General features: G+C 66.2%; 57 protein-coding genes (2 of these 57 only partly in view). 30 read left to right on the top strand and 27 right to left on the bottom strand.

Going from position 1 to position 53,785, the window contains the following annotated elements; all coding sequences use genetic code 11:
- Together ASC75_RS08430 and ASC75_RS08425 are read left to right on the top strand one after the other, a co-directional pair.
- A protein-coding gene (locus ASC75_RS08430) for an NAD(P)/FAD-dependent oxidoreductase (protein ID WP_055973038.1) crosses the window boundary here: on the top strand, positions 1-511 show its 3' portion. It extends 725 nt beyond the left edge of the window; only the last 511 of its 1,236 coding nucleotides appear in the window; the start codon falls outside the window, past its left edge; it ends in the stop codon at positions 509-511.
- A 116-nt stretch (positions 512-627) separates the two neighbouring features.
- Entirely contained in the window at positions 628-1,233 is a 606-nt protein-coding gene (locus ASC75_RS08425) for a DUF1236 domain-containing protein (protein ID WP_055973035.1), read from the top strand.
- A gap of 49 nt (positions 1,234-1,282) precedes the next feature.
- Here ASC75_RS08425 and ASC75_RS08420 read toward each other — a convergent pair whose 3' ends face one another.
- Complete coding sequence (locus tag ASC75_RS08420) at positions 1,283-2,959, bottom strand: EAL domain-containing protein (protein WP_055973032.1); 1,677 nt, start codon at positions 2,957-2,959, stop codon at positions 1,283-1,285.
- 398 nt (positions 2,960-3,357) lie between these two features.
- Between ASC75_RS08420 and ffh the strand changes: the two genes are divergently transcribed.
- From ffh to ASC75_RS08400, 4 genes are all read left to right on the top strand, one after another.
- Positions 3,358-4,938 carry a signal recognition particle protein gene (gene ffh, locus ASC75_RS08415; RefSeq protein WP_055973029.1) on the top strand — a complete coding sequence of 527 codons (1,581 nt, stop codon included), beginning with the start codon at positions 3,358-3,360 and terminating at the stop codon, positions 4,936-4,938.
- Between the two features lie 10 nt (positions 4,939-4,948).
- Entirely contained in the window at positions 4,949-5,275 is a 327-nt protein-coding gene (locus ASC75_RS08410) for a chorismate mutase (protein WP_055973027.1), read from the top strand.
- A gap of 55 nt (positions 5,276-5,330) precedes the next feature.
- Positions 5,331-5,723: a 30S ribosomal protein S16 gene (gene rpsP / locus ASC75_RS08405; protein WP_055973024.1), complete on the top strand. Its 393-nt coding sequence runs from the start codon at positions 5,331-5,333 to the stop codon at positions 5,721-5,723.
- Between the two features lie 166 nt (positions 5,724-5,889).
- Positions 5,890-6,411 (top strand): cupin domain-containing protein, encoded by a 522-nt coding sequence (locus ASC75_RS08400; RefSeq protein ID WP_055973021.1) that lies wholly within the window; start codon positions 5,890-5,892, stop codon positions 6,409-6,411.
- Here the strand turns inward: ASC75_RS08400 and ASC75_RS08395 are convergent.
- The 4 genes from ASC75_RS08395 to ASC75_RS26865 form a co-directional block, all read right to left on the bottom strand.
- Complete coding sequence (locus ASC75_RS08395) at positions 6,402-7,307, bottom strand: bestrophin family ion channel (protein WP_055973017.1); 906 nt, start codon at positions 7,305-7,307, stop codon at positions 6,402-6,404. The genes ASC75_RS08400 and ASC75_RS08395 overlap by 10 nt on opposite strands.
- A gap of 157 nt (positions 7,308-7,464) precedes the next feature.
- Positions 7,465-8,712, bottom strand: a complete 1,248-nt coding sequence (locus tag ASC75_RS08390) for a glycosyltransferase (RefSeq protein WP_055973015.1) — start codon at positions 8,710-8,712, stop codon at positions 7,465-7,467.
- Between the two features lie 174 nt (positions 8,713-8,886).
- On the bottom strand, positions 8,887-9,921 hold the full coding sequence (locus tag ASC75_RS08385; RefSeq protein WP_055973012.1) for an aspartate-semialdehyde dehydrogenase: 1,035 nt from the start codon (positions 9,919-9,921) through the stop codon (positions 8,887-8,889).
- Between the two features lie 109 nt (positions 9,922-10,030).
- A complete protein-coding gene (locus ASC75_RS26865; protein WP_280137933.1) occupies positions 10,031-10,165 on the bottom strand; it encodes a hypothetical protein in 135 nt (44 codons plus the stop codon).
- A 145-nt stretch (positions 10,166-10,310) separates the two neighbouring features.
- Between ASC75_RS26865 and ASC75_RS08380 the strand changes: the two genes are divergently transcribed.
- Together ASC75_RS08380 and ASC75_RS08375 are read left to right on the top strand one after the other, a co-directional pair.
- The gene (locus ASC75_RS08380) at positions 10,311-10,697 is read left to right on the top strand and encodes a DUF6152 family protein (protein ID WP_055973009.1); all 387 of its coding nucleotides are present in this window, start codon (positions 10,311-10,313) and stop codon (positions 10,695-10,697) included.
- 13 nt (positions 10,698-10,710) lie between these two features.
- Positions 10,711-11,172 (top strand): hypothetical protein, encoded by a 462-nt coding sequence (locus tag ASC75_RS08375; protein WP_055973007.1) that lies wholly within the window; start codon positions 10,711-10,713, stop codon positions 11,170-11,172.
- Between the two features lie 7 nt (positions 11,173-11,179).
- On the opposite strand, the gene ASC75_RS08370 is transcribed toward ASC75_RS08375, so the two are convergent.
- Complete coding sequence (locus ASC75_RS08370) at positions 11,180-13,084, bottom strand: ABC transporter ATP-binding protein/permease (protein WP_055973003.1); 1,905 nt, start codon at positions 13,082-13,084, stop codon at positions 11,180-11,182.
- A 282-nt stretch (positions 13,085-13,366) separates the two neighbouring features.
- On the opposite strand from ASC75_RS08370, the gene ASC75_RS08365 reads away from it, so the two are divergent.
- Positions 13,367-14,059: a DUF805 domain-containing protein gene (locus tag ASC75_RS08365; protein WP_055973001.1), complete on the top strand. Its 693-nt coding sequence runs from the start codon at positions 13,367-13,369 to the stop codon at positions 14,057-14,059.
- Positions 14,060-14,166: 107 nt separating this feature from the next.
- Here the strand turns inward: ASC75_RS08365 and leuB are convergent, their stop codons facing one another.
- The 6 genes from leuB to ASC75_RS08335 all read right to left on the bottom strand — a co-directional run bounded on the left by leuB (position 14,167) and on the right by ASC75_RS08335 (position 19,418).
- The gene (gene leuB / locus ASC75_RS08360) at positions 14,167-15,270 is read right to left on the bottom strand and encodes a 3-isopropylmalate dehydrogenase (RefSeq protein ID WP_055972998.1); all 1,104 of its coding nucleotides are present in this window, start codon (positions 15,268-15,270) and stop codon (positions 14,167-14,169) included.
- Positions 15,271-15,530: 260 nt separating this feature from the next.
- Complete coding sequence (locus ASC75_RS08355) at positions 15,531-16,334, bottom strand: endonuclease/exonuclease/phosphatase family protein (RefSeq protein WP_055972994.1); 804 nt, start codon at positions 16,332-16,334, stop codon at positions 15,531-15,533.
- A gap of 15 nt (positions 16,335-16,349) precedes the next feature.
- On the bottom strand, positions 16,350-16,730 hold the full coding sequence (locus tag ASC75_RS08350; protein WP_055972991.1) for a RidA family protein: 381 nt from the start codon (positions 16,728-16,730) through the stop codon (positions 16,350-16,352).
- A gap of 10 nt (positions 16,731-16,740) precedes the next feature.
- The gene (locus tag ASC75_RS08345; RefSeq protein ID WP_055972988.1) at positions 16,741-17,571 is read right to left on the bottom strand and encodes a hypothetical protein; all 831 of its coding nucleotides are present in this window, start codon (positions 17,569-17,571) and stop codon (positions 16,741-16,743) included.
- Positions 17,572-17,763: 192 nt separating this feature from the next.
- Positions 17,764-18,369, bottom strand: coding sequence for a 3-isopropylmalate dehydratase small subunit (leuD, locus tag ASC75_RS08340; protein ID WP_055972985.1), 606 nt, complete (start codon positions 18,367-18,369; stop codon positions 17,764-17,766).
- Between the two features lie 134 nt (positions 18,370-18,503).
- Positions 18,504-19,418, bottom strand: a complete 915-nt coding sequence (locus ASC75_RS08335) for an iron-siderophore ABC transporter substrate-binding protein (RefSeq protein WP_055972982.1) — start codon at positions 19,416-19,418, stop codon at positions 18,504-18,506.
- Positions 19,419-19,508: 90 nt separating this feature from the next.
- On the opposite strand from ASC75_RS08335, the gene ASC75_RS08330 reads away from it, so the two are divergent.
- The 5 genes from ASC75_RS08330 (at position 19,509) to ASC75_RS08310 (ending at position 25,247) form a co-directional block, all read left to right on the top strand.
- Complete coding sequence (locus ASC75_RS08330; RefSeq protein WP_244487787.1) at positions 19,509-20,531, top strand: iron ABC transporter permease; 1,023 nt, start codon at positions 19,509-19,511, stop codon at positions 20,529-20,531.
- Positions 20,528-21,580, top strand: a complete 1,053-nt coding sequence (locus tag ASC75_RS08325) for an iron ABC transporter permease (protein WP_055972980.1) — start codon at positions 20,528-20,530, stop codon at positions 21,578-21,580. The genes ASC75_RS08330 and ASC75_RS08325 overlap by 4 nt, the downstream gene beginning before the upstream one ends.
- Entirely contained in the window at positions 21,573-22,394 is an 822-nt protein-coding gene (locus ASC75_RS08320; RefSeq protein WP_055972977.1) for an ABC transporter ATP-binding protein, read from the top strand. The genes ASC75_RS08325 and ASC75_RS08320 overlap by 8 nt, the downstream gene beginning before the upstream one ends.
- Before the next feature lie 103 nt (positions 22,395-22,497).
- The gene (locus ASC75_RS08315; protein WP_055972974.1) at positions 22,498-24,039 is read left to right on the top strand and encodes a phospholipase D family protein; all 1,542 of its coding nucleotides are present in this window, start codon (positions 22,498-22,500) and stop codon (positions 24,037-24,039) included.
- A gap of 23 nt (positions 24,040-24,062) precedes the next feature.
- Entirely contained in the window at positions 24,063-25,247 is a 1,185-nt protein-coding gene (locus ASC75_RS08310; RefSeq protein ID WP_162244910.1) for a chloride channel protein, read from the top strand.
- Positions 25,248-25,339: 92 nt separating this feature from the next.
- On the opposite strand, the gene ASC75_RS08305 is transcribed toward ASC75_RS08310, so the two are convergent.
- The 3 genes from ASC75_RS08305 to ASC75_RS08295 all read right to left on the bottom strand — a co-directional run bounded on the left by ASC75_RS08305 (position 25,340) and on the right by ASC75_RS08295 (position 28,111).
- Positions 25,340-25,798, bottom strand: coding sequence for a glyoxalase superfamily protein (locus tag ASC75_RS08305; RefSeq protein WP_055972968.1), 459 nt, complete (start codon positions 25,796-25,798; stop codon positions 25,340-25,342).
- A 209-nt stretch (positions 25,799-26,007) separates the two neighbouring features.
- Positions 26,008-26,841, bottom strand: coding sequence for an aldo/keto reductase (locus tag ASC75_RS08300; RefSeq protein WP_055972965.1), 834 nt, complete (start codon positions 26,839-26,841; stop codon positions 26,008-26,010).
- An 88-nt stretch (positions 26,842-26,929) separates the two neighbouring features.
- Positions 26,930-28,111, bottom strand: a complete 1,182-nt coding sequence (locus tag ASC75_RS08295; RefSeq protein ID WP_055972963.1) for an MFS transporter — start codon at positions 28,109-28,111, stop codon at positions 26,930-26,932.
- 150 nt (positions 28,112-28,261) lie between these two features.
- Here ASC75_RS08295 and ASC75_RS08290 point away from each other — a divergent pair, with 150 nt between their 5' ends.
- Positions 28,262-29,164, top strand: a complete 903-nt coding sequence (locus tag ASC75_RS08290) for a LysR family transcriptional regulator (protein ID WP_055972960.1) — start codon at positions 28,262-28,264, stop codon at positions 29,162-29,164.
- 70 nt (positions 29,165-29,234) lie between these two features.
- On the top strand, positions 29,235-29,552 hold the full coding sequence (locus tag ASC75_RS08285) for a hypothetical protein (protein WP_244487786.1): 318 nt from the start codon (positions 29,235-29,237) through the stop codon (positions 29,550-29,552).
- 117 nt (positions 29,553-29,669) lie between these two features.
- Here ASC75_RS08285 and ASC75_RS08280 read toward each other — a convergent pair whose 3' ends face one another.
- The 3 genes from ASC75_RS08280 to ASC75_RS08270 all read right to left on the bottom strand — a co-directional run bounded on the left by ASC75_RS08280 (position 29,670) and on the right by ASC75_RS08270 (position 32,138).
- The gene (locus ASC75_RS08280) at positions 29,670-30,158 is read right to left on the bottom strand and encodes an SRPBCC family protein (RefSeq protein ID WP_055972954.1); all 489 of its coding nucleotides are present in this window, start codon (positions 30,156-30,158) and stop codon (positions 29,670-29,672) included.
- Between the two features lie 21 nt (positions 30,159-30,179).
- Entirely contained in the window at positions 30,180-30,521 is a 342-nt protein-coding gene (locus tag ASC75_RS08275) for a metalloregulator ArsR/SmtB family transcription factor (protein WP_055972951.1), read from the bottom strand.
- Between the two features lie 177 nt (positions 30,522-30,698).
- The gene (locus ASC75_RS08270) at positions 30,699-32,138 is read right to left on the bottom strand and encodes an FAD-binding oxidoreductase (RefSeq protein WP_055972949.1); all 1,440 of its coding nucleotides are present in this window, start codon (positions 32,136-32,138) and stop codon (positions 30,699-30,701) included.
- A gap of 356 nt (positions 32,139-32,494) precedes the next feature.
- Here ASC75_RS08270 and ASC75_RS08265 point away from each other — a divergent pair, with 356 nt between their 5' ends.
- Both ASC75_RS08265 and ASC75_RS08260 read left to right on the top strand, forming a co-directional pair.
- A complete protein-coding gene (locus tag ASC75_RS08265; protein WP_055972946.1) occupies positions 32,495-33,895 on the top strand; it encodes an alginate export family protein in 1,401 nt (466 codons plus the stop codon).
- Between the two features lie 55 nt (positions 33,896-33,950).
- Complete coding sequence (locus ASC75_RS08260) at positions 33,951-35,225, top strand: serine hydrolase (protein ID WP_055972943.1); 1,275 nt, start codon at positions 33,951-33,953, stop codon at positions 35,223-35,225.
- Positions 35,226-35,305: 80 nt separating this feature from the next.
- Here ASC75_RS08260 and ASC75_RS08255 read toward each other — a convergent pair whose 3' ends face one another.
- Positions 35,306-36,178, bottom strand: a complete 873-nt coding sequence (locus ASC75_RS08255; protein WP_055972940.1) for a sigma-70 family RNA polymerase sigma factor — start codon at positions 36,176-36,178, stop codon at positions 35,306-35,308.
- A gap of 125 nt (positions 36,179-36,303) precedes the next feature.
- On the opposite strand from ASC75_RS08255, the gene ASC75_RS08250 reads away from it, so the two are divergent.
- A complete protein-coding gene (locus tag ASC75_RS08250) occupies positions 36,304-36,762 on the top strand; it encodes a carboxymuconolactone decarboxylase family protein (RefSeq protein WP_055972934.1) in 459 nt (152 codons plus the stop codon).
- A gap of 85 nt (positions 36,763-36,847) precedes the next feature.
- On the opposite strand, the gene ASC75_RS08245 is transcribed toward ASC75_RS08250, so the two are convergent.
- On the bottom strand, positions 36,848-37,645 hold the full coding sequence (locus ASC75_RS08245) for a DUF2189 domain-containing protein (RefSeq protein ID WP_055972932.1): 798 nt from the start codon (positions 37,643-37,645) through the stop codon (positions 36,848-36,850).
- A gap of 91 nt (positions 37,646-37,736) precedes the next feature.
- Entirely contained in the window at positions 37,737-38,411 is a 675-nt protein-coding gene (locus tag ASC75_RS08240) for a hypothetical protein (protein ID WP_082496471.1), read from the bottom strand.
- Between the two features lie 80 nt (positions 38,412-38,491).
- Between ASC75_RS08240 and ASC75_RS08235 the strand changes: the two genes are divergently transcribed.
- The 4 genes from ASC75_RS08235 (at position 38,492) to ASC75_RS08220 (ending at position 40,278) form a co-directional block, all read left to right on the top strand.
- Complete coding sequence (locus ASC75_RS08235; protein WP_156381158.1) at positions 38,492-38,800, top strand: hypothetical protein; 309 nt, start codon at positions 38,492-38,494, stop codon at positions 38,798-38,800.
- A gap of 114 nt (positions 38,801-38,914) precedes the next feature.
- The gene (locus ASC75_RS08230) at positions 38,915-39,124 is read left to right on the top strand and encodes a cold-shock protein (RefSeq protein ID WP_055973086.1); all 210 of its coding nucleotides are present in this window, start codon (positions 38,915-38,917) and stop codon (positions 39,122-39,124) included.
- A 106-nt stretch (positions 39,125-39,230) separates the two neighbouring features.
- Positions 39,231-39,452, top strand: a complete 222-nt coding sequence (locus tag ASC75_RS08225) for a hypothetical protein (RefSeq protein WP_055972925.1) — start codon at positions 39,231-39,233, stop codon at positions 39,450-39,452.
- Between the two features lie 190 nt (positions 39,453-39,642).
- Positions 39,643-40,278: a VOC family protein gene (locus ASC75_RS08220; protein ID WP_055972921.1), complete on the top strand. Its 636-nt coding sequence runs from the start codon at positions 39,643-39,645 to the stop codon at positions 40,276-40,278.
- Between the two features lie 24 nt (positions 40,279-40,302).
- Here the strand turns inward: ASC75_RS08220 and ASC75_RS08215 are convergent, their stop codons facing one another.
- Positions 40,303-41,220, bottom strand: coding sequence for a LysR substrate-binding domain-containing protein (locus ASC75_RS08215; RefSeq protein WP_055972919.1), 918 nt, complete (start codon positions 41,218-41,220; stop codon positions 40,303-40,305).
- Positions 41,221-41,354: 134 nt separating this feature from the next.
- Between ASC75_RS08215 and ycaC the strand changes: the two genes are divergently transcribed.
- Positions 41,355-41,981, top strand: coding sequence for an isochorismate family cysteine hydrolase YcaC (ycaC, locus tag ASC75_RS08210; protein WP_055972916.1), 627 nt, complete (start codon positions 41,355-41,357; stop codon positions 41,979-41,981).
- A 555-nt stretch (positions 41,982-42,536) separates the two neighbouring features.
- A complete protein-coding gene (locus tag ASC75_RS08205) occupies positions 42,537-42,821 on the top strand; it encodes a hypothetical protein (protein ID WP_156381157.1) in 285 nt (94 codons plus the stop codon).
- A gap of 280 nt (positions 42,822-43,101) precedes the next feature.
- Here ASC75_RS08205 and ASC75_RS08200 read toward each other — a convergent pair whose 3' ends face one another.
- On the bottom strand, positions 43,102-44,271 hold the full coding sequence (locus tag ASC75_RS08200; protein WP_055972910.1) for an FAD-binding oxidoreductase: 1,170 nt from the start codon (positions 44,269-44,271) through the stop codon (positions 43,102-43,104).
- A gap of 97 nt (positions 44,272-44,368) precedes the next feature.
- On the opposite strand from ASC75_RS08200, the gene ASC75_RS08195 reads away from it, so the two are divergent.
- Together ASC75_RS08195 and ASC75_RS08190 are read left to right on the top strand one after the other, a co-directional pair.
- Positions 44,369-45,268: a CoA ester lyase gene (locus tag ASC75_RS08195; protein WP_055973084.1), complete on the top strand. Its 900-nt coding sequence runs from the start codon at positions 44,369-44,371 to the stop codon at positions 45,266-45,268.
- Positions 45,265-45,474 (top strand): DUF1737 domain-containing protein, encoded by a 210-nt coding sequence (locus tag ASC75_RS08190; protein ID WP_055972907.1) that lies wholly within the window; start codon positions 45,265-45,267, stop codon positions 45,472-45,474. The genes ASC75_RS08195 and ASC75_RS08190 overlap by 4 nt, the downstream gene beginning before the upstream one ends.
- A gap of 15 nt (positions 45,475-45,489) precedes the next feature.
- On the opposite strand, the gene ASC75_RS08185 is transcribed toward ASC75_RS08190, so the two are convergent.
- Positions 45,490-45,912: a metallopeptidase family protein gene (locus tag ASC75_RS08185; protein WP_055972904.1), complete on the bottom strand. Its 423-nt coding sequence runs from the start codon at positions 45,910-45,912 to the stop codon at positions 45,490-45,492.
- Positions 45,913-46,105: 193 nt separating this feature from the next.
- Between ASC75_RS08185 and ASC75_RS26695 the strand changes: the two genes are divergently transcribed.
- Genes ASC75_RS26695 through ASC75_RS08170 form a run of 3 tightly spaced genes read left to right on the top strand, consistent with a single transcriptional unit; the run spans position 46,106 to position 51,850 of the window.
- Positions 46,106-47,098: a hypothetical protein gene (locus ASC75_RS26695; protein WP_055972901.1), complete on the top strand. Its 993-nt coding sequence runs from the start codon at positions 46,106-46,108 to the stop codon at positions 47,096-47,098.
- The gene (locus ASC75_RS08175) at positions 47,040-48,503 is read left to right on the top strand and encodes a DNA polymerase Y family protein (protein WP_055972898.1); all 1,464 of its coding nucleotides are present in this window, start codon (positions 47,040-47,042) and stop codon (positions 48,501-48,503) included. Before ASC75_RS26695 ends, ASC75_RS08175 begins: the two co-directional genes overlap by 59 nt.
- A gap of 2 nt (positions 48,504-48,505) precedes the next feature.
- Positions 48,506-51,850 (top strand): error-prone DNA polymerase, encoded by a 3,345-nt coding sequence (locus ASC75_RS08170; RefSeq protein ID WP_156381159.1) that lies wholly within the window; start codon positions 48,506-48,508, stop codon positions 51,848-51,850.
- A gap of 26 nt (positions 51,851-51,876) precedes the next feature.
- On the opposite strand, the gene ASC75_RS08165 is transcribed toward ASC75_RS08170, so the two are convergent.
- From ASC75_RS08165 to trxA, 3 genes are all read right to left on the bottom strand, one after another.
- Positions 51,877-52,104 (bottom strand): Trm112 family protein, encoded by a 228-nt coding sequence (locus ASC75_RS08165; protein WP_055972892.1) that lies wholly within the window; start codon positions 52,102-52,104, stop codon positions 51,877-51,879.
- A gap of 124 nt (positions 52,105-52,228) precedes the next feature.
- Positions 52,229-52,900: an LON peptidase substrate-binding domain-containing protein gene (locus ASC75_RS08160; RefSeq protein WP_055972889.1), complete on the bottom strand. Its 672-nt coding sequence runs from the start codon at positions 52,898-52,900 to the stop codon at positions 52,229-52,231.
- Positions 52,901-52,972: 72 nt separating this feature from the next.
- Positions 52,973-53,785: the 3' portion of a thioredoxin gene (gene trxA / locus ASC75_RS08155; protein WP_055972886.1), read on the bottom strand. 156 nt of this gene lie beyond the right edge of the window; 813 of the gene's 969 nt are visible here — the last part of the coding sequence; its start codon lies off the right edge, out of view; it ends in the stop codon at positions 52,973-52,975.

The raw sequence follows: 53,785 nt of genomic DNA, 5'->3' as shown, positions 1-53,785 counted from the left end.
CATGGCCGCGTTCTTCGATTTGCCGATGGGCATGCTGACAAAGCTGCCGGTTGAAATCAGCGGCAGCCGCCTTGGGCTCGACCCGTTCGACGACCTGCTGGTCGAGCGCACGGCGCGGCACGACATCTATTTCCTCAGCTTCCCGTTCGATCTCGACCTGATGGTCGGCTTTGTCGGCGGCGACTTTGCCTGGGAGCTGTCGGCTGCCGGCGAGGCTGCCGGGATCGATTTTGCCACCGACCGGCTGTGCGAGATCTTCGGCAACGACACCCGCAGGCATGTCGGCCGCGCGATGATGACCAACTGGGGCGGCGAGCGTTATGTCAGGGGTGCCTATGCGGCGGCCCGGCCAGGGCGGTCAGGCGCACGCTCGGCGCTGATGCAGCCGGTTGGCGAGCGCATTTTCTTCGCCGGCGAGCACCTTGCAGGACCGCTGATCCAGACCTGCGGCGGCGCCCGGCTGTCGGGCGAAGCGGTGGCCAGGCAGATCGTCGCGCAACTCGCGGCGTGACGCCGCCACGTGTGAAACGGCTACAATTCGTGAGCGCTACCGGTCTGCTGGATCGGAACTGACCGCTGTTTGGCCCGTTTTCGCCTCCTGAGGGACCAAGAAAACGGAGCGAAAAGATGAAAACCAAGCTGTTGTTTCCCGCTGTGGCGGGCGCGCTTCTCGCCTTCTCCGGCCCGTCATTTGCAGATGTCGCGGTCCAGGCCGCGACCGATCTCAATGTCCGCGCCGGCCCCGGCCCGCAATATCCGGTCGTCGGCGTCATCGGTGCCGGCCAGGCCACCACCCTGCGTGGCTGCCTTGAGAGCAGCAAATGGTGCAGCGTCGCAGATTCAGGCGGCGATGGCTGGGTCTATTCCGACTATCTGGTCGGCGATTTCGGCGGCCAGCAGGTCGTGCTTTCCGCGCGCCCGGCCGATTCCGGCGTGATCGTCGTTGATCCGCCCGCCGCTGCCGCCGATGTCGTCATAGACGGGACGACGGGCGCGATCGTCGCCGGCGAAGCCATGCCTGCCATCGAGCCCCCCATGGAGGTTCGCACCTATGTGACGGACCACCGGATCGAACCGGTCTATCTGGACGGTGAAGTGGTCGTCGGCGCCGGGTTGCCCGATACGGTCGAACTGACTGAAATCCCCGATTCCGAGTACCGCTATGTCTATGTGAACGGCCAGCCGGTGCTGGTCGAACCGTCGACGCGGCGCGTCGTCTATGTGATGCGCTGAGTGAAGCGGCCGCCGGGCACCTGTCCGGCGGTCTCCTTTCAAGTCCGCCTCAACGCCGGCGCGGCAGCTTCTTGCCGGCGGCCTTGGCCGAGCGTTTCATCAACTGTTCGAAATCCGCCGCCGGCAGCGCCCTGGAATAGAGGTAGCCTTGTCCGACCCGGCAGCCCATGGCGTAGAGGGCCGCTTCCTGCGCCCGGGTTTCGATGCCCTCGGCGACGACGGCCAAGCCCATGTCCCTGGCCATGCCGAGCACCGCGCGCACGATCGCGGCATCCTGCGGCTGGCTCAGCATGTCGCGGATGAAACTGCGGTCGATCTTGAGCAGCGTCAGCGGAAAGCGCTTGATGGTGCTGAGTGCCGCATGGCCGGTACCGAAATCGTCGAAGGCAAGCCCGACGCCCGCCTCCCCCAGCTTGCGGAACGGCGCCACCGTGCGCTCTTCGTGGTCGAGGGCGATGGTCTCGGTCACTTCCAGTTCGAGGGCTTCGGCCGGCAGCCCGTGACGGGCCAGCGTCGTCAACACGGTTTCCGCCAGATTTCCGGCATTGACCTGCGCCGCAAACAGGTTGACCGCCATGGAGATAGGGGCCAGCCCGTGGGCTCGCCATTCCGCCGATTGCCGGCAGGCCTCGTCGAGGATCCAGCCGCCGACGGTCAGCGCGCCGGAATGCGATTCAAGCACGGCGAGGAAATCGGCAGGCTCGAGCAGCCCGCGCGAAGGGTGGTTCCAGCGCAACAGCGCCTCGGCGCCCAGCACCTTGCCGCTCTCCAGGCATACCTGCGGCTGGTAGTGCAACACGAACTCGCCGGCGCCGATCGCCCGCAACAATTCGTCCTGCAAGGCCCGGCGGGCAGCGACCGCGTTGCGCATGCCCGGTTCGAACATGCGGTAGGAATTGCCCTGCTTCCGTGCCCGGTAGAGCGCGAGGTCGGCGCTGGCCAGCAATTCCTCGGCATCGCTGCCGTCGCCGGGGGCCATGGCGCCGCCGATGCTGACGCCGAGCTTGACCAGGTGGTCGCCGATCTCGAAAGGCTTTTCGAACGACCGTAGCAGGCTGCCTGCGGCCGCCTCGCCGGCAGAGGGATCGTCGATCCCGCGCAACAATACGGCGAACTCGTCGCTGCCGAGGCGGGCCACCATGGCGTTGGCCTCGAGCGCTGCCGGCAGCCGCACGGCGAGCGCCTGCAGCAGCGTGTCGCCGGTGGCGTGACCGAGCGTGTCGTTGACCTTCTTGAAGCCGTCGAGATCGATCAGCAGCACGGCCGTCCGCTCGCCGGCGGCGAGCGCTTCCTCGAGCCGCATGTCGAACTGGAAACGGTTCGGCAGGCCGGTCAGCGTGTCCTGGTGGGCAAGGCGATGCAGGCGCATGTCGCGCTGCCGCCGGTCGGAGATGTCGCGGATCATGCCGCCCATCGACACGCCGTCCTGCCCATGCCAGACCGAAAGCGACAGTTCGATCGGGAATTCGCTGCCGTCGCGCCGAAGCGCTGCGACTTCGACCGTCTTGCCGGTCAGTTTCGACGGGGTGCCGGAGCCGACGCGGGCGATGCCGGCGTTGTGGGCGCCGCGCAGCCTGGGCGGAATGATCAGGTCGAGCGTGCGGCCGACCATGTCGGACCTGGTGTAGCCGAACATGCGCTCGGCGGACTTGTTGACGAAGGTAATGTTTCCTGCGGCGTCGATCACGACCAGGGCGAATTCGATGTTTTCGACAAATCCGCCCAACGGCGAGTCGGAAATGCGATCGCCTCCCGGGGATACGACATGCGAGCCGGCCGCATGGTCACACATGGTGGCAAAACATCCCTAAACAAAGCATATGAAGCCCCCCGGCAGGCGGCACACTAAAGGGCAAGTCTTAACAGGGATTGACCGTCAGGCCGCGAATGGCCGAAAGCGTGCCTTCTCTTGACTCCCCGGCCTTTTTCCTGTCTACAGCCCACAAATTCCGCGACGAGTTCCACTCCGAGCGGCCGACCGGGACACCCATAGCGGTACAAAACGATCCCGGAGGCCAACACCCGGCAGCGCAGTGCGCCCCCGGGTGCTTTTTGGTTTGGTTCGCGCGCGCGGAGGCATTACCTCTCGGTTCGACACCGGTTGGCTGAGAGAAGGGAAGTTGAATGTTTGAATCGCTGCAAGAGCGACTTGGATCGATCCTCAACGGCCTGACCGGCCGTGGCGCGCTGTCGGAAGCCGATGTCTCGGCTGCCCTGCGCGAGGTTCGTCGTGCCTTGCTCGAGGCCGACGTCGCACTCGAAGTCGTGCGTTCCTTCACCGACCGGGTCCGCGAGAAGGCCGTCGGTGCGGCGGTCCTGAAATCGATCAAGCCCGGGCAGATGGTCGTCAAGATCGTCCATGACGAGCTGGTCGAGATGCTCGGCTCCGAAGGAGTCGCCATCGATCTCAACGCGCCGGCGCCCGTCGTCGTCATGATGGTCGGCCTGCAGGGCTCGGGCAAGACCACGACCTCGGCCAAGATCGCCAAGCGGCTGACCGAGCGCCAGGGCAAGAAAGTGCTCATGGCCTCGCTCGACACGCGCCGTCCGGCCGCGCAGGAGCAGCTGCGCCAGCTCGGCGAGCAGACCAAGGTCGCCACCCTTCCCGTCATCGCCGGCCAGTCGCCGGTCGACATCGCCAAGCGCGCCGTCCAGGCGGCCAAGCTCGGCGGCCATGACGTGGTCATCCTCGATACCGCCGGCCGCACCCATATCGACGAGCCGCTGATGGCCGAGATGGCCGACATCCGCAAGGTGTCGGACCCGCACGAGATCCTGCTCGTCGCCGATTCGCTGACCGGCCAGGACGCGGTCAACCTCGCCAAGAATTTCGATGACCGCGTCGGCATCACCGGCCTCGTGCTGACCCGCATGGACGGCGACGGCCGTGGCGGTGCAGCACTTTCGATGCGTGCCGTCACCGGCAAGCCGATCAAGCTGATCGGCGTCGGCGAAAAGATGGAAGCGCTGGAGGAGTTCTATCCCAAGCGCATCGCCGACCGCATCCTCGGCATGGGCGACATCGTCAGCCTCGTCGAGAAGGCCGCCGAAAACATCGACGCGGAAAAAGCCGCGGCGATGGCCAAGAAGATGCAGTCGGGCAAGTTCGACCTGAACGACCTCGCCGACCAGCTTGGCCAGATGCAGAAGATGGGCGGCATGGGCGGCATCATGGGCATGATGCCGGGCATGGGCAAGATGAAGGACCAGATGGCTGCGGCTGGCCTGGACGACAAGATGTTCGGGCGCCAGATCGCCATCATCTCGTCGATGACCAAGGCCGAGCGCGCCAATCCCGACGTCCTCAAGCACTCGCGCAAGAAGCGCATCGCGGCCGGTTCCGGCACCGACGCAGCCGAAATCAACAAGCTGCTCAAGATGCATCGCCAGATGGCCGACATGATGAAGGCCATGGGCGGCAAGGGCAAGGGCGGCGGCCTCATGCGCGGCATGATGGGCGGCCTCGCCTCCAAGATGGGCCTCGGCGGCATGATGCCAGGCGGCGGCATGCCAGACCTGTCCAAGATGGATCCCAAGCAGCTCGAAGCCTTGCAGAAGCAGGCGGAAGCCGCCGGTCTCGGCGGCGGCCTCAAGGGCCTTCCCGGCGGCATGCCCGGCATGGGCGGCGGTTTGCCTGGCCTGCCCGGCGGCATGAAGCTTCCGGGTCTCGGCGGCGGCCTGCCCGGCCTTGGCAAGAAGAAGTGAGGAGCGCGCGATGACCGACATCACCCCGCAGGCACAGCTCCAGGAATTGCGTGCTTCGATCGACAACATCGACGCCGCCCTGATCCACATGTTGGCAGAGCGCTTCCGCTGCACCAAGGCGGTGGGCGTGCTCAAGGCGACGCATGGCCTGCCGCCGGCCGATCCGGCGCGCGAGCAGACCCAGATCGAGCGCCTGCGCCGTCTGGCCGACGACGCCCATCTCGATCCGGATTTCGCAGAGAAGTTCCTCAACTTCATCATCCGCGAGGTCATCCGGCATCACGAAATGCTGGCCGCCGAACATAACGGTGGCTCAGAGAGGACTACCTCCGCCTGAGGCGGAACAAGCAGAACAGACCAAACCCAAGACAGAACTACTCAGGAGTAAGACAATGTCCCTTAAGATCCGCCTGGCCCGCGCCGGCTCCAAGAAGCGCCCCTACTACCACATCGTCATCGCCGACGCCCGCAGCCCGCGCGACGGCCGCTTCATCGAGGCGATCGGCGCCTGGAACCCGCTGCTGCCCAAGGACGGCGACCGCGTCAAGCTCGACGCCGACCGCGCCAAGCACTGGCTGTCGAACGGCGCCCTGCCGACCGACCGCGTTGCCCGTTTCCTCGACCAGGCCGGCGTCGTGACGCGCGATGCCCGTTCGAACCCGACCAAGGGTGAGCCGGGCAAGAAGGCCCAGGAGCGTCTCGCCGCCCTGAAGAAGGCCCAGGACGATGCAGCCGCCGCGATCGCCGCTGCCGCTGCTGCCCCGGCCGAGGCTTCGGCAGAATAATTTTCACCTCAACAGTGAATGCGAAACGGCGGGCCGAAAGGCCCGCCGTTTTCGTTTTGCATCTGTTTCAGCCGGGCCGGCGGACAGAATCCTGGCCGCCAGCGGTCGCTTGACCGTTTCGCCCCGTCGCGCCACCTTTGCGAGGCGGGGCCAGGAGGAGCAGGCGATGACCAGCAGCACGTCGATCAATGCCGACGGCATATCCGAGCCTTTCGCAGCGGAAACGGTGCCGCTCGAGGCCTTTTCCCAGGGCGAACGCTTCGGTTCGAGCTTCAGGCACCTCTCCAGTTTCGGCGGCGGCGACCATGTCGGCGTGGCGCTGGAGGAACTCGCGCCGGGCAAGGAAACCAACCCGTCGCACTATCACATGCTCGAAGAGGAACACGCCTACATCCTCGAGGGCGTGCTGACGCTCAGGCTCGGCGCACGCGCCTATGTCATGAAGGCCGGCGACTATGTCTGTTTTCCCGCCGGGCAGAAGGTCGGGCATTCGCTGTTCAACCACACGAGCGAGCCCTGCCGCTATCTCATCATCGGCGAGCGCAATCCCAACGATGTCATCGTCTATCCCGATTCCGGCCGCGTCAGCGTCCGGCTGACCGGCGAGGGCTACCGCATGTCGGCGACGATGGACTACTGGGAGGGCATCGACACGACCGCTTCCCCGGCTGGGCGCCCTCAGGAGTAGAAGAAGTTCTCCGCTGCCAGCATCGGCGGCGGGGTTTCGCCCAGCGCCTCGAACACCGAGATCTCGCAGACCCGGCAGAGCCCGTCGAGCGCCAGGTCGTTGGCCTCCATGCCGAAGGGGTCCTCCAGTTCTTCCGACAGCGCGTCGAGGCCGAAGAAGGTGTAGGCGATCAGCGCGGTGAATAGCGGCGTCGCCCAGCCTGCGGAGGCGGCCAGGCCGAAGGGCAGCAGCAGGCAGAAGACGTAAGCCGTGCGCTGCAGAAGCAGCGTGTAGGCGAAGGGCAGGGGCGTGCCCATGATGCGCTCGCAGCCGGCCTGCAGGGCGGCGATGGCCGACAGCCGCTCGTCGAGGATGCGGTAGTCCATGGCTTCCAGCGCCTTGGCGCGCTTGAGCACGGCGAGCCTTGTCCCCATGCGGCGGATCGTGGCGTCGGGCTTGTTGGCGGCGGCATGGATCTCGTCGACGGCGTCGCCGATGAAGGGACGGGCTGCGTCGCGGGTGTCGACGCGGCGCAGTTCGCCGCGCAGGAAATGGCAGAAAGCTAGCGCATCCATCAGGAAGGGCCGCAGCTCGTCGCGGTCCGAAATCATCGCGTTGGCGGCGCGCGCCAGGTTCCTGATCTCGAAGACCAGCTGACCCCAAAGTTTACGCGCCTCCCACCAGCGGTCGTAGGCGGCGTTGTTGCGGAACCCGAGATAGATCGACAGCGCGACGCCGAGAAGGGCGAAGGGCGCGACCCCGGCATCGCCGAGGTTGAGATCGAGCGCCTTGATCGTCGCCACCACTACGGCGCCGTAGAGCGCGAAGCCGAAGATCTGCGGCAGGATGCGCGGCACGACCGAGCCGCGCATGACGAAGAACAGTTTCAGCAGGCCGGTGCGGGGACGGACGATCATGCGGGCGGAAACCTCCGGGTGCCGTGAGGCCGCATAGTGCGCCCAAGGCTGCCGGGAAGTCATCTCAAAATGCGACACCCGTGCAAGTTTCGTCGAAAAGATTCAGTCACTTGGCGGTTGGATGCGGTTTGTCGCCCTTTATAGGGCCGGACAGCGTTCAGCGGCGCGTGTTCCTGCCCGTCAGCAGTGCGAAAAAGCTGCGAAGCGGGCCGCCGCGGCGAAGTTTGCGAATCTCGGTTGCCAGTTCGGCGGCCTGGCCCGAGAGCTCGCCCATGGCGAAACCAAACTCCTCGCTTGGTCCCACGCCTTCGCGCAGCTTGACGAAGCGGGTGTCGAAGATGCGGTTCTGCTGGACGAATGTCTCGAGGATCGCGGCCAGCGCCAGGTCTTCCTCGGATGGGAGCTTCCGGGGCCAGTCCCGCTCGGAAAGGACCGCGCGATAGATCGCTTCGAGCTGCCGCGCGCCTTCGTCGCTGTTGAGGTTTTGCCTGACGTGGCGTGTCACGCCGGCCGCGTCGTCAGCCCGGTAAGCGACGATCTCGCGGTCGAGGCACTCCGGTGACGCTGCTTCGGACAGCGCGCCATAGGCAAAATTGATGGCAGCAAAATCGTCGAGCCGTTGCATGGTCACCAGGCCGCCGATGCCGAACCGGTCGGCGTTGATGACGGCACGGCCGCTGGCCAGCGCCTCGAGCGCCATTCGCCCGCTGGCGAAGATGAGGTCGACACCCTCGAGGCGCTTGACGACATCGTCGGCGGCCTTTGTCACCAGTTCGCCGCGGAAGTCGATGCCGTGTCGTTCGCTGGCCTGGGCAATCAGGCCGGCGAAGGGGATGGCGCCCGGGTGAGCGAAAATCGCCGCCGTGCGCAGCTTCGCCGGAGCCGGTGCGGCGGGGCCGACGCGATTGAGGTCGATGGTGTTCGGCCAGCAGGTGACGCGTGACGGCGGCAGGCCATTTTCGTCGACGAGCCGCCCGCGCAGCACGCTGCGTACATAGAGATAGCGCCTGATGCGGGGGTGGACGGGAGGCGCATCCTGGTGGCTGGCGAAGTCATGGCAGGCAAACACCGCCGGTGTGCCGGGGAAACGGACGAGGGCGGCGATCGTTGGGCCCGTGTGGTGGCCGTGGATGACGTCGGGCACTTCGCCGAGCGTCGCCAGGGATGTCACCACGGGTGAGCCCGTGGCGCGGATCTCGGCTGCTGCCGGGCCGGTCACCGGTGCGAAGGTGGCGACCGAGTGGCCGCGGCGGCGCAAAGCCAGCACCATGTCGCGGACCAGGGTTTCCGTGCCGCTGCGGCCGGTCAGGACGGCATTGGTCATGAGGATGCGGAGCGGGCGGTCCCGGTCGGTAGCGGCTGTCGCAGCGCTGTGCTGCGCGCCGTCCAGGCTGTCACGCGCCATGGCTGGAGATCCCGATCGTTGCAGCCCGCACCGCCCTTCAGGCAATGCTAATCTACCGGAGACGACTTCGGAATCAAGCTTGGGGCGATACCGGGGCGGCGAACGCCCCGGGATCAAATCATGTCATGCCGCGTCGCGGGCCCGGCCCGACGCGGCACTTTTCCGAGGCTGGCCTCAGGCCGCCTTCTTCTTCGGCGAGATCAGGCCGCGCTCGACCAGGAGCTCGGCGATCTGCACGGTGTTGAGGGCTGCGCCCTTGCGCAGATTGTCGGAGACGATCCACATCGACAGACCGTTGTCGACGGTCGAATCCTCGCGGATGCGCGAGATGTAGGTTGCGTCTTCGCCGGCCGAGTCGAGCGGGGTGGCGTAGCCGCCATCCTCACGCTTGTCGATGACCAGGCAGCCCGGCGCCTCGCGCAGGATGTCGCGTGCCTCGTCGGCGGTGATCGGCTTTTCGAACTCGATGTTGACGGCTTCCGAGTGGCCGATGAACACCGGCACGCGCACGGCGGTAGCGGTCAGCTTGATCTTGGGGTCGAGCATCTTCTTGGTCTCGGCCATCACCTTCCACTCTTCCTTGGTGTAGCCGTCCTCCATGAAGACGTCGATGTGCGGGATGACGTTGAAGGCGATGCGCTTGGTGAACTTCTTGGCTTCGACCGGATCGGCGACGAAGACGGCGCGCGTCTGGGTGAACAGCTCGTCCATGCCTTCCTTGCCGGCGCCCGAAACGGACTGGTAGGTGGCGACGACGACGCGCTTGATCGTGGCGGCGTCATGCAGCGGCTTGAGTGCGACGACCAGCTGGGCGGTCGAGCAGTTCGGATTTGCGATGATGTTCTTCTTCGAGAAGCCGGCAATGGCGTCGGGGTTCACTTCCGGCACGATCAGCGGCACGTCCTGGTCGTAGCGGAAGGCCGACGAGTTATCGATGACGACGCAGCCCTGCTTGCCGATCCTGGGCGACCATTCCTTGGAAATGTTGCCGCCGGCCGACATCAGGCAGATGTCGGTGTCGGAGAAGTCGTAAGTGTCGAGAACCTTGGCCTTCAGCGTCTTGTCGCCGAACGACACTTCGGTGCCGAGCGAGCGGCGCGAGGCCAGTGCCACGACCTCATCGACCGGAAAGCCGCGTTCTTCGAGGATGTTGAGCATTTCCCGGCCGACATTGCCCGTGGCGCCGACGACTGCAACCTTGAAACCCATATCGAAAATCTCCTGTCCCTCTCCGCTCGCTTCTGGAGAAAACCCGCTGGCCGTTGCGGGCTTCATCCCCCGGGCCGGACCCGGGAGAGGGTGAGCAGGCCAAGGGAAATCACACCGTTTTGGTGGTGGTGGTTTTGGCCATGGTTTTGGTCGAAAGCAGGGACGCGGCTGCGCGCCCGGCACGATGGTTGGCATCGTGGCCGGGGAAGTCGAATGCGAAAAGCGCCATCAAGAGGCCGCGCATCGGAGGGTTCCCTGTTCGCCGCCGCTTTTAGCCGGTTTGCGTGGAGAGTCAATCGGGGTGCGGCTGTCGGCCTCCGGCGCTTGTGATTTGACCTTTGTCGCCTGCCGCCTAGGCTCCGCCGTGGATCGATTGACGGAGGAGCCCCATGGAAATCCTGTCGAAACGCGTCCCCATCGCTGCCACGCTGGCTGCGGCCGCCATGTTCTCGCTGCCGGCACTCGCCCATCACGGCTGGTCCTGGACCCAGGACGGCTTTTTCGAGCTCAAGGGCGTCATCGCCGAAATCTATATCGGCAATCCGCATGCCACGCTCGACGTCGATGTCGAGGGCGACATCTGGCGCGTCGAGCTCGCCCCGCCGGCGCGAACGATCGCGGCGGGCTTCAGCGACGAGGTCGCGCAAAAAGGCGACGAGGTCACCGCGATCGGAAACCGCTCGCGTGACGAAACCGAAAAACGCATGAAGGCGGTCCGGATCGTCGTCAACGGAAAGACCTACGATGTCTATTCGGATCGCGTGCCGCCGAGCTGAGCGGACCCCGGGCGTGGAGCCGCTGCAGGCCATCGAACAGCTCGACGCCGTCAAGCTGCTCAAGACCTCGTATTTCGCCTACCCGGTGGTCAATGCGGTCCATATCGCCGCCATAGGCGCCTTGCTCACGTCGGTTGCGCTTATGGACCTGCGCATCCTCGGCGCCTTCCGCGCCCTGCCGGAGCGCCCCTTCGTGGCACTGCTGCGGCGGCTTGCCTTCTCGGCTTTCGCGCTGGCCGTGCTGAGCGGCCTCGTGCTGTTTTCGGTGCGCGCGTCGTACTATGCGCAGATGCCGGTGTTTCTCGCCAAGATGGCCCTTATCGTGCTTGCCGGCGCCAATTTCGCGGTCTTCGCCGCTGTCGACAAGGGGCGTGGCGCGAACGGCCGTCGGGTGGCTTCACGCGCGCTTGCCGCAATCTCCGTCATGTTGTGGTCTGCCGTCCTGCTGTGCGGCCGCTTCATCGGGTTCCAGTGAGCAGCTGTTACTTCTCCTTCAGCTTGATCCGGGGGAAGCGCAGCGGCGGCCACTCCTCGGCGGGCAAGGGTTGCGCCAGGAGCTCGGTGAGCTCGACGGGCAGGCCGACATGCGCCTGCTTGGTGGCGACGCCGTCGGCGATGGTTACGACGCTGTCGTAGAATTCCTGCCCCATCGCCGATTTCGGCGGGGTGGTCTCGTGCATGATGCTGATCACGGTGGCATCGGGGCAGTTGTCCTTGATCGCCTGGTGGAAGGCGATCTTGGCCTCAGGGTCGAGCGCGGAGGCGGCCTCGTCAAGGAACAGCAGGCCGGGCTGGAGCAGGAGGATGCGGGCCACGACCAGCTTCTGCTTCTGCCCGCCCGAAAGCACCTGGTCCCAGATCTTGCCCTCGCGCATCTCCTCGCCGAGATGCTCGATGAAATCGCCGAGGCCGGCCTTGTGCAGGGCGACCGCAACGCGGGCCTCCGAATGCTCGTCGGCGCTGCCCGGCAGGCAGACCAGCTGCTTCAGTGACACCTGCGGCAGCTTGACGTCCTGCGTGGCGTAGAAGGACTTCACGCCATCGGGATGGATGACGGTACCTCGGCCATATGGCCACAGCCCGTTGATCGCCTTGACCAGCGATGTCTTGCCGCAGCCGGATTCGCCGCGCACGAAGGTCCACTCGCCGCGGCGGAAACGCAGGTTCGATACCGTCAGGAACGGCGTTGCGTCGCTGCCCCGGTGCATCAGTTCGAGATTGCGCACGGTCAGGCCGAAGATCGCGTTCTGGCCGCCATGGCTGAAATCGGAATGGCCGGTGAGGCCGTAGAATTCCTGTGGCCGCTGGACGTTCTCGATGGCCTTGGCGAGGTTGATGACGCGCTGGCTGTTGGCCTTCAGCGTGGCGATCGCCGGCATGACGTGGATGAACCACGAGCACTGGCTGATCAGCGAGTTCACCAGCTCGGCGCCGGTGATGTAGCCCTTCAGGTTGATCTGGCCGTGCATGTAGGGCAGCAGGCCAGGACCATAGGCGACGAAGCGGGCGGCGACGAAGTTGTAGATCAGCTCGAACGACATGTAGCCGGCATTGACCGTGTTGAGCCGCCCCCATGTCTTGTCGATGTCGAGATAGAGCCGGTCGTGCATCGACCGCTGCACGCTTTCGCCGCGCGAGGCCGCGACGTGGAAGCTGCGGCGCAGGAAGGTGGTGAGTTCGCCGCGGTAGCTGCCTTCGGCCTGCTGCATCCTGATGCTCAGCCGTTCCATCAGCCCGCCCAGCTTGATGGCGATGTAGGTGTTGAGCGGGACATAGGCGGCGACCGCGCCGAGCGCCAGGATGAAGCTGCCGTAGTTGCCGAGAAATTCCAGCCCGCGCACCGAGGTCGAGGTTTCCAGCAGCTTCTGACCGACGAAGAACAGAGAGGCGGCAACGCTCATCACGCCCATGGCCAGGCCGATCGCGCCGCCGGTCATGCCCTTGATCGAATCCTGGACGCGCTGGTCGATGTTGTCGGGGGGCGGGGTGCCGACACCCGCGTCGTCGACGCCGCCGTGCTGGACATGGAAATGGGTGTGGTTGCCGTCGAGCAGGGCGGCGTTGAAGCGGCTGTTGAGCCAGCCTCGCCACTTTCGGTGCAATGTGGTGGAGAAGAGATGGCGGATGCCGGTAAAGCCCGCATCCTTGATCAGCACGAGAAGAAGCAGCGTGCCGGCACTGGTAAGCAGAGACGCCAGCGGCGTCAGGTTCGTCGGGTCGTGGAAGAAGGCAATCGAGTTGACCAACTCACCGGAGGCTTCGGCCATCCAGACGCTGGCCTTGCTGGAAAGTGCGGTGAGGAGGGCTATCACCAGCGTCAGCCCCCAGGCTTCCCTCCAGCGCTCCGACAACCAGTAGGCCCGCATCAGGCCCCAGAAGTTGCGCATCGCCGAAACCGGCGTCAGGGGAGGCGGCCTTGCGGCGCCGCGACGCCATCTGTTCACCGATGGATATCGAGGTCTGTCGACCCGAATCACTGTTTTCCTGCCCCAGTGCCCATTTGCTGTTGAAGGGTAACATGAGTTGAACATTTCACAGTCAACATGTGGTTACCGGCTAATCAATGCATCGCGAGCGTTGCTGCAGGGCAACTGTTCGCCGCGACCCTCGCCGTGCTTGCGGCGCAGCCGGGTTTGGAACACTCTTGGCTTCGATCACGAGGACGACGGATGCGCGGGGACGTTCTGCACTATGACGAGGCTCAGGGCTTCGGTTTCATCGATGGAGCCGACGGCAATCGCTACACCTTCGCCCGCGAGGATCTCAGGCACGCGGCGACGACGAGCAAGGGCGTTCCGGTCGAGTTCCAGCCGAGCGGCGGCCAGGCGTGCGAGGTGTTCGTCATTCGTGCCGCGCCCGCCACAGCTTCGCCCGAGCCGGTGGCAGCGACCGTGCCGCAACATTTCGGCCGCTTCGCCCTCGAACCCATATCGTCCTCGACCGGCCTGTGGAGTTATTTCCGGCGCGCATTGACTGAAAGCTACGCCAATTTCAGGGGTCGCGCCCGGCGCAAGGAATATTGGGGTTTCTACCTGTTCTGGGCGATTTCGGTCGTCGTGCTTTCGACCGTGGGCTTTGCCATCGACGGGTCGCTCGGTGCCGGGCTGGAGGAGCCTATCGCCGGCTTGGCCTTGCCCGGCCTGTTCGTGCTGGCGGCGCTGTTGCCCTGCATCGCCATGACCGTTCGCCGGGTACACGACCTCGGCCTGTCCGGATGGTTCTGCCTGCTGATCCTGCTGCCTTATGTCGGCGGGCTCAGCCTGTTGGTGTTTTCGCTGCTGCCGTCGCAGAAGAGCGACAACAAATGGGGGCCGGTGCCAGCAGGGGTGAAGGTTCCAGCACCTCACGTCCCGGCCGCCTAGACTAGGGTCATTCCCGAAGAAGGCTGGAAGCAGCTCGTCACTTCCCGCGACACGAATGCAAAGCGGCGCCCCTGGGGGCGCCGCACGCAATGGGTGTCAATCAGGTACTACGCGAAGAACTTCGCGATGATGGCGTCGCCCATCTGGGTCGTGCCGACTTCGGTCTTGCCCTCGGACATGATGTCCTTGGTGCGCAGGCCGTCGTCGAGCACCGCGGCAATGGCCGCCTCCAGCCTGTCGGCTTCGGCCACCATGTTGAACGAGTAGCGCAGGCACATGGCGAAGGACGCGATCATGGCGATCGGGTTGGCGATGCCCTGGCCGGCAATGTCGGGCGCCGAGCCGTGCACCGGCTCGTAAAGCGCCTTGCGCTTGCCGGTCAGTGCGTCGGGTGCGCCGAGCGAGGCCGAGGGCAGCATGCCGAGCGAGCCGGTCAGCATCGCGGCGACGTCCGACAGCATGTCGCCGAACAGGTTGTCGGTGACGATGACGTCGAACTGCTTGGGCCAGCGCACCAGCTGCATGCCGCCGGCGTCGGCCAGCATGTGGTCGAGCTTGACGTCGGCGTATTTGGCCTTGTGGGTGGCGGTCACCACCTCGTTCCACAGCACGCCCGACTTCATGACGTTGCGCTTTTCCATCGACGTCACGCGGTTCTGGCGGGTGCGCGCCAGTTCGAAGGCGACGCCCGAGATGCGCTCGATCTCGAAGGTGTCGTAGACCTGCGTGTCGATGCCGCGCTTCTGGCCGTTGCCGAGGTCGATGATCTGCTTGGGCTCGCCGAAATAGACGCCGCCGGTCAGCTCGCGCACGATCAGGATGTCGAGACCCTCGACGACTTCCTGGCGGAGCGAGGACGAAGAGGCGAGCGCCGGATAGCAGATCGCCGGGCGCAGGTTGGCGAACAGCTCCATGTCCTTGCGCAGCCGCAAGAGGCCGGCCTCGGGGCGTACCTCGTAAGGCACGGCATCCCACTTCGGGCCGCCGACGGCGCCGAACAGCACGGCGTCCGCGGCCATCGCCTTGGCCATGTCGGCATCCGAGATCGCCTGGCCGTGGGCGTCGTAGGCCGAGCCGCCGACGAGGCCTTCCTCGGTGGCGAAGCCGCTGCCGAGCTTGTCGTTCATGGCCGCAATCAGCTTGCGGACCTCGGCCATGGCCTCGGGGCCGATGCCGTCGCCGGGGAGGAGAAGAAGATTGCGCGTCGCCATGGAAAGCCTTTCCGAAAGATGCGTGAACCGCGGTCTTGCTAGCCTTGGCGGGGCGTCGGTGCAAGCGGGAAAGGCTCGGATTTCTTGAATTGCTGGACGCTTGCAGCTACGTTTTGCTGATCATTGCTGAGCAGAAGGCGGCCCTGGACGAATTGCGCGGCTTGGGTTGGGCGATCTCGGCGCCATGCGCAATGATTGGTCACCGGAAGCCGACTGGGCTCTCAAGGAAAAGAAGTGACCGTGTCGAGGGCCGCCCGCCTCTATCCGATCTCCAGCAACAGCGCCCGATGGTCTGAGACCTCCGGTTCTTCCACCACCTCGAAGCGGCACACGTCGATATCGTCGCTGACCAGCATGTAGTCGGCGAAACGCGGCGTCTTCAGGTAATACGAGGTGCGGGTGTCGGTGAAGCCGTGCCGTGTCATCAGGTCGGTCAGCCCGATGTCGCTCAAGGCTATCAGCATCCGGCTCTCCGGCAGCACGTTGAAATCGCCGCACACGACCAGCCCGTCGCCCTCCTGGCGCAGCCTGCCGATCAGCTCGACCAGCCTTGTCGTCTGCGCATCGCGAGCGGGCGTGTCGCCCTTGCCGTTGAGTTCGCGCAGGCCGTGGAGATGGACGACGACCGTCGTTCGCCCGGTGGCATGGTCGTGTAGCCTGACGGCATGGGCGTTGCGCGAGCGCGGATGGTCGCCGAAGCCGTTGGCCGAAAAGGCGCCGTGGATGAAGCCCTGCACCTGGCCGACAATTGGAAGCGAGCGGCGGACGAAGGTCGCCAGCCCCCATTCGGAGGGGATAGCTTGGTCACCGTCAAACAGCGGGCCGCGCGCGGCCGGGCAGAAGAAGGCCTGGTGCCCTGGCAGAGCCCTCGCCACCTCCGCGAAGAGGTTGGCCCGCTGCAAGAGCTCGCCGCCTCCGTCGCGATAGACCAGCCAAGGTGAAGTTGACCCAGGCGTGCCGGTCGCTTCCTGAAGGCAAAAGACATCCGGGTCGGCGGCGCTGATGTAACTGACCAACTGCTCGCCGAGCCTGCCGCCCCAGCCGTTCAGCGATAGGATGCGCAAACGATCCCTCCGATGTCAGGTGCGCTTCAGCGCAGTGACCTCGATCTCGATCTTCATCTCCGGCTTGTTGAGCTGGCAGACGATCATCGTCGCTGCCGGGCGGATGTCGCCGAAGGTCTCGCCGAGGATCGGGAACACCAGGTCCACATGGGCCTGGTCGGTGATGTAGTAGTGCGCGCGCACCACGTCGGCCATGTCGAAGCCGCCGTCCTTGAGTGCCTTGGCGATGGTCGCCAGGCAGTTGCGCGTCTGTGCCTCCACGCTGTCGGGCATGGTCATGGTGGCGTAGTCATAGCCGGTGGTGCCCGAGACGAAGCACCACTCTCCCTGGACCACCGCGCGCGAGTAACCCGCGGTCTTCTCGAAGGGCGATCCCGTCGAAATCAGCTTGCGCATCCTGTTTCTCCTATTCAGTTACAAGCGACTTGGTCATGGCGTCCTTCATCTCGGCCGGCCAGTCTGCCAGCACCGGCCATGTCCGCGGCTCCGGCGTGTCGCTCTGCTTGGCGAAGTACAGCTTCTTGCCCTGGGCATCGACGCCGATGAAGGAATCGTTGATGCCGCAGGCATGGGGCACGCAGCCGGTGGCGAAGGCCATGCCAGAGGCGGTCTTTTCGGGGCCGCTCGATACCGAGAGGCCGAGCGCCACGCCTTCGAGCTGGTCGCCGAGCATGGTGCTTGCCAACTGGTAGATGTCGGCATTGTCGAAGAAATCGACCGGATAGGTGATGTTTTCGACCTCGAGGCTGGCCCAGGTCGTGCCGGGCTGCGGCGTGTAGCTGAGTTCGCCGGCCACCTCCAGGCCAGTTGCCGGCGACCATTTGCGCACCGGTGCCTTGGTGCCGGGAAGCAGCCAGGGCACGAAGTAGAGCGTGTCGCCGGTCACCGCCGCGGGCGGGGTGCCGCATTCGCCGTCGCCGACAACGGTCGACTGGATGCCGGCATTGGTCTTCCAGGCAAGCACCGTCTCGGGACCGCAGGCATTGCCGCCATCGCCGACGTCGAAGATCGCCACCTTGGTGCCATTGAGGTCGACCGTGCTGTCGTGGAAGGCGACATAGTTCCTGGCGATTTCCTTGCCGTCATAGGCGACGATTTTTTCGCCCTCGGCGTTCTCGACGATGGTGAAGTTGCCGCCTTCGAAGGGGATCGTCTGCGGGCCGTCGTCCTGGGCGAGCGCCGAAGTCGAGGCGGTCAGCGCCAGCGCGAAGGCTGCAACGAGGGCGGAAGATTTCATGGTCTGCTCCTGGAGATCGGCTTGCGATGTCACGGAGCGGCCGATGTCCGAGCGCGCTCCGAATCCCGAAGCGCGACCATGGCATGGCGCGCCAGGCCTGTCAGCCGAAGCCGATTGTTCCAGCAAAAAGCCCCGCCGCGATTTCCATCGGGACGGGGCTTTGAAAAATCACAGGCAAAAGGCGTCGAGGGCTCAGGCCCAGGGGCGGTTCTCGGCAGCCTTCTTTTCGTAGCTGTCGATCGACGACGCCTTCTCCATGGTCAGGCCGATGTCGTCGAGGCCGTTGAGCAGGCAGTGGCGGCGGAAGTCGTCGAGGTCGAAGGTGACCACGCCGCCGTCGGGGCCGCGGATTTCCTTGGCTTCGAGATCGACCGACACGGTGGCGTTGGCGCCGCGCTCGGCGTCATCCATCAGCTTGTCCAGGTTTTCCTGGCTGACGGTGATCGGCAGGATGCCGTTCTTGAAGCAGTTGTTGTAGAAGATGTCGGCAAACGACGTCGAGATGACGCAGCGGATCCCGAAGTCGAGCAGGGCCCATGGCGCGTGCTCGCGGCTCGAGCCACAGCCGAAATTGTCGCCGGCGACGAGGATCTCGGCCTTGCGATAGGCCGGCTTGTTGAGCACGAAATCGGGATTCTCCGAGCCGTCCTCGTTAAAGCGCATCTCGGCGAAAAGCCCCTTGCCGAGCCCGGTGCGCTTGATCGTCTTGAGATAATCCTTGGGGATGATCATGTCGGTGTCGACATTGACGATCGGCAGGGGGGCGGCGACGCCCGTGAGCTTGGTGAATTTTTCCATGGCTTTTGCCCGTCTGGCTGTTGCGGGGATTTTGGCTTGCCCCGCTTTACACAAGCTTGGACGGGAATCAAAGCGTTTCGACGCTGGGGAAAGCCGCGCGGCATCATGCGATACCGCGCGATGGCAGGTGCCGACTATTTCGCCGGCGTCACGCCATAGACGCGGGCGACGTCGTCGAGCAGGAGATTGGCCGCGATCACGCCGCCGGCGGTGTTCCACACCGCGTCGTCCACCGCCACCGCCTTGCCGGCCTTGACCACCGGCAGGTTCTGCCACAGCGGCTCGGACAGCCACTCCTCAGATTGCTTGCTCGCCTTGCCGTTGCCGGTCTCGTAGACGAAGTAGAACAGGCGGTCGCCGTCGAACTCGGGAATGCGTTCCTTGGTGACGTCGTCGGCGAAGCCCGGCTTGTCCTGTATGGCGGGCCGCTGGATGCCGATCTGGCTGAAGATCATGCCGGGGAAGGTGTCCTTGTAATAGATACGGGTCAGGCCCGGCATGAAGCGGATCAGCGACACCTTTTCCGCCTTCCTCTCGCCGAGCGCTTCGCCGAGCTTGGCCGCCTTGTCGTCGAACGCCTTGAGCTGCGCGTCGCCCTCGGCCTTCTTGCCGAGCGCATCGGCGTAAAGCGCGAAATTCACCTTCCAGTCGCCGCGCAGGCGCTCCGACATGACCGTTGGCGCGATCGCCGAGAGCTGGTCGTAGATCTTTTCCTGGCGCGTCTTGTTGCCGAGGATAAGGTCGGGCTGCAGGCCGGCGATCAGTTCGAGATTGACGGCCGACTCCTCGCCCACCACCTCGACGCCGTCCATCTTGCCGGCGATGTGCTTGTACCAGGGCGAGCCGGTCCAGGAGCGCACGGCGCCGACCGGCTTGAAGCCCAGCGCCAGCACCGCCTCGGTGCCCTCATTGGTCAGCACGACGATGCGCTGCGGGTTCTCCGGCACGTCGGTGACACCCATGGCGTGCTTGACCTCGTGGGCAAGGGCTTGGTTGAGGCTGAAAGCGGCGAGCGCCGCAGCGAAAACGGCTTTGACGAAGAGCTTCATGGCTAAGGCTCCAAAACTTGACGGAGGCGAGAAGGTTTGGCAAAGGGTCAGATCAAACCCTGACTGTCAAGCTCATATTAAGGCCCGCGCGTGCCCCACGCTTCGCCGACCAAGAGCCTCCGAGCGCATTGGCGCATCGGGCACCGGTCGCTCTTCGCCGGGCTGGCGCTGGTCCTGTTTGCGCTGATGTATCTCAGCCTGGCGCTCGGCTACCGGCTCTATTCGCCCGAGGAAATCTGGACGGCACTCACTGCCTTCGACGGCAGCGAGGCCGATGTCGTGATCCACGACCTGCGCCTGCCCAGGGCGCTGATGGCGCCGATGGTCGGTGCCGCCCTCGGCATTGCCGGGGTCATCGTGCAGACGCTGTCGCGCAACCGCATCGCCTCGCCCGACACGCTCGGCCTCAATGCAGGGGCTGCCTTTGCCGTGGTCGTGGCCAGCGGCCTGTTCGGCGTCGTTTCGCTGCCGGGCCTGTCGCTGGCGTCGGCACTGGGCGCGCTGGTGACCAGCTTCGTCGTCTTCGGCCTGGCCGCCGCAGCCGGCGGCATCTCGCCGCTCAGGATCGTGCTCGTCGGCGTCACCTTCGCCGGCCTGTTCGACAGCTTCGTCAATGTCGTGCTCACGGTGAACGAGACGATGCTCGACCAGCTGTTGTTCTGGCTGGCGGGCTCGTTCGCCGACCGCAAGCTCGACCTCGCTTTCAACGGACTGCCCTTCGTGGTCGCGGGCGCGGCGCTTGCGGTGTCGCTGGCGCGGCCGCTCGACATCCTCCAGACCGACGATTCGACGGCGCGCGGGCTCGGCGTGCCGCTCGGCGTCGTTCGGGGGCTGGCCTTCGTTGCCGTTGCGCTGCTCAGCGGCGCGGCCGTCGCCATGGCGGGGCCGGTCATGTTCGTCGGCCTCGTCGTGCCGCACGCGGCGCGCGCCCTGGTCGGGCTCGGCCACCGGCTGCAGATTGCCGCGGCAGCGATGGTGGGGGCGCTCTACACCACGCTCGCCGACATCGTCGCTCGCTTCGTCATCTATCCGCGCGAGGCGCCGGTGGGCGCGGTCACGGCCATCGTCGGCGGCCTGCTGCTGCTCGTCCTGCTTCGGAGGCGCGCCGCATGAGTTCGCTCGCTCCACGCATGTCGCCGGCATTGGCCCGCATCGGCCGCCGTGCCTGGATCGCGGTTGCCGTCATTGCCGTTGTGGCAGTGGGCCTGGCGCTCTGCGGCATCGCCTTCGGCTCGACCTGGATCGACCCGCGCCGCATCGTCGAGATCCTGCTCGGAGAGGGTACGCGCGGCGAACGCGTCGTGGTCCTGCAGCTGCGCGCGCCGCGCGTTGCCATCGCCATCCTTGCCGGCGGCGCCATGGCCGTCGCGGGCTACCTGCTGCAGAAGGTGACGCGCAACGAGCTGGCCTCGCCCGGCGTGCTCGGCGTCATCGGCGGTGCCGGCCTCGGCGTCGTCATCTTCCTGGCGCTGCTGTCCGACGAAAGCAACGCGCTCGTCACTTCCATCGTCTGGCAGCCGGTGGCGGCGATGGCCGGCGCCAGCGTGGCGATTTCGGCGGTCTTCCTGCTCTCCGGCCAGCAGGCCTCGTCGGCGGTGCGGCTTCTGCTGTTCGGCATCGCCGTCGGTGCCGTGGCCAAGGCGGCGACGCTGATCCTGATGATCGTCGGGCCGATCTACCGCACCACCCAGGCCAGCCGCTGGCTCGCCGGTGCCGTCAACGAGATCAACTGGGCCGAGGTCCAGGTCGTTGCCATCGGCCTCGCCATTGCCATGGTCGGCGTCGTGGCCGTGGCGCGGCGCCTGCCGCCGACCGACCTCGACGAGGTCTCGGCACGCGGCATCGGCCTCAACCTGCCGGTCTTCCGCATCCTGGTCTTCGCGCTTGCCTCGGCGCTGACGGCACTTGCCGTGGCCTTCGCCGGTGGCGTCGGCTTCATCGGGCTGATGGCGCCGCATCTCGCCCGGCTGATCGTCGGCCGCCCGGTTATGGCAGGCATCGTCGCCAGCTTCCTGCTGGGCGCCATCATGCTCGTCGGCGCCGATCTCATCGTGCGCGTGCTGTTTGCGCCGACCGAAGTGCCGGCCGGCACGGTCACGGCGGTCATCGGCACGCCCTATTTCCTCTACCTCGTGCTGCGCAGGGGAAGCACCAATGGATAAGGCGATCACAGTCGCGGCCCTCACCGTTGCCTATGGCGCGGCGACCGCCCTTTCGGCCATCGACCTCGAGATACCCAAGGGCAAGGTGACGGTTCTCGCCGGCCCCAATGGCTGCGGCAAGTCCACGCTCTTGCGCGCCATCCGCCGGTTGCACCAGCCGAAGTCGGGCGAAGTGCGGCTCGGCGACCTGCCGATCTCGGGCCTCAAGGAAAAGGAGCTCGCCCGCCATATCGGGCTTCTGGCGCAGAACCCGTCGGCGCCCGACGACATGACCGTCGAGGAGCTGGTCCGGCTCGGGCGCTATCCGCACCAGTCGATGCTGCAGCCGTGGAGCACCGCCGATGGCGAGGCCATCCAGGCGGCGATGTTCGGCACCGGCGTGTCGCACCTTTCCGACCGCCGGCTCGGCTCGCTGTCGGGCGGCCAGCTGCAGCGCGTCTGGATCGCCATGGTGCTGGCGCAGGAGACCGACATCATCTGCCTCGACGAGCCGGTCAATCACCTCGACATGGCCCACCAGATCGACTGCCTCGACCTGGTCAGGCGCCTCAACCAGGAGCATGGCCGCACAGTGGTGCTGGTGCTCCACGACCTCAATCTGGCGGCGCGCTATGCCGACCGGCTGGTGTTCCTGAAGGGCGGCAGCGTGGTGGCCGAGGGCGCGCCGGTCGAACTGATGAGCGAGCAACTGATCGAGGACGTCTTCGGCATCTCCTGCCGCGTGATCACCGATCCGGTGCACGAGCGGCCGCTGTGCATTCCGATCCGCAACTCGTCGCCGCGTTTTCGGGCCGAGCAGGCCACCCAACTCTGACGCCAAGGCCGACGGCCCGGCTTGCCTGCAACCGCCGCGCGCGCTCTAAATGGCGCCAAGGCGACGCATCTTCAGGGCGTCGCTGGCAGCCGGGGATGGGCGGATGAGAGTAATCAAGGCGATCCTTGGGGCAGTCGTCGTCGCTGCCATCGCGGTCGTGGCCCTGCGCCTGCTGTTTCCGCTGCCCTCGATCGACGGGCGTCCGGCCGACGCAGCCTTGCCGCCGGCAGCCGACGGCAGGCTGGCAGCAATGGCCGGCACGCCCGGCCCGGCCGGGACCAGCGGCGTCCTGCCGATTGCCGGTGGGCACGATGCCATTGCCAGCCGCCTGTTCCTGAGTTCGGTTGCAGCCCGGTCGATCGACGCGCAGTACTACATCTGGCACGACGACACCTCGGGGCGCCTGTTGCTGCGGGCGCTCTACGAGGCGTCGAAGCGCGGCGTCCGCGTTCGCCTGCTGCTCGACGACAACGGCGTTCCCGGTCTCGACCGGACGATGGCGACGCTCGATGCCCAGCCCAATTTCGACATCCGGCTGTTCAACCCGTCGACAGTGCGCCGGCCCAAGATGCTCGGCTATGCCTTCGATTTCTTCCGCATGAACCGGCGCATGCACAACAAGTCCTTCATCGTCGACGGAGTGGCGGCCATCGTCGGCGGGCGCAACATCGGCAACGAGTATTTCAAGGTCGGCGAAGAGTCCTATTATTTCGACCTCGACGTGCTCGGCACCGGCCCCGTGGTGCAGGACACGTCGAAGGCTTTCGACAGCTACTGGAACAGCGCTTCGGTCTTTGCCGCCGACACCATCCTCGACATGTCGGCCGCCAGCCTTCCCGCCTTCCTGACCGATACGGACGAGGCGGCTGCGCGGCCGGAGGCGGCCGAGTTCGTCACACCCGACGCGCCGGCCTACAACCGGCTGCGCAGCGGCATGCTCGGCCTTGAATGGGTCGATGTGAAGCTGGTCGTCGACGATCCGGCAAAGGGCTTGGGCAAGGCGACGAAGGATCAGCTGATGATCGCGCTGCTGGCCGAGGTGCTCGGCCCGGTCAGCAAGGGCCTCGACCTGGTATCGGCCTATTTCGTGCCCGGCAAGGCGGGTACGAGCTATTTCGACGGGCTCGCCAGGGCCGGCGCTGAAGTGCGGATCCTCACCAATGCGCTGGAGACCACCGATGTCGCCATGGTCCATGCCGGCTATGCGAAGTACCGGCGCGCCCTGCTCGAGGCCGGGGTAAAGCTCTTTGAACTCCGGCCGGTGACGGGCGCGCCTGACGGCGATGCCGAGCTCAACGTGATGGGCTCGTCCGGCGCCAGCCTGCATGCCAAGACCTTTGCGGTCGATGGCGACAGGGTTTTCATCGGCTCCTTCAATTTCGATCCACGCTCGGCGCTGCTCAACTGCGAAATGGGCTTCCTCATCGCCAGCCCGGCGCTTGCGCAAACCATCGCCGGGGCATTCGACACCAGGATACCGCAGGACACTTATGCCGTTTCGCTCGCACCTGGCGGTCAACTGCAGTGGACTGAAAACCGGTCGGGCCAGGCGGCGCAGACCTATTCGTCCGATCCGCACAGCAGCACCGTCAAGCGGGCGCTGGTGACAGTGCTGGGCTGGCTGCCCATCGAATGGATGCTGTAGGAGCAGGGGGCAGGATGGCTTCGTTGACGAGGACACAGATCGTCAGGCTCACTCTGCTCGCCGGTGGCGTGGGGCTGCTGGCAGGCGTCGCATCGGCCGCCATGCTGTGGCTGATGCAGGGCGTGAGCTCGCTCGTCTGGTCGGTCAGCGAGTCCAGATGGTACATTCTGGCCGTGGCGGTCACGGGCGGGGCGCTGATCGGCATCATGCGCCAGCTCGGCGCCACCGACAGCGTCGACGAGCAACTGGCGGCGCTGCGCGATCCCATCGACATCCATCACCGCAAGGCGCTGCTTGTCGGCCTCACCGCGATCGTTGCCGTCGCCTTCGGCGGAGCTGTCGGCCCCGAGGCCGGGCTGCTGGCTGTCGTAGCCGAGCTCACGGCGGCCATCGCCGTCTTTCTCGGCCGCAGTCATGCCGACGCGCGCATCATCGGCGAGGCCGGCGCGGCAGGCGCCCTGTCAGGTTTCTATGGTTCGCCGCTGGGCGGCGCTGCTTATGCCGACGACAAGCCGGAGGCGCCGCGCGCGATGCTGCTGCTGGCCGGCCTGTGCGGGCTGCTTGGCTTTCTCGTCGCCGCCAGGCTGTTGCTGTCAGGCGGCTTCCATCGCATCGCGCTGCCGGCCTACTCGCCGCCGGGCGATGGCAGCGACCTTGTGCTTGCCATCGTTCCCGCGCTGCTTGGCGCAGCAGTCGGCGTACTTTTCCTGTTTGCGCTGCCGGCGATGAAGCACCTGGTCCAGCACCGCGTGCCCAAGGCGTTCTGGCAGCCGGTCATCGGCGGGGTGGTGTTCGGCCTGGTGGCTGCCGCACTGCCGATCCTGCGCTTCTCCGGCCATCATGAGATCGGCTTGATGCTCGAATGGGCGGCCACGGCAGGCATGGCGACGCTGCTGCTTCTCGGCCTGCTCAAGGTGCTTGCCGCGGTGATCTGCCTGTCGACGGGATGGCTGGGCGGTGCGATTTTCCCGCTGATCTTCGCAGGAGCCGCCGCTGGCGCCTCGGTACTGGCGATAGCACCGGGCATCAATCCGGCGGTCGCCATCGCCGCAGGCATGAGCGCTGCCGCAACGGCTGGACTGGGCCGGCCGGTGGCTGCGGTGCTGATCATGCTGTTCGTGGTCGATGGATCGCTGTTCGGCGCCATCTGTGTCGGCGCCCTGTGCGGCTATGCCGGCAGCCTGGTGGCGCCGAAGCCGGAGCACTAGCCGAGTAATTCCAGGAAAAGTGCGCAGCGGTTTTCCGTTCGGAAACCCTCGAGGGACCAGGGCCGCCGTGGTGCGGCGGCGCTTGCCTGTCGTCAGGCGCGTTCGAGCGCCATCACGCCGGTCTCGGTGCCGGTCAGGCGGCGCGAGCGGCCGTCGGCGCCGACAACCATCTGGATGCGGCGGCGTTCCGACGAGAACAGCTTCGAGGTCGACACGTCCACCGGCGGGTTGAAGGCGACGGTGACCCGCCAGAGGTCCGGCTTGATCGTCTCCTCGAGGCCGATGACGCGGCCCTGTGCCGGGTTGCCGTTGAAGGTACCGGCGACGTTTTCGCCGACGGCAAAGGGCACGGCGCTCGTGGCGGAGCCGGCCTTGGCCGGAACCGGGCTCGCCACCGGACGGGCGGCAAGCGTGTTCCAGTCGCGGACGCCTTCCTGGCGGGCGACGAGTTCCAGCGCCTTGGCGTGGCTGACGGCGATGCCCTCGGCGGCAAGCGCGTCGCGCAGCCTGCGGGCGTTGGTCTTGTAATCGGTGGTCTGACCTGTGGTCATGGGTTCGCTCCTTCGCGATGCGCGAACGGCGTGGTTGAAGGTCGGGAGCCCGCATTGCCGCTTCGGCCGTCGCATCGACAGGGAAACGAACTTTTCGAGGGAAGCTTCACCAGGCCTTGCGGCTGCGGGCGGCAGGGGCTTCCCGCCCTTGACCGCCCTCAGATAGGGAGTAGACGGCGCGACGTCAACGGCCGCGTCGGGACCGGCCCTCAGGCCGCCTTGTCCCAGACGGGAGCAAGGCCCGCCGGGCTGACGATGCGTCCGCCCGAAGCGGCGCGGGCGTGGATCGCCGCCATCTCTTCATCCGACAGCTCGAAGTCGAAGACGGCGAGGTTTTCCGGCAACCGCTTCAGCGTCGAGGTCTTCGACAGCGCGACGACGCCCTCCTGCTGCACCAGCCAGCGCAGCACCACCTGCGCCGCCGACTTGCCGTGGCGGGCGCCGATGTCCTTCAGCACGGGGTCGGACAGCACCTTGCCGTCGGCCATGGCGTAGTAGGCCGTCACCGACATGCCAAGCCGCCGCGCCGTCTCCAGCACCTTGGCCTGGTCGAGATAGGGGTGGTACTCGACCTGGTTGGTGACGATGGGGGCGGCACTCAGTTCGACCGCCTCGGCCATCAGCGCGGTGTTGTAGTTGCTGACGCCGATGTGGCGCACCTTGCCGGCCTTGTGCACCTCGTTCAGCGCGCCGATCTGCTCGGCCAGCGGCACGGCGTCGTTCGGCCAGTGCAGCAGGAGAAGATCGACATGGTCGGTCCGAAGCTTTTTCAGGCTCACGTCGACCGACTTCACGAAATCGGCGTGACGGAACTTGTCGACCCACACCTTGGTGGTCAGGAAGATGTCGCTCCGGGCAACGCCCGATGTCTGGATGGCCTGGCCGACCTCGGCCTCGTTGCCGTAGATCTGGGCGGTGTCGATGTGGCGGAAGCCGAGCCTGATGGCCTCGGGCACGACCTCAAGCACTTCCTTGCCGGGCATGCGGAAGGTGCCGAAGCCGAGGGCGGGGATCGTCGCACCATTGGCGGTCACGAATTTCATGGAATTCTCCTTGGTTGGGGAGGAGCGGGAACCGGGGAGGCAGGTTCCACTCCTTCTAGTTAGGTCCGGGATCTGTTCGATCAACGGTTCATGCCGGCTGGCACAACGGTTCCTCGCGGCGGTCGAGCACGCCGCTCCACACGGTCAGCACGAATGCGCCGGCCACCAGCACCGCACCGACCCACGGCGTGGCGCCAAGGCCGAGCGGCGAGGCGACCACCAGTCCGCCGATCCAGGCGCCCAGCGCGATGCCAAGGTTGAAGGCGGCGATGTTGAGCGCCGAGGCGACGTCGACGGCGCCGGGACGATGCTCCTTGGCAAGCTGCACGACGTAGAGCTGCAGTCCGGGCACGTTGGCGAAGGACAGGAAGCCGAGAGCCGCCAGCGTCACCACGGTCCAGACGGGCGAAACGGCGGTGAAATGGAACACCACCAGCACCGCCGCCTGCAGGGCAAACAGCACCGTCAGCGCCTTGACCGGGTTGCGGTCGGCGATGCGGCCGCCGGCAATGTTGCCGGCAGCGATCGCCAGGCCGTAGAGCACCAGCAGCAGGCTGACGCTGGAGGCCGAGAAGCCGGTGACCTGTTCCAGGATCGAGGCGAGGTAGGTGAAGGCGACGAAGGTGCCGCCATAGCCGAGTGCGGTCATGCCGTAGACCAACAGCAGTCGGCCGGAGCCGAGCACCCTGGCCTGATCGAGCAGGCTCGACGGGGCAGCCTTCTTCAGCGTCGACGGCAAAAGGGCAGCGATGCCGGCAAAGGCGATGACGCCGAGCGCCGAGACGCCCCAGAAGGTGGCGCGCCAGCCGAAGGTCTGGCCGATGAAGGTGCCGAGCGGCACGCCGGTGACGATCGCCACCGTCAGGCCCATGAACATCATGGCAATCGCCGAGGCGCGGCGGTTTTCCGGCACCAGGTCGGCGGCGATGGTGGCGCCGACCGAGAAGAACACGCCATGGGCGAAGGCCGACAGCACGCGCGCCACCAGCAGCAGCTCGTAGCTCGGGCTCAATGCCGCCGCGGCATTGCCGACGACGAACAGCGCCATCAGGCCGAGCAGCAGCGGCTTGCGCTCGATCCTGCCGGTCAGTGCCGTCAGCACCGGCGCGCCGAAGGTGACGCCGAGCGCATAGACGCTGACGATCATGCCGGCGAGCGGCAGGGTAATCTGGAGATCGTTCGCCACCGTCGGCAGCAGCCCGACGATGACGAATTCGGTGGTTCCGATCGCGTAAGCCGCGATGGTCAATGCGAATATGGCCAGAGGCATGGCAAAACCGTTCCCGCCCGCCGAGCGGGCGCAGTTGAGGCGAGTTGCGTTCGCCTGTTGTTCCTTGCCGGCAATATGGGGCAAAGCCACTTGCGCAATAATCCGCCATGATGGACGAATACCTGTGAAACGAATTCACAAGAGGCTGTGATGGACAACCGCGCCGGCGAGATGGAAGTGTTCGTGCGGGCCGTCGGCCTCGGCAGCTTTTCGGCTGCCGGCCGCCAGCTCGGCCTGTCGCCCTCGGCGGTCAGCAAGCTCATCACCCGCATCGAAGACCGCCTCGGCACGCGTCTCCTGGTGCGCTCCACGCGTGCGCTGCAATTGACGCCCGAGGGCGAGGTCTATCTCGAACGGGCGCAGCGCATCCTCGGCGAGATCGAGGAGGCGGAGCGGGTGGTGACGTCGGGCGGTTCGGCGGTGCCGCGCGGCCCGCTCCGGGTCAGCGCCTCCGTCGCCTTCGGCGCCAGCCACGTCGTGCCGCACATGGCCGAGTTCCTGTCGCTCCATCCCGGCATCGAGCTCGACCTGTCGCTGACCGACAGCGTCATCGACCTCTACCAGGAGCGCGCCGACGTCGCGATCCGATCGGGCAGGCTGCGCGATTCTTCGCTGATGGCGCGCAAGATCCTCGAAATCCGCCGCGTCGTCGTCGCCTCGCCCGCCTATCTCGAGCGAAACGGCGTGCCGCAGGCGCCGGCCGACCTCGCCGGCCACAACTGCCTGCGCTTCAACTTCCTCTCCAGTCGCGACGAGTGGATTTTCCGCGACCCTGAAACCGGCGAAAACTTCGTCCAGCGCATCGGCGGCAATCTGCTTGCCAACAACGGCCCGAGCCTGCGCCGACTTTGCCTCGACGGCGTCGGGCTGATCCGCACCGGGCGTTTCCAGGTCGAGCGCGACATGGCGGAGGGCCGGCTGGTGCCGGTGCTGGAGGCCTACAACCCCGAGGACATCGAGATGATCCATGCCGTCTTCGCCGGCCACGGCCATCTCGCCGCGCGCGTCCGGGCCTTCATCGATTTCCTCGCCGAAAAGGCACGCGCCGCATGACGCCATTGTTTCGGCCGATATGCGTACTACCTTCATGATGTGCGGATTATCGCACCGGAAGAGACTGCCGATGCTGAATGGAGCGAGATCGAAACTGGCGGCGCTGGCGACCGCGGGCATGTTGCTCGCCGGTGCGACGCAGGCGTATGCCATCGACCTGCCGGGACAACCCGACCGCAACCAGCTGGCGCGCGAGGGCCGCTTCAACGAGCTGCAGATCCTGCAAAGCCGCCAGAACCGCATCGAGTTCCAGGCCGAGCAGCAGCGTTTTCGCGAGCAGGACCGCCAGATCGTCGTGCCGCAGATCCAGCGCCCCGACGTGCCGATGGTCAAGCCCAGCTGCCAGATCCAGCTGTTCGGAAACATCTATCGGCGCGTCTGCCGCTGAGGTGCCGCCCTCATCCTGAGCCTGTCGAAGGATGAGCCTGTCGAAGGGTGAGCCTGTCGAAGGGTGGTCGAAGGCCCGCGACGCGAACCTGTCAACGACAAGGCAGCGATGCCCGGACTATCCCGCCGTGGCCTGCTCCGCCAGAACATCGTCCAGCCGGTCGTAGCCGGCCTCCACGCCCTTGGCCATGCCGATGGCAATCGCGCCGTCGCGCGCCTCGCGCGAGCTGTAGAGCACGGTGTTGACCGAGATCGTGCGCCCGTCCACTTCCGTCAGCACCAGCGTCGAGCGCGCCTCGCCCTCGGTCCAGTCGACGTCGAACAGCTCGACGCTGACGATCCGTTCCGGTCGCGTGATCTCGCGATAGGTGCCGGTCATGCCCATGTCGCGGCCGTCCTCGTGGCGCCAGACGAAGCGGTAAGTTCCGCCGACCCGCAGGTCGACATCGCAGACGGCAAACGACCAGCCGTCGGGACCGGTCATCCAGCGCTTCAGCAGCGCAGGGATGGTCCAGCAGTCGAAGACGAGGTCGCGCGGAGCGTCGAAGACGCGGGTCATGGCGATCTCGCGGTCGCTTGGCGTCGTCACGTCCAGCCTGTGCTTCATTTCGAGCTCCTCGTGGATACGTCAGGCCTTGCCCTGGTTGGCCTGCAGTTCGGCCAGCAGGCCGTCGAGCCGCTTGAAGTTGCCTTCCCAGACCTTGCGGTAGTCCTCAAGCCAGCCCGTTGCCGCCGCCAGCGCCTCGCCCTCGATGCGGCACGGACGCCGCTGGGCGTCGCGGCCGCGCGAGATCAGCCCGGCCCGCTCCAGCATCTTGAGGTGCTTGGAAATCGCCGGCTGGCTCATGGCGAAGGGCTCGGCCAGCTCCATGACCGAGGCCTCGCCCTGCATCAGCCGGGCAAGGATCGCCCGCCGCGTCGGGTCGGCGAGAGCCGTGAAGGTGGCATCGAGGCGTTCGGACGGCGTCATGTCACAACCTTTGTCTATAACAATATGGTTATGAAAGACGTGGCCGTTTGTCAAGCCTGGGGCGAGGGCTCCGCTGACATGCAGGCGCAACGCCGACGCCTCCCTCCCCCTTGTGGGGAGGGATACAGGGTGGGGGTTCGTCGCATTGCTCACATTGAGTAAAGCGCCGTGGGTTCCTCAGGCCGCCTTGCGCGCCGTCTTGGCCCGCACGTTCTGGTTCATGCGGAAGAAATTGTCGGGGTCGTATTTCCGTTTCACCTCCAGCAACCGGGCATAGTTGCTGCCATAGGCTGCCTCGACCCGGTCGGCCTCGTCCGCCGGCATGAAGTTGATGTAGGCCGTGCCCACCGCCTGCGGCTTGGCCGCGTCATAGATGTCGCGGGCCCAGCCCATGCAGGCATTGTCCATGTTCGCCTCGCGCCAGCGGGCATGCACGTTCATGACGAAATGCGCGTTGCGCTGCGGGAAGGCGGTGGCATCGGTCGCCACCCGCCCGGCGGCGCCGCCGACATGGCCGATGAAGATCTCGCATTCCGGCCCGGGCAGGTTCCTGATCGCGCCGTCGAGAACGTCGATCGTCTCGTCGGCGAGATCGATGAAATCGTGGCTCTTCCAGTAGTTGCGCGCGCCGGGCTGGAGCAGCGGGTCGAAGGCCGCCTGCCAGCCGGTGAACGGGTTCGGCCCGACCACGTCGACGATCGGCTTGCCGATGCCGCGCAGGGCGGCGGTCGCCTTCTCGCCGGCTTCGAGATCGCCGCTGTAGCACATCGCCAGCACCAGCACTTCCTTGCCGTGCCAGTCCGCCGGCAGGAAGGGCAGCGGCGGCGCCTGGCGGGCCACGGTCCAGCAGGTCAGTTCGTCGGGCGCATCCTCCAGGGCCGCGCGGTATTCCTTGAGCACCTGGCGGGCGTCGTCGAATGGATGCACGACCAGTCCCGACAGCACCTGCGGCCCGAGCTTGTGGAGCTTGAACTCGAAGGCCGTCACCACGCCGAAATTGCCGCCGCCGCCGCGCAGGGCCCAGAACAGGTCCGGATGCTCGGCGGTGCTTGCCCGCACCAGTTCGCCGTCCGCTGTCACCACGTCGGCCGACAGCAGGTTGTCGATGGTCAGCCCGAGCTTGCGTGTCGTCCAGCCGAATCCGCCGCCGAGCGTCAGCCCCGATATGCCGGTGGTCGAGTTGATGCCGGTCGGCACCAGGAGCCCGAACGCCTGGGTCTCCTTGTCGAGGTCGGCCAGCGTGCAGCCCGGCTCGACCCAGACGCGCCGGGCGACACGGTCAACGCGCACCGATTTCATCTTGCTGAGGTCGATCATCAGCCCGCCGTCGCAGACGGCACTGCCGGCGATGTTGTGGCCGCCGCCGCGCACGGCGACGAGCAGCTTGTTGTCGCGGGCGAAGTTGACCGTGGCGATGACGTCGGCAGCACCGGCGCACCGCACGATGAGGCCGGGGCGGCGGTCGATCATGGCATTCCAGATGGCGCGGGCGTCGTCATAGCCGGCGTCGCCGGCATTGAGGACGTCGCCGCGCAGACTAGCAGCAAAGGCGTCGAGCGTCGTGGCACTGACCATTGCCATGCCGCCGTCCAGCGTCGTGAGGCTCAAGTCGTTCATGGTGCATTCCTCCCATGGAGTGACACCTCCTCTTCCGCCGCGGCCGCGGATTGTGCGCCTCGGGCGGCGGATCAACAAGCGACGTTGCGCAAAAGTGATGAGTGCGTTCGAGGGCACCGCGCCTGGGTTGCGCCGAGGGTCACTGCGCTTGCGGAGGCCGGCGTCGCCCGCCATAGTGTCGGGCAACTCGGCTTGTTGCTTTGGCTCGCGGCGCACATTTGGAGGCCATGCAAGCGATGGGGTGCACGGACAGCGATTTCGATTCCGGGGCGATGCGAGGGCATGCCGGCCCGGACAAGCTGCCTGCCAGGCAGCGAAGGCGGCGGATTTCTGGCTGGGCAGGCACCGCAGTCCTGATGTCGGCAAGCGTCTTCGCCTCCGAACGAACGCTTGCCGCCGACGACCGCATGATCCTCCTCGACCATGACGGCCTGACCATCAGGATGCATCTTCAGGCCGGCCTGAACGTGGTGGCCGAGCACAATCTGTTCTGGAACTACGCCGATACCTTCGCGCCGTCGTCCGGCTTCGATTCGAACGCGACCTGGCTCGAAGGCTACATCCTGCCCGGCCTCAGCTTTACCAAGGAACTGGGCGGGGTGGTGGCCTATGGCAAGGTCTCGGCCGTTGCCTCGGGCACGCTCGGTATCGATGCCTATGCCACGGGCAACACCGGTCGCGTCACGCTCGAAGAGGGCTATCTCGGCCTGCGCTCTGGCGAGAAGAACGAGCCGTCTTTCGACCTGTCGGTCGGGCCGCGCCAGTTCAAGGCCGGCACCGGCATGCTGCTTGCCAATGGCGGCTCGAGCGGGTTCGATCGCGGCGCGCTCAAGCTCGGCCCGCGCAAGGCCTGGGAGATGGCATCGATCGGCCGTTTCGGCTTCGACAATTTCACCGGCACGGCCTTCTATCTCGACGCCAACGAACTGAACGAGAGCGACACCCAGACCAGGATCGTCGGCGGCGATTTCCGCTATGACGGCGAGGCCGACACCTTTGCCGGCCTGACCTTCGGCCACGTGCTGCAATCCGACTCGCCCTACCCGCAGGCCGCGCCCGGCGGCATCGGCGTGCCGACGCTGGTTGCCAATGGCCGCGACGGGCTGAACTTCGTCAATGCCTACGGCCGCGCCATTCCGTTCGGCGACAGCTTCGACAACTTCTTCGTCGCAGGCGACTTCGCCTACCAGTGGAACGACCGCATCGACATGCGGGCATGGGGCGGCCGCGTCCAGGTCGGCTACACCTTCGCCGAATACTCCTGGGCGCCGACCATCGCCTATTCCTACCAGACATTCTCCGGCGACGATCCTTCGACGTCGCGCCTGGAGCGCTTCGATCCGCTCTACTACGAGGGCAGCCCGAGCTCGTGGTCGACCGGCTCGAAGTCGTCGATGGTGTTCATCAACTCCAACGTCAACGCGCACCAGCTCAGCCTGCGCGTTCAGCCGACCGAGCGCGACACGCTGACCCTGCGCTACGCCTACATCAGCGCCAACGAGCTGCGCAGCCCGATCCAGTTCGGCCAGGGCACGCATCTCGACATCATCAACGGCGTGCCCAATCCGGTCGCCGGCGTTTCCGCCAAGCACCTGTCGGACGACATCTTCCTCGAATACAACCGCGTGCTGAACCCAAACACCTACCTGACAGCCGGGTTCAGCGTCTCATTCCCCGGTCCCGGAGCCGACTCCGTCGTCAGTTCCGATGCGCCAGTCTGGACAGGAGGCTTCGTCAATGTGGTGGTCAATTTCTGAGGCCGGATGTGGTGCGGGGCGGGGCGGGTTCGCGCGGGTGGCGCTGGTCGCGGCAATGCTTTCGCTGATGCCGTCGATGTCCCGTGCACAGGAGGAAAAAGTGCTGTCAGCCGACGAGTCCGACCCGGTCAAGCTCGGCTGGATGGTCGGTGCGCCGCCGCCGGCCGACAAGATCATCCGCTTCACCGATCCAGACTATTTCAGCTTCCCCAAGATGCGCTGGACGGTCTGCAATTTTCGCCAGCTGATGCCGACGGTCAATGTCAGCCGCGGGCTCGGGGCGCCGGTGCCGCTCGAACGGGCCATCGACGAGTCCATCGACGCGGTGACGTTCACCCCGCTTGGCGGCGACGCCGAGATGACGTGGGAACAGTCGCTGGCCGCCAACTACACCGACGGCATCGTCGTCATGCATGACGGCAAGATCGTCTACGAGCGCTATTTCGGCTGCCTCGACGAGGCCGGCCAGCATGGTGCAATGTCGGTCACCAAGTCGCTCACGGGCCTGATGGGCGAGATGCTGGTGGCCGAGGGCAAGCTCGACGAAAACGCCAAGGTGGCATCGATCGTGCCCGAACTCGCCGGCAGCGCGTTTGGCGACGCAACCGTCAAGCAGGTGCTGGAGATGACCACAGGCCTGCGCTACAGCGAGGACTACGCCGATCCCAACGCCGACGTCTGGATCTATTCGGCGGCCGGCAGCCCGCTGCCCAAGCCGGAGGGCTACACCGGACCGCGCAGCTACTTCGAATACCTCCAGACGGTGCGCAAGCAAGGCGAGCACGGCGCAGCCTTCGGCTACAAGACCATCAACACCGACGCCCTCGGCTGGATCGTCGCGCGGGTCACCGGCCAATCCGTCGCCGAGTTCATGTCGGAGCGGATCTGGAGAAAGATGGGCGCCGAGCAGGACGCCTACTACACCGTCGATTCCACCGGCACGCCCTTTGCCGGCGGCGGCTTCAATGCCGGGCTGCGCGACATGGCGCGGCTCGGCCAGATCCTGCTCGACGACGGCGTCGTCGACGGCCAGCGCCTGATACCGGAAGCGGCGATCGCCCGCATCCGCGCCGGCGGCGATAAGGCAGCGTTCGAAAAGGCCGGTTATGCGCTGCTCAAGGGCTGGAGCTATCGCGGCATGTGGTGGATCACCAACAACGACCGTGGCGCCTACATGGCGCGTGGCGTGCATGGCCAGGCGCTCTACATCGACCCCAGGGCGCGCGTCGTCATCGCCCGCTTCTCGTCGCATCCCACCGCCGGCAATGCCGCCAACGACCCGACCTCATTGCCGGCCTACGAAGCCTTGGCCAGGCATCTGATGAAGTAAGGTTCGCTGCCCGGCGCCGGTCCGGCAGGCTGCGCCAGGCGTGCCGCCATCGGCGGTTCCGTCGCCGACCTCATGTCCGGCTAGGCCAGCAGCGCCACGTCGAGCTGCGCCAGCCGCTGGGGGTCGGCGATGGCGTCGATGCCGATGATCCTGTCGCCGTCGAGCGTGAGGGCGAGGACGACGCGGAGCTTGCCCATCGGCGCGATCAGCAGGCCGATGGCGCCGTCGACCAGGGCCGGGCGGGCGACCTGGGCACGGCCCTTGAAGTTCTGCGCCACAGCCTGTGCCCCGCGCAATTCGGGTGCCGAGCCGAGCCTGGCTGCGGCCGCGTCGGCGCGGAACACCACGTCGGGATCGAGCACCGCCAGGAGGCCGGCGAAGTCGCCGCCGCGCGATGCCGCAAGGAAGGCGTCGACGATCTCGCGCTGCCGCGCCCGGTCGGGCACGCCGGCCTCGTCGCTGCCCTGCACCCGCCGCCTGGCCCGGCTGGCGAGTTGGCGCGCCGCCACCGGCGTGCGCTCGACGATGGGGGCGATGGCGTCGAAGGACAGGTCGAACATGTCGTGCAGCACGAAGGCGATGCGCTCGGCCGGCGCCAGCCGCTCCAGCACCACCAGCAGCGCCAGCCCGACGGCGTCGGCCATGGCCAGTTCGCGCTCGGGGTCGACGGCCGGGGCTTCGTCGGCGACCTCGTCCGGTCCCTCGGTGTCGAGCGGGTCCTCGCGCCGCGCCTTGCGCTGGCGCAGCATGTCGAGGCACACGCGCGCCACGACCGTGGTCAGCCAGCCGCCGAGATTGTCGATGCCGCCGGCATCGGTGCGCGCCAGCCTCAGCCACGTCTCCTGCACCGCGTCCTCGGCCTCGCTGGCCGAGCCCAGCATGCGGTAGGCGACTGCCCGGAGATGCCCGCGCTTCTCGGCGAAGGCGTCGGCGAGAAAAATCTTGTCGTCCATCGGTCACATCCCTTGCTGCTGTTTCGTCAAGGCCATGACGAACGAAGCCCGGCCGATGTGACAGAGACTGTTCCAGGGGCCGGCAACGTCACCATCGACCACTCGACCGCGAAAGGAAGCGAAAAATGCAAGCCCGGATGAACAACCCCGCCCTCGTCCTGCCCGAAGCCCTGAAGGCGCTGCAGGCGCTCAACAAGGCGACCACCCTCGACAGCCTGCCTGAGGTGACGCGTTATCTCGTCCATCTGCGCGCCAGCCAGATCAATGGCTGCAGCGTCTGCGTCCACATGCACTCGCTCGAGCTCCGACAGGCCGGGCAGACCGACGAGCGCATCTTCGCCGTTGCCGCCTGGCGCGACACGCCGTGGTTCAGCGACGCCGAGCGTGCAGCGCTGGCACTGACCGAGGCCGTCACCCGCGTCAGCGACAAGGTCGACCCGGTTCCCGACGACGTCTGGGCCGACGCCGCGCGCCATTATGACGAGAAGACGCTGTCGGCGCTGATCCTCTCGATCGGGCTGATCAATGTCTGGAACCGGCTCAACGCCGCCGTCCGCCAGGTCGCTGGCGCGGCCTGGACCTGAGCCGCGCGGCTGCGACCGCACCGCACGCCGCCCTCATCCTGAGCCTGTCGAAGGATGAGCCTGTCGAAGGATGGGGGCTCGCCCTTTACACCACCGCGCGGCGGTAGAGATGCCAGGTCGCGTGGCCGAGCACCGGCAGCACCACCAGCAGGCCGAGGAAGAACGGCACGCAGGCGGCGAGCACGGCGAGCGTCACCACCAGGCCCCAGCCCAGCATGACGACGGGGCTCGCCAGCACGGTGCGCACCGAAGTGATCATGGCGGTGACGAAATCGACCTCGCGGTCGAGCAGCATCGGGATCGAGATCACGGTGATCGAAAACAGCACCAGCGCCAGTGCTGCGCCGACGACATGGCCGATGCCGAGGAAGATCCAGCCCTCGCTCGTCGTCGTCACCACGCCGACGAAACGGTCGAGGGTGGCGAACGACATGCGGCCGAGGATCAGCGCGATCAGCAGCCTGATCTGGTACATCCAGATCCAGAACACGAACAGCATGACGAAGGCCATCCACGACACCTCGCGGCGGCGCTGGGCCCAGATCACTTTGAACACTTCGCCGAGCGCCGGCGCCTGGCCGGCCTCCAGCCGGCGGCTGACCTCGTAGAGCCCGACGGCGGCGAACGGCCCGACCAGCGGGAAGCCGATGGCGAAGGGATAGATCAGCCAGGGTTCGTGCAGCACCAGCAGCGACACGGTGATCGCCATGCCGATGAGCATGAACACGGCGCCGATGATCAGCCCGACCGCCGGGCAGCGGGCAAAGTCGGCCGCCCCTTCCGCCAGGCTCCGCCTGATGTCGGCCACCGTCAGCGCCCGCACCTCCGGCAGCGCGCCCGGCCGATTGCCCTGCGGCTGCGCCGTCCCCTTCACGTCTGCCATGGCTTCCTCCCTCGCTGGCGCCGTCGTGCTATCCCTATACGCCAGGCTGCGCGGGACATTGATCAGGATCAAGGGCCCGCAGCCGGCGCGTTCACGCGTCCGCCAGGCCGTAGGCGATCGCCGCTCCCGCCAGCAGGATCGCCACCAGCCCCTCGAACAGGATGACGGTCACCTTGAATGCCGCGCGCGGCAGCGGCAGGTCGAGATGCCTGGCAAACCAGCGCGTTTCGACGGTCAGGTACCACAGGGTCGCCAGTCCGAACAGCGCCAGCCCGGCCAGCCGCGTCTCGGCGGTGTCGATGCGGGTCAGCAGGCCGCCGGCGCTTGCCAGCAGGGCAAAGGGCGCCGCGACATAGCACTGGCTGTAGAAGGGCCGCTTCAGCGTGTTGCGGTCGATGCGGATGCCGCGGTGGCGCAGTAGCGCCAGCGCCATCAGCAGCGGGAAGACGCTGAACGCCACGGCGCGGAACATCAGCAGATTGGCATCGCTGGCGAGAAACGACGGCGGCGCCCATGGCGTCTCCTGGCGCACCAGCGCCAGCTCGAAGCCATGCGCGATCAGCAGGGTGATCAGCAGGAACAGCGGCGGGCTCAGCGTGTCGGTGTATTGCTCGGCCACGTCGTCGGCGAGCTCGACGTCGGCATAACGCATCATCGCCTGCGGCCGGCGCAGCGTCCGCCACATCGTCACGGGATAGAAGACCAGCCACGACGCCAGCTCGTAGAGCAGTTCCTCTAGCGATTTCAGCAGGCGCATGAAATCCATGGCTGTCCCCTCCGCAATGCCGGCGCAAGGCCGCATCGCATCATGTCGGCCAAAGGCCCGTCTGCAAAGGGTGGTATCGGGTGCTGGCGCCAGACAAGAAAAAAGCGGGCAATGCCCGCTTCCCTCTGGCTCCTGAGACATTTCATGCTGCCGGTACATCCGCGGTCGGCATGCCGTCGATCAGGGCAAATGCAGCGGCTCGCGGCAAAACCCAGGCATCAAATCTTGATGTGCGTTTCGCTCCCGGCAAGCTCGCCGATGAGGCCTATGTGGGATGCCGGGTTCTCGATTGCAAGGCCTTCGGGCCACAGGCGGCCAAGTCCTTCGTTGCGTGCAGCCTTGTTATCGTCGCACTAAGCCCTATATTGGTCATATCGATCTTGCTGTAGAACTTTGTTCCGCGCGCCTGGCGCCTCTACGATCTTCCCCCTCAATTTCGATCGCAAAACATCGCCCTGCATTCCGCCGGCGAATACTTCACATGTCGATTGAAAGGTTTCGTCATGGCCACTGGTACAGTTAAATTCTTCAATGCCACCAAAGGTTTCGGCTTCATTGCGCCCGACACCGGCGAGCAGGACGTGTTCGTCCACATCTCGGCCGTCGAGCGTGCCGGCATGCGCACCATCGTCGAGGGCCAGAAGCTGACCTTCGATGTCGTGCGCGACAACCGCAGCGGCAAGAACGCAGCCGAAAACCTTCAGGCTGCCTAACGGAATTGCGTCCGGCCGCTGACCACGGATGAACTGGCATCGGCCGTCGAGGCAATCGGGAGAAGGTCGGGAGTTCCCGGCCTTTTTCATTTCAGGAGACATCATCATGGCGAGTTCCATCATCCAGGCTACCCCGTTTCTCCCCGCGCAGAACAAGGCCGAAGCAAAGGGCGACATGACCACCCGGGTCGCCAATTCGATCCTCGGTGCCGAGGTCGCCGCACGCGAGGCCAAGACCGCGCGGCTCCGTGCGGCACGGCTTGCCATGGAGGCAACTCAGGAACCCGCCCCCGCCAAGCCCGCGCGCCGCAAGAAGCCGGCGGCGTAAAGCCACGCGCTCGCCCGGGGCCATGATGGGGCTAACAGGCGATCTTCCCGACGACGTCACGCCCGCCGGCGTTCTTGACGGACATCACCCGCCGGCCTAGCGTGGACGGTGCTGCTGTAGGGCGCGTCGGCTGACCAGCCGGAGGGGCATTGCCCGCCTACGTCAAGGTCATCAGTCGTGCGCGCGCCCCATGCCCAATCTCGAAAACCTCCGCAAGCAAGCCAAGTCCTACCTGCGCTGGCACCGCGCGCGCTATTTTCCCGTCGCGGCCCAGATCAGGCGGTTCCTGCCGCGCTTCCGCGACCTGCCCGACAGGGACGTGCTCGCCGCCGCCTTCAGGCTCGGCGACGCTCAGGAACTCGTGGCGAGAAAGCATGGCTTCGACAGCTGGGCGGCGCTGATCAAGGGATTGCCATCCATGACGTCACCGACCACACCCACCTCCCGCTCCGCCTCCATCATCGCTGCCGAGCCGCAGCTTTTCGTCGCCGACATGAAGGCTGCCTGCGCGTTCTATGTCGAAAAGCTCGGCTTCGAGCTCGCCTTCTCCTATGGCGAGCCGCCGTTCTACGCGCAGGTGTCGCGCGATGGCGGCCGCCTCAACCTGCGCCAGGTCGCCGGCCCGGTGTTCGACAGCGGCTTTCGCGCGCGTGAACACGACGCCCTGTCCTGCACCTTCGCGGTCGACGACGCCAAGCCCTTGTTCCTCGAGTTCGACAAGGCCGGCGTGGCCTTCCACCAACCGTTGCGCACCGAACCCTGGGACGCGCGCACCTTCATCGTGCGGGACCCCGACGGCAATCTGATCTGTTTCGCCGGGGAGTAAGGGGGTTCAGCCGGCTGGCGGACGTCAGCCAAGGCTCTGCTCGATCGTCTGCCGTTGCGCGGCACACTCCCTTGCCAGGAAGTCGATCAGCGTGCGCACCGAGGGCAACAGCCCGCGCCTTGACGGAAAGACGGCATGCACGATGCCGGATGCGGGACGCCATTTCGGCAGGACGGGCACCAGCGTGCCCTCGGCAAGGTCCTTCCAGATCATCATCGTCGGCAGCTGCACGATTCCTGCGCCGTCGAGCGCTGCTTCGCGCAATGCCGCCATGTCGTCGGTGAGCAGGCGGGGACGGTGCGAAACGACCGCATGCTCGCCATTGCCGTTTTCCAGCCGCCATTCATAGCTGTGCGAAGACGACGGCCAGGCCAGGCTCGGCAATCCTGACAGGTCCGCCGGCGTCGCAAGGGGGCTTGTCAGGAAATCCGGCCGCGCGACCAGGTATTGCGAGCTGTCATCGAGCTTTCGCATCAGCAGGTCGGTCACCTCCAGCGGAGGAAAGCGGACGCGGATGGACACATCGAAGCGCTCGCCGATGACGTCCACCCGGCGGTTGGTGCTTTCCAGATGCAGGTCCACGCGCGGATGGGCGGTGAGGAATTTGGCAAAGAGCGCGCCGAACTGGAATGAGATCAGCGCCGTCGGGCAACTTACCCGCACCACGCCCTGCGGCTCGTCGCGATGCTGCGCGATGAATTCCGATGCCGCCTCGGCCTCGACCATAACCGCCAGGCAGCGCCGGTAATATTCGCGGCCGATCTCGGTCACGGCAAAGCGGCGCGACGAGCGCTGGATCAGCCGGACGCCCAACCGGTCTTCAAGAAGCGCGATGCGTCGGCTCAGTTTCGATTTCTGCAGGCCGATGGCGCGTCCCGCCGGTGCGAAGCCGCCGTGATCGACCACCTGCACGAAATAATAGAGGTCATTCAGGTCATCCATCGTTCTATTTATAGAACGCAGCGTCGATTCTTGCAATCTGTCGCGTCCTTCGTTGTCGAAGTAGCTTCAACCATAAGGAATGCCTGCACGAACCGAGCCGGTGACCTTCCGACCTCCAGAAAGGAAACGCGTCCATGACCAAGCCTTATGTCCGTCTCAACAAGGATGATGTTGCTGTTCTTCTCGTCGACCACCAAACCGGCCTTCTGTCGCTGGTTCGTGACATCGACCCGGACAAGTTCAAGAACAATGTTCTGGCGGTGGCCGACATCGCCAAATATTTCAAGTTGCCGACCATCCTGACCACCAGCTTCGAAAACGGCCCGAACGGCCCGCTCGTGCCGGAACTGAAGGAAGCGTTCCCCGATGCGCCCTACATTGCCCGCCCTGGCCAGATCAACGCGTGGGACAATGAGGAGTTCGTCAAGGCTGTGAAGGCTACCGGCAAGAAGCAGCTGCTCATCGCCGGCGTCGTCACCGAAGTCTGCGTCGCATTCCCGGCTCTCTCCGCCATCGAGGCTGGCTTTGACGTTTTCGTCGTCACCGACGCTTCGGGCACCTTCAATGAAGTGACCCGTCATTCGGCCTGGGATCGCATGAGTGCCGCAGGCGCTCAGTTGATGACCTGGTTCGGCGTAGCCTGTGAGCTGCACCGCGACTGGCGCAATGACGTCGAGGGTCTGGGAACGCTGTTCTCGAACCATATCCCGGACTACCGCAACCTGATCACCAGCTACAACACGGTGACCTCGGGCAAGTAGGCAACCCGCCGCTCCGGATCATCGTTCGATGGTCCGGAGCGTGGCGTTGTTGTTCGAACAGGCCCGAGTTCGTGTCGGGCCGGCAACGCGATGGCGACCTGCGCTGTCGCGTTTTTGTTTTTCCGGGGGGCAGTGGTGGACAAATTTTTGGCCGCTCGCCCTCCAACACATTGTTCTCATTGTCTTTTCAAAAAAACTTTCGCCTTCTTTTTCCACGCCTCCGGACACCCGGCCTAAGATCAGTCCATCTCCCTCAAGGGAAACCTGGTGCGCACCGGGTGCCAGGTGAGGGGGACGGTGTCTTGGCCGGCGGCGCTGACGGTGGCGTTGCTGGGTGATGAGCCCCCAGGTCGAGGCCCTGCCAGCCGTGGCGCGAAAATGCGCCGACGGCACGAGGGTGGGGCAAGCGCACCGGCGGACGCGTGGTGGCGTGCCGCAATCAGTCTACTGAAGAAGGCGCGCCCCATGCGTCGGCTTCCCTTGGAAAATCCGGCTGGTGCGCCAGGCCGGGCAGTATTTCGTGCGCGCTCCCCCTCAGGCAAAAGGTGTTTTCACATGAAACAATCAAGGCAAATGGACGACCGCAGCGTCATCGACCAGCGACTGCCATACACGGTGCGCAAGGTGGCCGGGCTTGCCGTGCGCATCGCCGCCACGCGCGACGGCGCGGCCCTGCGCTGCTCGCGCCGCGCCTGCCGCAAGGACGGCTGCTGCCGCGCCGATCATTATGGCCGCGAGGGCGCCCACTGCACCGGCAAGCCCTCCAGCCGCGCCGCCAGCGAGGTCGAGGCGATGATGACCTTTCTCGCCGCGCTGTCGATGGGGGCGGTGCAGGTCTAGGTGGCGCGGGAGGCTGTCGCAGGGTGGCCGACCGAAGCGAGCGCGAATGATATGTGGGCGCCGGTGTCTAGGTCCTCCCTCCCCCTTGTGGGGAGGGATAGAGGGTGGGGCGCCCCTGCGGCCATGCTCTGTGCCGCCGGAGGCGAATTCACCCCCMCCCCTTACCCTCCCCACAAGGGGAGGGAGGACGTCGGCGTTTTGCCGCGCCTCATCCTTCGACAGGCTCAGGATGAGGGGCTCAGCCACAGAGGCGCAGGATCGGGTGCCCGGGCGAAAACCCCTAGATCACGTTCAGCTCGCGGAACGGCCGGTCCTCGGCGATGCGCTGGTAGCCAAAGGCCGAGCAGTCGATCGAGCGGTAGCCGCCATGGACGATGAGTTCGGCCAGCGCCTTGCCCACCGCCGGTGCCTGTTGCAGGCCGTGGCCGGAAAAGCCGTTGGCGAAGATGAAGTTTTCGACCTCGGGGTGCGGACCGATGACGGCGTTCTGGTCGAGTGCGTTGTAATCGTAGTGACCGACCCAGGCCTGCGTCGCCTTGATCGCCTCGAAGGCCGGAACGCGTGTCGCCAGTGCCGGCCAGATCACCTCTTCGAACAGGCCCCAGTCGGGGTTGAAATCCTGCGGATCGGCGGCCTGCTCGCCGTCCTCGCTCTCGGCCCCGCCGGTGATGTAGACCGAGCCCTCGGGCCGGACGTAGACGCCGCTCGGGTCGACCATCAGCGGCATGTCGGCGAACCTGTCGCGCGTCTCGAAGACGAAGACGTTGCGCTTGCGGGGCTCGACCGGCAGGGCGATGCCGGCCATGGCCGAGACCTTGCCGGCGTTGGGCCCGGCGGCGTTGACGATGGTGCCGGCCTCCAGCCGCTCGCCATTGGCCAGCGTGACGGCAACCACGCGGTTGCGCTCGCGCTCGATGCCGGTCACCTCGGCGGTGATCAGGTCGATGTTCCTGGTTTTCAGCGCCTTGCGGAACAGGCCGAGCATGGCATGCGCGTCGAACCAGCCTTCGCCCGTGCGGCCATAGGCGCCGGCGGAAATGCCCTCGGTCGAGATCCACTGGAAGCGCTTCGCCAGCTGCCCGGCGTCCTCGAGCACGATGTCGGCGCCCTCGGCCATCTGCGCCCGGTGGTTGGCTTCGAGGATCGGCAGGCCGTTCTCGCCGGCGAGGATCAGGTAGCCGCCCTCGCGGAAGCCGATGTCGGCGTCCGGGCCGAACTCGTCCTTCAGCCGCCGGAACAGGCCGAGCGTGAACTGCGACAGGCGGATGTTCTCGGGGATCGAGAACTGCTGGCGGATCGAGGCGCAGGACAGCGTCGTTGCCGAATGGGCGAATTGCGGGTCGCGCTCGATCAGCGCGATCGAGCCGCTAAAGCCCTCGTCGCGCAGGTAATAGGCGACCGAGCTGCCGACGATCGCGCCGCCGATGATGACCACGTCGTAGCGTGCCATGGAATGTTCCCGTCCAGATTCGATGGAGGACAAAAGCAGTTACGTCATTGCCGGGCAAGCCCTTGCAAGGGCCAGCATTGCCGGGCAAGAAGACCAGATGTCACATTCTGTTTCCCGCCCGCGCCGTTCGGTGCTTTTCGTGCCTGCCACCAACGACAAGGCGATCGCCAAGCTGCCCCAGCTTGCCTGCGATACCGTCATCTTCGACCTCGAGGATGCCGTGCTGCCCGAGCAAAAAGCCGCGGCGCGCGACAGGCTGGCCAAATTCTTCGTCGAGCGGCCGCAGGGCGCGCGCGAATATGTCGTGCGCATCAATTCGCTGAAGAGCCCGTGGGGCGCCGACGATCTCGCGGCGGCGAGCGGCTGGGCCACCGATGGCGTCGTGCTGCCCAAGATCGAGACGCCGCGCGACCTGCTCGAAGCCAATGACGTGCTCGACGAGGCCGATGCCCCCGACACGCTGAAACTGTGGGCGATGATCGAGACGCCGCGGGCACTGGTCAATTTGGCGGCCATCGCCGAGCTCGGCCGCGACCCCGCCGCGCGGCTGTCGTGCCTGATCGCCGGGCTCAACGACCTCGCCAAGGATACCGGCGTGATGATCACGCCCGACCGCCGCTACCTCCAGCCGTGGCTGTTGCAGATGGTGCTGTGCGCCCGCGCCGGCGGGGTCGACATGCTTGACAGCGTCTCCAACGATTTCCGCGACCTCGACGCCTTTGCCGCCGAATGCGGCGAGGCTGCCGCGATGGGCTTTTCCGGCAAGACCGTCATCCACCCGGCCCAGATAGGCCCGGCCAATGCGGCGTTCTCGCCGTCGGCCGAGGCGCTTGCCGAGGCGCGCGCCGTCGTCGGCGCCTTCGCGCTTCCCGAAAATGCCTCGCGCGGTGTAATCTCGCTCGGTGGCAGGATGGTCGAGCGGCTGCATCTGGTGCAGGCCGAGAAGATGCTGGCTCGGGCGGCGATGATCGCCGAGATGACGGGAGACGAAAAATGAAACTCTACCGCTTCCTGACCGGTCCCGACGACGCCACCTTCTGCCACAAGGTCACCGCCGCGGTGAACAAGGGCTGGCACCTGTTCGGCTCGCCGACCTATTCCTTCGACGCCGACAGCAAGACCATGCGCTGCGGCCAGGCCGTGGTGAAGGACGTCGAAGGCCACGACTACGAGGCCGGCGTCACCAAGCTCAGCGATTTCTGATTTTGTGGCCGCTGCTTATTCGGCGGCTTCCTCCAGCCTTTCCATGTCGTCGTCGGACAGGCCGAAATGGTGTCCGATCTCGTGGATCAGCACATGGGTGACGATGTCGCCCAGCGTCTCCTCGTTCTCGGCCCAGTAGTCGAGGATGGCGCGGCGGTAGAGCGTGACGCGGTTGGGGCCTTCGCCGGTCTGCGGGTTCCAGCGCTCGGCGATGCCGCGCCCCTCGAACAGGCCGAGCAGGTCGAACGGCGTTTCCAGCGACAGGTCGTCCATGATCTCGTCGGTGGGGAATTCGGCCAGCTGGATGACGACCTCGCCGGTCAGCTGGCGAAACTCCTCCGGCAAATGGGCATAGGCTTCGAGCGCCAGCAGCTCCATTTCCTCGATCGAGGGCGAAAGCTGGTCATGCCAGGCGCGGGTCTTGTAGATGCGGGCCATTATTTGTCCTTTTGGGGGCATATAGCCTTTTGCCGCCACGCTTACGAGGCCTTTGCCGCCCGGGCGATAAATAAGCGGTGAGCGCGGTTCCCCAGGGAGAGGAATAAATTCCCTGCGAATCGGCTTGACTCTCCCTGGCGCCTCTGGAATCTATAAGAACATAACAGGAACAATTAACCGGAGGCATATCGACATGGCGACCAGCGCCGTGGCGCGGGACGTCGTTTTTGCCCTGCGCCAGAAGATAGCGAAGATCGAGGGCACGCTGCCCGAGCTGCTGGTGTCGCCGTCCGACAACCGTCCGACGACCGGCGTGCTGGTTCGCCGCAACGGCATTGCCTCGGCGCGCGACGTCTTCCTGCCGACCGGCGTCGAGGGCCTCGACGAGGCCCTCGGTGGCGGGTTGCCGAAAGCTGCCCTGACCGAGATCCATGGAACCGAGACCCGCAACGCCGGTGCGGCTGCGGGGCTGGCGCTCTGTCTCGTCAGCCGCATGCTCAAGGAGCGGTCGCGGCCGCAGGATCTGCTCCTGTGGGTCGGCACCGCCGAGATATTCCGCGAGGCAGGACTTCCCTATGCGCCGGGGCTGGACCGGTTCTTCGGTATCCCGGCTGGAAGCCTGCTGCTCGCCGAGGCGCCGAAACCGGCCGATGTGCTGTGGATCGCCGAGGAGGCCGCGCGTATCGAGGAGATCGCGGCCATCGTCGTCGAGCTGCGCGGCAATCCGCGCAACGTCGACCTCACGGCGACGCGCCGCCTGCATCGGCGCGCGCAGGACAGCGGCCGCCCCGTCTTCCTGCTGCGCCAGTCGGCCGAGCCGGAGCCCACCGCCGCCCCGGTCCGGCTCGTCGCGGCTCCGGCTCCGGCATCGCTTCGTCATACGCTCGCCGGCCCGCTCTCAGGTTCCATCGGCCCGCCCGCCATTTCGGTCGAGATCGGCAAGAGCCGCACGGCACTTCCCGGCAAGTTCATTCTGGAATGGAACCCCGATGCACGCACCCTCGAAGAAAGAAGACACAGCCCAGAGGATCGTGTCGCTGTGGTTTCCGCATCTCGCGGCCGAGCGGATCCTCAGGCGGCGGCTGGGACGGTCGTGGCGTTCAGGCCCGCGGCCGAGCCAGCCCCTGGTGGTCAGCCACCGCGAGAACAACACCCAGCGCATCGCCGCCCTCGACGCACAGGCTGAAGCACTCCGGCTGAGGCCGGGAATGGGCATCGCCGAGGCGCGCGCCATGCACCCGTCGATCGACGTCGTCGAGGCCGATCCCGAAGCCGACCGCCGGCTGCTCGAAAGCCTTGCCGACTGGTGCGACCGCTACACGCCGCTGGTCGCGCTCGACGGCGACAACGGCCTGTTCCTCGACATCACCGGCTGCGCCCATCTCTTCGGCGGTGAAAAGGCCCTGCTCGCCGATCTGATGGCCCGCTTCTTCCACCAGGGTTTCGACGTCCGCGCCGGCCTCGCCTCGACGCCGGGCGCGGCGTGGGCGGCAGCACGTTTCGCCGCCGGCCACATCATCGCTGCGGGTGGCGAGCGCAATTTCCTTGCCCGCCTGCCACTCTCGGCGCTGAGGATCGATGCCAGGACGAAGACCGGCCTCGAAAGCGTCGGGCTGCGCACCGTCGGTGCGATCATGGACGGGCCGCGCGCCCCGCTCGTCCGCCGCTTTGGGGCCGAACTCATCGAACGTCTCGACCAGGCGCTTGGCCGGCTCGAGGAGGCGATCTCGCCGCGCCTGCCGGTCGCCCCGCTTTCGGTCGAACGCCACTTCGCCGATCCGCTGTCGCTTCTCGACGACATCGAGCGGTTGATCGGCCTGCTCGCCGCCACGCTCAAGGTCGACCTCGAACGCCGGGAAGAGGGTGCGCGGGCGCTTGAACTTTTGCTTTTCAGGGTCGACGGCGCGGTCAGCCGCATCACGGTCGGGGCGTCGCGCCCGATCCGCGAGCCGACGCTGGTGCGCAGGCTGTTCCATGAGCGGCTGGCGACGCTCGGCGAGACCATGGATGCCGGCTTCGGCTTCGATCTCGTGCGCCTTTCGGCCCTGTCGACGGCCGCGTTCGATGCACGGCAGGCCGATCTCGCCGGCGAAATCGACGACGATGGCGAAGAATTCGCGATTTTTGCAGATCGCGTCACGGCCCGGCTCGGCGAAGCCGCCATGCTCGAACCTGCCACCGCCGAAAGCCACCTGCCGGAACGTGCCGCCCCCGCATTGCCCTATGCCCGGGAGGAGGCGCGCAGGAGCATGGCCGGCCCAGCCCGGGCAGCGGCGCCGGCGGGCAGGCGCCCGGCCGAACGGCCCGTCCGCCTGTTCCGGCAGCCCGAGCCCATCGACGTTCCGGCGACCGAGGTGCCGGACGGGCCGCCGCTCCATTTCCGCTGGCGCCGGGCCCTGCATCGAGTCGCCCGTGCCGAAGGACCCGAGCGCATCGCGCCCGAATGGTGGCGCGAGGAGGCGGACGCGCCGACGCGCGACTATTACCGCATCGAGGATGCCGACGGCCGTCGCTACTGGCTCTACCGGCAGGGCCTCTACAACGCGCAGGCCGCAGCCCCGCGCTGGTTCCTGCATGGGGTGTTCGCATGAACATGGCTGCTGCCCCGATCGGCTATGCCGAGTTCGGCATGCAGTCGAATTTCTCGTTCCTGCGCGGGGCGTCTGCGCCGGAAGAGCTGGTCATCGCGGCGAAGTTTCTGGGGCTTTCGGCGGTCGGCCTTGCCGACTGCAACACGGTGGCCGGTGTCGTCCGCGCGTGGAAGATGGCACAGACGGAGGGGCTGTCCTACCACCCCGGCTGCCGGCTGGTCTTTGCCGACGGTACGCCCGACATCCTTGCCTATCCCAGGGATCGCAAGGGCTGGGGGCATCTGTGCCGGATGCTGACCCAGGCCAATACCCGGCCTGAAAGCGAAAAGGGCGCGCCGCTCCTCTACCGGCACGATCTTTTCGAGTGGGGCGATCTGCTGTCGCTTGCCGTGCTGACCGACGTCACGGCTACCTCGGAAGACGATGCCGCGCTTCTGCGCAGCCTCAAGGCACGCTTCGGTACCTCCCTGTGGCTGGCTGTCGCGCCGGATTTCGGCGGCGACGACCGCTTCAGGATCGAGCAGGCCGCTGCCCTGGCAGAGGTCACGGGCGTGCCGCTGATGGCGACCAATGATGCGCTCTACCATGCACCGGGCCAGCGGCCGCTGCAGGATGTCCTGACGGCGATCCGCCTCAGCGTACCCGTTGCCGAGGCTGGCTTCGAGCTCAAGGCGAACGCCGAACGCCACCTCAAGGCGCCTGTCGATATTGCGAGGCTTTTCCGCAACCACCCGGAGGCCCTGGCCGAGACGCTGCGCTTCGCCGAAAGCCTCACTTTCTCGCTGAAGGAGCTCCAATACAATTATCCCGACGAACCGACGGAATCGGGCCTCGAACCGCAGGCGGAGCTTGAACGTCTCACCTGGGAAGGTGCAAGGAACCGCTATCCGGATGGTGTCTCGGAGAAGGTGCAGGGGATCATCCGGCATGAGCTCCGCATCGTCGAGACGCTCAGCTACGCCCGCTATTTCCTCACCGTTCACGAGATCGTGAAATTTGCGCGCTCGGAAGGAATCCTCTGCCAGGGCCGAGGCTCGGCAGCCAATTCGATCATCTGCTACTGCATCGGCATCACCGATGTCGGACCGGAGATCGTCGACATCCTGTTCGAACGCTTCATCTCGGAAGAACGCGGCGAGCCGCCTGACATCGACGTCGATTTCGAGCATGAGCGGCGCGACGAGGTCATTGCCTTCATCTACGAAAAATACAGCTCCAAGCGCACCGCGCTCGCCGCTTCCGTCGTCACCTATCGCGGCCGCTCGGCGCTGCGCGAGGTGGCCAAGGCGATGGGGCTTTCCGACGACGTCAGGGGCGCCTTGTCGGGTTCGATATGGGGCTGGTATTCATCCGAACTCGGCGAGAAGGAAACGGCAGCCGGGGGGCTCGACAAGGCCGACCCCGTGACGCGGCATGTCGTCGACCGCGCCAACGAGATCATGGGCTTTCCCCGCCACCTGTCCCAGCATGTCGGCGGCTTCGTCATCACCAGGGATCGGCTCGACGAGATCGTGCCGATCATGAAGACGGGCATGGAAGAGCGCAAGATGGTCGAGTGGGACAAGGACGACCTCGATGCCGTCGGCATCCTCAAGGTCGACATCCTGGCGCTCGGCATGCTGACCTGCCTGCGCAAGGCCTTCAACCTGCTCGAAGCGCATTACGACGAACGCGACCCCTACGGCCGGCCCTATACGCTCGCCACCCTGCCGCAGGAGGATCAAAGGGTCTACGACATGATCTGCCGGGCAGACACGCTCGGCGTCTTCCAGATCGAGAGCCGGGCGCAGATGTCGATGCTGCCGCGGCTCAGGCCGCGCAAGTTCTACGACCTCGTCATCGAAGTGGCGATCGTCCGGCCAGGCCCGATCCAGGGTGACATGGTGCACCCCTATCTGCGCCGCCGGCAAGGCAAGGAAAAGGTTGAATTCCCCAAGAAGGAACTCGAGGACATCCTGGGCAAGACGCTGGGCGTGCCGCTCTTCCAGGAGCAGGCGATGAAGATCGCCATCGTTGCCGGCGGCTTCACGCCCGGCGAGGCTGACAAGCTCCGCCGCGCCATGGCCACCTTCAAGCGCACCGGCACCATCGGCAACCACCGCGCCAAGATGATCGAGGGCATGGTCGGCCGCGGCTACCAGCGCGACTTTGCCGAGCGTTGCTTCAAGCAGATCGAGGGCTTTGGCGAGTATGGCTTTCCCGAAAGCCACGCCGCGTCCTTCGCGCTGCTCGTCTATGCCTCCTGCTGGTTCAAGGCCTTTTATCCCGACGTCTTCTGCGCGGCGATCCTGAACTCCCAGCCGATGGGTTTTTACCGTCCGGCGCAATTGGTGCGCGACGCCCAGGATCATGGCGTCGAGATAAGGCAGGTCGACATCAATCGTTCCGTCTGGGACTGCACGCTCGAACGTTCGGGCTTCGACCCGAAGCGCATCCAGCGGCGTCACGGCGAAATGCGCGATGTCATCAGGACCAGCCACGCCGTCCGGCTCGGCTTCCGCCAGATCAAGGGCCTCGGAGACAAGAAGATGAATGCCTTCGCCGAACGGCGCGGCAAGGGTTATGTCTCGGTGCGCGATGTCTGGCTGCGCTCCGGCCTCGACGTCGGCGAGATCGAGCTGCTCGCCCAGGCAGATGCGTTCCGCTCGATCGGTCTCGACCGGCGCGCCGCATTATGGGCGGTGCGGGCGCTCGACGGCAGGAGTGCCGCCGAAATGCTGCCGCTGTTCGACCGCCCCGACGTGCGGCTGGTCGACAACGAGCCCGAGACCCGGCTGCCGCAGATGCCGCTCGGCGAGCATGTCATCCACGACTATCGGTCGCTCGGCCTGTCGCTGAAGGCGCACCCGGTCGCCTTCCTCAGGCATCATCTCGACCGCACCGGCATCACACCCAACGCCAGGCTCGGCGACGTGCCCGACGGGCGGCGCGTTTCCGTGGCGGGGCTGGTGCTGGTCCGCCAGCGGCCGGGCAAGGGCAATGCCATCTTCCTCACGCTGGAGGATGAGAATTCCATCGCCAATGTCATCGTCTGGGCGCGGGTCTTCGAGCGTTTCCGGCCGGTCATCATGGGCTCGAAGTTCATCCGCGTCACCGGCAAGCTGCAGAAGGAATCGGACGTCATCCACATCGTCGCCGACAAGCTGGAGGATCTGACGCATTGGCTGGCGGCCATGTCGGAAGAGCTGCAGGCACCGGCCGACGACAAGGCTGCGCCGGCGCAGGCACATGCGGCCAGGCAAAGTGCTGCCGAGAAGGCGGCAAAGGACCCGCGTGTCGTGCAGAGCTATGAAAGGCTCGTCCGCAAGACCAGCGGCGTCATGCCCAAGGGACGAAACTTTCAATGAAACAGGGCCTGGAAGGAGGCCTGGGTTCAGTCGGCAGACGGAGTGGTTTTCGGTGCTGCCTCGTCCGGAATCTGCCGCGCCTCGGAGGGCAGCATCACGGGGATGCCGTCACGCACCGGGTAGGCGAGGCGGGCGAGCCTGGACACCAGTTCGCCGCGCTCGGCATTCCAGGTCAGCGGACCCTTGGTCAGCGGGCAAGCCAGCAGCTCGAGCAGCTTGACGTCGATGTCGCGTTTGTTGGTGGCTTCAACCATCCAGGCTCTCCACGGGTCGGGCTGGGGCAATTCCAGGAAAACTATGCAGCGGCTTTCCGGCCGGGATTGCCACAAACCAAGAGAAGACAGAGCGTTTCGCATTCGAAGAAAAGCGAAGAGAGCTCTATTGCAGGCTCGAGCCGAAATCCTCGTTTTCGCGCGCCAGTGCCATTTCGGTGATCGCGATCAATGTCTCGGCGCGTGTCTTGAGGTCGGGCGCCTCGAGCAGCGCCTGCTTTTCGGCAGCGCCGTAAGGCGCCATCATCGACAGCGCGTTGACCAGTATGGCGTTGTCGGCGCGGCTGACGCTCTCCCAGTCGGCGTCGAGCTCGTTGGCCTGGAGATAGGTGCGGAACGCCCTGAGCAGCGCCGGCCGGTCGACATCCGCGCCGGCCTTGTCCTCGCCGAGGTCGGCGCCGAAGCAGGTGATCTTGCATTGCCGGAACGGCGTCTTGACGGCCAGCTCCTGGCTGACCCGGAACCGGCAGACGCCCTGCAGCGAGATCAGGTAGCGGCCGTCGCCGGTCTCGGCGAGCGAGGTGATGCGGCCGATGCAGCCGACGGGGCACAAAGCCGGTTCGCCGTCGGGATGCAGCGTGCCGTCGAGCGACGGCTGGATCATGCCGATCAGCCGCGATCCGGCAATCGCTTCGTCGATCATCTGCAGGTAGCGCGGCTCGAAGATGTTGAGCGGCATGCGGCCGCCAGGCAACAGCAGCGCCGCCGTCAGCGGGAACACCGCCAGCGTCGTCGGCAAATCGCTGTCGAGCCTGTAATGCGCGTTTCCTGCCTGCATCTGTTCCTCAGTCGGATACCCCTTCATCTGGGGCCGCAACGGTCGAGCGCAAGGGCGCCGGCGACAAAACCGTTACGAAAACAGCAGCGACGACAGCTTGCGCCGCGTCGCCAGCGTCACCTCGTCGGTGAAGCCCCAGGCCTCGAACAGCTTGAGCAGCTGTGCCCTGGCGCCGTCGTCGTTCCAGGTCCGGTCGGCCTTGACGATGGCGAGCAGGCTGTCGGCGGCCTCGGTGCGCTGGCCCTTGGCGTTCTGGATCATGGCGAGGTCGAAGCGCGCCTGGTGGTCGCCGGGGTTCTGGGCCAGCCGGCGCTCCAGTTCGGCCGAATCGCCGAGGGCGGCAGCTTCTTGGGCAAGCGCGATCCTGGCGCGCACCGAAGCCAGCGCCGGCGCATCCTGCTTGCCTTCGGGGGCGCGTGCCAGCACCTCGTTCGCGCCGTCGGTGTCGCCGGCCTCGAAGAGGATCTCGGCCAGTGCGCCGATGGCATCGAGATTGTCGGCAGCCTGCTCGAGCACGGCGTCATAGATCTGAACCGCCGTCTGCAGGTCGCCGGCGTCGCGCGCCTCGGCGGCGGCGGCGAGCGCCTCGGCGATCTGCGGCTGGCCGCCATCCTTGCCGGCGACCTTGTCGATGAAGTCGCGGATCTGGCTCTCGGGCACGGCGCCCATGAAGCCGTCGACCGGCTGGCCGTTCTTGAAGGCGATGACCGCCGGGATCGACTGGATGCCGAGCTGGCCGGCGATGGCGGGATGGTCGTCGATGTTCATCTTGACGAGCTTGACGCGGCCGCCCGCGGCCTGGACGACGCGCTCGATCACCGGCGTCAGCTGCTTGCACGGGCCGCACCAGGGCGCCCAGAAGTCGACCAGCACCGGCTGGTTGCG

Origin of the sequence: Aminobacter sp. DSM 101952 (genome assembly GCF_001424795.1) — a bacterium.
In the GTDB taxonomy this organism is placed as follows: Bacteria; Pseudomonadota; Alphaproteobacteria; order Rhizobiales; family Rhizobiaceae; genus Aminobacter; species Aminobacter aganoensis.
The sequence above is the reverse complement of the archived record's forward strand: the minus strand, read 5'-3'. Positions and strand labels throughout refer to the sequence as shown.

What these genes read in the sequence shown, in the direction of transcription:
- ASC75_RS08280 (WP_055972954.1), bottom strand. Translation starts at nt 30,158, where the DNA reads ATGAAGCACAGGCTGGACGTGACGACGCCAAGCGACCGCGAGATCGCC.
- ASC75_RS08170 (WP_156381159.1), top strand. Translation starts at nt 48,506, where the DNA reads ATGGCTGCTGCCCCGATCGGCTATGCCGAGTTCGGCATGCAGTCGAAT.
- ASC75_RS08225 (WP_055972925.1), top strand. Translation starts at nt 39,231, where the DNA reads ATGGCGAGTTCCATCATCCAGGCTACCCCGTTTCTCCCCGCGCAGAAC.
- leuB (WP_055972998.1), bottom strand. Translation starts at nt 15,270, where the DNA reads ATGGCGACGCGCAATCTTCTTCTCCTCCCCGGCGACGGCATCGGCCCC.
- ASC75_RS08260 (WP_055972943.1), top strand. Translation starts at nt 33,951, where the DNA reads ATGCTTTCGCTGATGCCGTCGATGTCCCGTGCACAGGAGGAAAAAGTG.
- ASC75_RS08380 (WP_055973009.1), top strand. Translation starts at nt 10,311, where the DNA reads ATGGAAATCCTGTCGAAACGCGTCCCCATCGCTGCCACGCTGGCTGCG.
- ASC75_RS08215 (WP_055972919.1), bottom strand. Translation starts at nt 41,220, where the DNA reads ATGGATGACCTGAATGACCTCTATTATTTCGTGCAGGTGGTCGATCAC.
- ASC75_RS08275 (WP_055972951.1), bottom strand. Translation starts at nt 30,521, where the DNA reads ATGACGCCGTCCGAACGCCTCGATGCCACCTTCACGGCTCTCGCCGAC.
- ASC75_RS08295 (WP_055972963.1), bottom strand. Translation starts at nt 28,111, where the DNA reads ATGCCTCTGGCCATATTCGCATTGACCATCGCGGCTTACGCGATCGGA.
- ASC75_RS08220 (WP_055972921.1), top strand. Translation starts at nt 39,643, where the DNA reads ATGCCCAATCTCGAAAACCTCCGCAAGCAAGCCAAGTCCTACCTGCGC.
- ASC75_RS08165 (WP_055972892.1), bottom strand. Translation starts at nt 52,104, where the DNA reads ATGGTTGAAGCCACCAACAAACGCGACATCGACGTCAAGCTGCTCGAG.
- ASC75_RS08370 (WP_055973003.1), bottom strand. Translation starts at nt 13,084, where the DNA reads ATGCGCAACTTCTGGGGCCTGATGCGGGCCTACTGGTTGTCGGAGCGC.
- ASC75_RS08425 (WP_055973035.1), top strand. Translation starts at nt 628, where the DNA reads ATGAAAACCAAGCTGTTGTTTCCCGCTGTGGCGGGCGCGCTTCTCGCC.
- ASC75_RS08335 (WP_055972982.1), bottom strand. Translation starts at nt 19,418, where the DNA reads ATGAAGCTCTTCGTCAAAGCCGTTTTCGCTGCGGCGCTCGCCGCTTTC.
- ASC75_RS08195 (WP_055973084.1), top strand. Translation starts at nt 44,369, where the DNA reads ATGTCACATTCTGTTTCCCGCCCGCGCCGTTCGGTGCTTTTCGTGCCT.
- leuD (WP_055972985.1), bottom strand. Translation starts at nt 18,369, where the DNA reads ATGGAAAAATTCACCAAGCTCACGGGCGTCGCCGCCCCCCTGCCGATC.
- ffh (WP_055973029.1), top strand. Translation starts at nt 3,358, where the DNA reads ATGTTTGAATCGCTGCAAGAGCGACTTGGATCGATCCTCAACGGCCTG.
- ASC75_RS08255 (WP_055972940.1), bottom strand. Translation starts at nt 36,178, where the DNA reads ATGGACGACAAGATTTTTCTCGCCGACGCCTTCGCCGAGAAGCGCGGG.
- ASC75_RS26865 (WP_280137933.1), bottom strand. Translation starts at nt 10,165, where the DNA reads ATGCGCGGCCTCTTGATGGCGCTTTTCGCATTCGACTTCCCCGGCCAC.
- ASC75_RS08250 (WP_055972934.1), top strand. Translation starts at nt 36,304, where the DNA reads ATGCAAGCCCGGATGAACAACCCCGCCCTCGTCCTGCCCGAAGCCCTG.
- ASC75_RS08350 (WP_055972991.1), bottom strand. Translation starts at nt 16,730, where the DNA reads ATGCGCAAGCTGATTTCGACGGGATCGCCCTTCGAGAAGACCGCGGGT.
- ASC75_RS08385 (WP_055973012.1), bottom strand. Translation starts at nt 9,921, where the DNA reads ATGGGTTTCAAGGTTGCAGTCGTCGGCGCCACGGGCAATGTCGGCCGG.
- ASC75_RS08290 (WP_055972960.1), top strand. Translation starts at nt 28,262, where the DNA reads ATGGACAACCGCGCCGGCGAGATGGAAGTGTTCGTGCGGGCCGTCGGC.
- ASC75_RS08300 (WP_055972965.1), bottom strand. Translation starts at nt 26,841, where the DNA reads ATGAAATTCGTGACCGCCAATGGTGCGACGATCCCCGCCCTCGGCTTC.
- ASC75_RS08395 (WP_055973017.1), bottom strand. Translation starts at nt 7,307, where the DNA reads ATGATCGTCCGTCCCCGCACCGGCCTGCTGAAACTGTTCTTCGTCATG.
- ASC75_RS08245 (WP_055972932.1), bottom strand. Translation starts at nt 37,645, where the DNA reads ATGGCAGACGTGAAGGGGACGGCGCAGCCGCAGGGCAATCGGCCGGGC.
- ASC75_RS08160 (WP_055972889.1), bottom strand. Translation starts at nt 52,900, where the DNA reads ATGCAGGCAGGAAACGCGCATTACAGGCTCGACAGCGATTTGCCGACG.
- ASC75_RS08205 (WP_156381157.1), top strand. Translation starts at nt 42,537, where the DNA reads ATGAAACAATCAAGGCAAATGGACGACCGCAGCGTCATCGACCAGCGA.
- ASC75_RS08345 (WP_055972988.1), bottom strand. Translation starts at nt 17,571, where the DNA reads ATGAAATCTTCCGCCCTCGTTGCAGCCTTCGCGCTGGCGCTGACCGCC.
- ASC75_RS08190 (WP_055972907.1), top strand. Translation starts at nt 45,265, where the DNA reads ATGAAACTCTACCGCTTCCTGACCGGTCCCGACGACGCCACCTTCTGC.
- ASC75_RS08200 (WP_055972910.1), bottom strand. Translation starts at nt 44,271, where the DNA reads ATGGCACGCTACGACGTGGTCATCATCGGCGGCGCGATCGTCGGCAGC.
- ASC75_RS08270 (WP_055972949.1), bottom strand. Translation starts at nt 32,138, where the DNA reads ATGAACGACTTGAGCCTCACGACGCTGGACGGCGGCATGGCAATGGTC.
- ASC75_RS08305 (WP_055972968.1), bottom strand. Translation starts at nt 25,798, where the DNA reads ATGACCACAGGTCAGACCACCGATTACAAGACCAACGCCCGCAGGCTG.
- ASC75_RS08315 (WP_055972974.1), top strand. Translation starts at nt 22,498, where the DNA reads ATGAGAGTAATCAAGGCGATCCTTGGGGCAGTCGTCGTCGCTGCCATC.
- ASC75_RS08320 (WP_055972977.1), top strand. Translation starts at nt 21,573, where the DNA reads ATGGATAAGGCGATCACAGTCGCGGCCCTCACCGTTGCCTATGGCGCG.
- ASC75_RS08400 (WP_055973021.1), top strand. Translation starts at nt 5,890, where the DNA reads ATGACCAGCAGCACGTCGATCAATGCCGACGGCATATCCGAGCCTTTC.
- ASC75_RS26695 (WP_055972901.1), top strand. Translation starts at nt 46,106, where the DNA reads ATGGCGACCAGCGCCGTGGCGCGGGACGTCGTTTTTGCCCTGCGCCAG.
- ASC75_RS08240 (WP_082496471.1), bottom strand. Translation starts at nt 38,411, where the DNA reads ATGGATTTCATGCGCCTGCTGAAATCGCTAGAGGAACTGCTCTACGAG.
- ASC75_RS08325 (WP_055972980.1), top strand. Translation starts at nt 20,528, where the DNA reads ATGAGTTCGCTCGCTCCACGCATGTCGCCGGCATTGGCCCGCATCGGC.
- ASC75_RS08390 (WP_055973015.1), bottom strand. Translation starts at nt 8,712, where the DNA reads ATGGCGCGTGACAGCCTGGACGGCGCGCAGCACAGCGCTGCGACAGCC.
- ASC75_RS08185 (WP_055972904.1), bottom strand. Translation starts at nt 45,912, where the DNA reads ATGGCCCGCATCTACAAGACCCGCGCCTGGCATGACCAGCTTTCGCCC.
- ycaC (WP_055972916.1), top strand. Translation starts at nt 41,355, where the DNA reads ATGACCAAGCCTTATGTCCGTCTCAACAAGGATGATGTTGCTGTTCTT.
- ASC75_RS08265 (WP_055972946.1), top strand. Translation starts at nt 32,495, where the DNA reads ATGTCGGCAAGCGTCTTCGCCTCCGAACGAACGCTTGCCGCCGACGAC.
- ASC75_RS08230 (WP_055973086.1), top strand. Translation starts at nt 38,915, where the DNA reads ATGGCCACTGGTACAGTTAAATTCTTCAATGCCACCAAAGGTTTCGGC.
- ASC75_RS08365 (WP_055973001.1), top strand. Translation starts at nt 13,367, where the DNA reads ATGCGCGGGGACGTTCTGCACTATGACGAGGCTCAGGGCTTCGGTTTC.
- rpsP (WP_055973024.1), top strand. Translation starts at nt 5,331, where the DNA reads ATGTCCCTTAAGATCCGCCTGGCCCGCGCCGGCTCCAAGAAGCGCCCC.
- ASC75_RS08410 (WP_055973027.1), top strand. Translation starts at nt 4,949, where the DNA reads ATGACCGACATCACCCCGCAGGCACAGCTCCAGGAATTGCGTGCTTCG.
- ASC75_RS08285 (WP_244487786.1), top strand. Translation starts at nt 29,235, where the DNA reads ATGCTGAATGGAGCGAGATCGAAACTGGCGGCGCTGGCGACCGCGGGC.